This is a genomic window from Sanguibacter sp. Z41_6 (assembly GCF_059621145.1).
In genome coordinates this window covers 1-55,217 of record NZ_JCAQIF010000007.1, presented here as the reverse complement: position 1 = coordinate 55,217, position 55,217 = coordinate 1, and the positions used below count along the sequence as shown (strand labels likewise).

Here is a 55,217-nt window from a genome sequence, read left to right as displayed (position 1 = left end):
GGAGCGGCACCACGACCGTCGGACAGTGACCGTGGGCAGGCAGCGCGGACGAGACGGTGCCGAGCAGACGCTCTGCGAAGCCACCCCGGCCGCGGGTCCCGACCACGGCCATGGACGCCTGCTTGGACATCTCGACGAGCACACCTGCGGCGTCTCCCGTGGCGACCTGTGTCGTCACGGTGACACCGGCTCGCTCCGCACGCGTGCGGGCCTCCTCGAGCACGACCCGGGCGCCCTCCTGGATCGCGGAGTCGTCCAGGGCGGCGTAGCCGCCGTCGAGCGAGGCCGCGGCGAACGACGGCAACGAGTAGGCGCACACGATCGTCAACGGGCGGCTCGCCCGAGCGCCCTGGGCGACCGCCCAGTCGAGCGCATGCAGGCTGGACTCCGAGCCGTCGATCCCGACGAGGATGGGACCACTGTGGGACATCGTCGCTCCTCCTTCGTTGGAGATGACGGCGGAGGCGCCGTCATCGACCCTCTAGGCTCCGACCTTACCCGCACGCGGCTCGGCGACGTCCAGAGCGCTCCGCCCCGGCAGTCGCTCCGGACAGCACAAGAGGCCCGAGCCGCGTGAGCAGCTCGGGCCTCTCAGGTGCGCGTTGGTCAGCCGACCCGCACGAAGGTGGGGTTGGACTGCCAGATCTCACGGAACTGGACGGTCTTGCCCGGCCGAGGAGCGTCGATCTGGGTGTTGCCACCGGCGTAGATCGCGATGTGCCCGGGGGTCCAGATGAGGTCGCCGGGCTGCGCCTGGTCGCGTGAGATGACGGTTCCGGCCTGGCCCTGCGCGCCGGACGTCCGCGGCAGGCTGATGCCGGCCTGGGCGAACACGTACGCGGTAAACCCGGAGCAGTCGAAGCCGTCCGGCGTCGATCCACCCGACACGTACGGCACACCCACGTAACGGCTGGCGATGTCGATGATCGAGCTCCCGGCAGCGGATGCCGGAACCTCGGCAGCAGCAGCCTTGGGGGCTGCCGCAGCAGTCTCGGCGCTAGGAGCCGTCTCGGCCGAGGCGTCGACGGCGACCCGCTCGGCGGTCCGCGAGGCGGCGGGGGCCTGACGAACAGGCTCCGGCTCCGGCTCGGGCTCCGGCTCAGGCGCCGGCGTCACGGCGATGACGCTCTGCTCGACCGTCCAGGCGACGTCCGCGGCGGCAGTGACCGCGGGAGCGGTGCTCAGCGCGGAACGTGCCTCGGTGGTGAGTGCCTTGATGTCGACGCTGTTCGCGGCGGAGCTCGACGCCGGCGACGCGGACGCAGGAGCTGCACCCATCATCGAGACGAGGAGACCCGACGATGCTGCGACGAGAGCGGTACGACGGCCAACCGTCGCAGCGTTCTCTGATGCAGCAGAAGCAAGCATCGTGAGCGGCGTGATAGGCCGCTGTGCCGCACGGTGGCGGGCACGGGTCGTACTAGTGGTCACGTTCTCTCCAAGACGCCTGCGAGGTCAGCTGTCGGGTTCGGGTAGGAGAACACCCGGCCGTCCGGACGCGAGGTCCGTGCGGCTTCACCCCAAGGACGCTGTGAACAGCGCCCGAATTTGGGTCCCCCGTCCCTGCCAGCGGGTCGTAGGCAACCTTGAGCGGTGGCAGGGTTAGGCGTTCCGCTCAAGCTCTCCAAGAGCGTCAGCCCTCGAAGCAATCTGAAGATACATCAGATACCCGCGGTATGTCACGCTCCGATCACGCCCGATTTACGGCGCTCATGGCATGACGCCAGGTCAGGCCCGGAATGTGATCTACGACTCAACGAAGATGTGCCGGGAGACCTCGTCGGGAAGGTCGAGGACGATGGGCGCGCCCTCGGACGTGACGGTGATGCTCCGGCCGTCGTCGGACCGGCCCACCGCGATCGTCCCGCCCGGGGTGACGCCGGCGGAGGCGAGGCGGGCGAGGAGCTCGGTGTCCGTCTGGAGCGGCTCTCCCAGCCGGGCGACGACCGCCTCGAACGCGCCCCCCTCGGGCACACCTCCGGCCGCAGACCTGACCGCGAGGAGAGACTTGAGGGACGTCACGCCCTCGAGGAACCCGACCGCCTCGGTCTCGTCACCCAGCTCGGCCAACCCCGGGATCGGGTTGCCGTACGGCGAGTACTGCGGGCGACCCAGCAGGTCCACGAGGCGCCGCTCCACGCGGTCGCTCATGACGTGCTCCCACCGGCACGCCTCGTCGTGCACGAACTCCCAGTCGAGACCGATCACGTCGGTGAGGAGGCGTTCCGCGAGGCGGTGCTTGCGCATGACGCGCATCGCCTTGCCGTACCCGAGCTCGGTGAGCTCCAGGTGACGGTCTCCGCTGACCACCACGAGGCCGGCGCGCTCCATCCGGGCCACCGTCTGCGACACCGTCGGCCCCGAGTGCCCGAGGCGCTCCGCGATCCTGGCGCGGAGCGGCACGATCCCCTCCTCCGCGAGCTCGTAGATCGTCCGCAGGTACATCTCGGTGGTGTCGATCAGGTCGCTCACGCGTTCCTCCAGTGCGTCGCACAGCTTGGTCCGTCTCTGCCGGACAGCCTATCTCGCAGGCATGCGCCCCTGCGGGTCGCCCGCGACCCCGCACACCCACGCACGCCGCCCCCGCGGCGGCGCGTAGGGTGGTGCCGTGACTCCTGAGGCGCCCCGGATCCCCGCCGACCTTCTCCCCCGCGACGGCCGCTTCGGCAGCGGCCCCGGCAAGGTACGTGATGCCCAGCTCCAGGCCCTCGTGGCGACAGGGCACACGCTCATGGGGACCTCGCACCGACAGCCGCCGGTGAAGAACCTCGTGGCGCGGGTGCGCAGCGCCGTCGCGGACCTGTTCGAGATCCCTGACGGGTACGAGGTCGTCCTCGGCAACGGCGGGTCGACGGCGTTCTGGGATGCTGCTGCGTTCAGCCTCGTGCGCACCCGCGCGGCCCACGCAGTGTTCGGGGAGTTCGGGCAGAAGTTCGCGTCGGTCACCGCCGGGGCTCCCTTCCTCGAGGAGTCGCACGTCACGACGGCCCCACCCGGTTCGATGGTGCTGCCCGACGCCACGCCGGACGCCGACGTCTTCGCATGGCCGCACAACGAGACCTCGACGGGAGCCATGGCACCGGTGCGGCGCGTGCCGGGCACCCAGGGGGCGCTCACCGTCATCGACGCGACGTCCGGCGCCGGCGGGCTGCCCGTCGACATCACGGAGACCGACGTCTACTACTTCGCACCGCAGAAGTCCTTCGCGTCGGACGGCGGCCTGTGGCTCGCCGTGATGTCGCCCGCCGCCATCGAGCGCGTCGAGCAGATCCACACGAGCGGCCGGTGGATCCCGGAGTTCCTCTCGCTGCACAACGCCGTGACGAACTCCCGCGCGGACCAGACGCTCAACACCCCCGCCGTGGCCACCCTCTTCCTGCTCGCGGAGCAGCTGGACTGGATGCTCGGCCAGGGCGGCCTCCCGTGGGCGACCGCACGCACCGCTCAGTCGGCCGCACACCTCTACTCCTGGGCGGAACGTCGGCCGTGGGCCACGCCGTTCGTGACGGACCCCGCTGTGCGCTCCTCCGTGGTGGGCACGATCGACCTGGCGGACGACGTCGACGCCCCGGCGATCTCGGCGGCGCTGCGCGCCAACGGCGTCGTGGACGTCGACCCCTACCGCAAGCTCGGCCGCAACCAGCTGCGCGTGGCGATGTTCCCGTCGGTGGAGCCCGACGACGTGCTGGCGCTGACGGCCTGCATCGACCATCTCGTCGAGCACACCGCCTGAGCGAGGTCCCGCCGCGCGCCGCTGTCAGGCGCCGGACTGACCGTCCTTCGCCTCCTGGGCCGTGAGCCTGTCGGCCAGGTCTCGTCGCGCCTGCGCACCCGGAGCACCGGGCCCGCCCTCTCCGGCCCCGGGATACGTCACCGCGAGGTGCGGGCGGTGGAAGACCTGGTACCGCACGGTGTAGTTCCAGTTGCGGGAGGTCCACACCGCCGCCGCGACGGAGACGACCAGCGCGCTCACGGAGCCGATCCCGATGGACCATCGCGGGCCGAACTCCTCGGCGATCCACCCGACGATCGGTGAACCGATCGGGGTCGCCCCGAGGAACACCATCATGTAGAGCGCCATGACCCGGCCACGGACCGCGGGGTCGACGGACATCTGGATGGTGCTGTTCGCCGCCGTCATCATGGTGAGGCTCGCGAGCCCCACCGGGATGCACGCGACGGCGAACGTGGCGTAGGTCGGCATGAGAGCCATCACGGCGGTCGTGATCCCGAACGCGAACGCCGAACCGATGACCAGACGCACCCGTGGGCGCTCACGCCGCGCCGCGAGCAGTGCCCCGGTGAGGGAACCGATCGCAAGGATCGACCCGAGCACCCCGTACTCCCCCGCGCCCTTGCCGAACTCCTCACGGGCCATGACGGCCGACGTCAGCTGGAAGTTCAGACCGAACGTCGAGACGACACCGACCACCACCATGATGACGATGATGTCGCTGCGCCCCCGCACGTACCGGATGCCCTCGCGGATCTGCCCCTTGGCGCGTGACGCCACGGGCATCGCGTGGAGCTCGCTCGTGCGCATCCTCGTCATGGCGACGATGGTCGCCGCGAACGTCACGCCGTTGATGATGAAGACCCAGCCAGGCCCCACCACGGCGATGAGCAGCCCCGCGACGCCGGGCCCGACGAGGCGCGCCGCGTTGAAGGACGCGGAGTTCAGACCCACCGCGTTCGAGAGCTTGCCCGCCGGGACCATCTCGGCCACGAACGTCTGCCGTGCGGGTCCGTCGAACGCCGACGCGCACCCGAGCAGGGTCGCGAAGATGTAGACGTGCCACAGCTCGGCGTGGCCGAGCAGCACGAGCGCTCCGAGCGCGAGGGCGAGGAGACCCATGGTTCCCTGCGTCACCATGAGCAGCTTGCGGCGGTCGAGCCGGTCCGCCAGCACACCTGCCCACGCCGACAGGACGAGGGTCGGGACGAACTGCAGCGCGGTGACGATCCCGACCGCGATCCCGGAGTCGTCGGACAGCACGGTGAGCACGAGCCAGTCCTGTGCCACGCGCTGCATCCACGTGCCGACGTTCGCCACGAACGCCGCGCCGAACCACAGCCGGTAGTTGTAGTACTTGAGAGAGGAGAAGGTCGGGCTCATGCGCTGGCGATCCTCGTCAGGAGGGTGCACGCCTCGGCGAGGACGGCACGCTCGGCCTCGGTGAGCGCCTCGAGCTCGTGGGTGAGCCACGCGTCGCGCCTCCGGCGCGTCTCGGTCACCTCGGTCCGCCCGTCGTCGGTGAGGTCGACGACGACGAGGCGGCCGTCGGCCGGGTGCCCCACCTTGGTGACGAGCCCCAGGTCGACGAGCGCGTTCACCGTGCGCGTCATCGACGGCGGACGTATGCGCTCGTGCTCCGCGAGTGTTCCGGGGGTCATCGGCCCGTGCCGCTCGAGCGAGGTGAGGACGGCGAGCTGTGCCTCGGACAGCTCGGCGTCGCCGCGTTGCGCACGGAGCTGGCGGGCGACCCGCGCGACGGCCACGCGGACCTGTCCGCCCAGCGTGCTGGGGGTGCAGGCGTCCGTCTCGGTCATGGTTCCACCGTATCTCATTACCTTAGGTAATGAGATGAGAGTGGGTCCCGCCCGGGAGGGGTTCGACCGGACGCGTGCGAGGGCGTAGCGCAGATGCCCGTGCGCGCTACGGCACGTACGCGACAGCGACCGTCACGTCGCCGTGCAGCGAGACGTGACCTGCGTCGTGCGCGATGAACACGGACTCACCGCGTGAAACCTGGCAGAGCGGTCCGGCGTCCCCGCGGAGCTCCGCAGTCCCCTCTAGGCAGAGCAGGATCCGGGGACCTGCGTGACTCACCCGCGCCTCGCCGCGCACCGTGCCGGCCATGAGCGAGAACTCCGCGACCGGCGCCCGGTAGGTGGTCAACCCGCCGCCTGCGGCTCGGCGCACCGGGTGGTCGGGCGCACGCGGGGCATAGCTCGCACAGCCGAGCAGGGCCGGCACGTCGACGCGCTTGGACGTCAGTCCCGCCCGCAGCACGTTGTCGGAGCTCGCCATGAGCTCGATCCCCACCCCCGACAGGTAGGCATGCACCTCCCCCGGGCCGAGGAACACCGCATCGCCCGGCTGCAACGAGAAGCGGTTGAGCATGAGGGAGACGATCGCGCCCGGGTCACCGGGGAAGTGCTCGGCGAGCGAGATCGCGGTCCGGTGCCCGCGCGAGGCCGTCGCGCCGAGCGCGACGATCGCACGGACGGAGGAGATGGTCCGCGCGATGTCCTCGACGCAGTCGCTCGAGCGTGCGGCGAGCGCAACCTCGAATGCCGTCTGGACGCCGCGGGCGTCGGGTTGCGCGCGCAGGGCGTCGCGCATCCGCCCGACGATCTCGCCCTCGAGACCTTCGAGCAGCTGGAGCGTCCGCCGGGGACGCCGGAACCCGCTCAACCCTTCGAAGGCGGTGAGCGCGACGATCATCTCGGGCTTGTGCTCGTCGTCCTTGTAGTTGCGGTCCGGCGAGTCCAGCGCGATCCCCGCGGCGTTCTCGCGGGAGAAGCCCGCGCGTGCGACGTGCGCGCGGGGATGCACCTGCAGCGAGAGCGGGCGGTCAGCCGCGAGGACCTTGAGCAGGTACGGCAGGCGCGGTCCGTACTCCTCCACGACGGCGCGGCCGAGCAGGCGGTCAGGATCACTGCGCAGGAGGTCGGGAAGCGCCACCGTGCTGGCCGGACCGCCGCCGGGTGGCACGCAGTGCGACGGCGCCGAAGCGTGCGCACCGAGCCACATCTCGGCGACGGGCGCACCGTCGGGCACCTGACCCAGCAGGTCAGGGATCGCTGACGGCGAGCCCCAGTCGTAACGCTGCAGCTGTGCGGTCAGGCGGTAGACGTGGCTCACGGTGCACGACCCTACGTGAGCGGGGCCGTGCACCGTGAGGGGCGGTCAGAAAGCTCCGACGGCGTCGCCGATCGGCCCACGGAGGAAGTACGCGACGAACATGACCGTCGCGACCCACATGAGCGGGTGCACGAGGCGAACCTTCCCGAGCGCCACCTTGATGACGACGAACGCGATGAACCCGGCGCCGATCCCTGCGGTGATCGAGAAGGCGAAGGGCATGAGGATCATGATGAGGAACGCCGGGATGGCGATCTCGTAGTTCTTCCAGTCGATGCCGGAGACCTGCATGACCATGAGGAAGCCGACGACGACGAGCGCCGGGGTCGCGGCCTCGAACGGGACCATGTCCACGAGCGGGGACAGGAACGTCGCGAGGAGGAACGCGATACCGGTGACGACCGAGGCGAGCCCTGTCCGGGCTCCGTCGCCCACACCCGCGGCGGACTCGATGTAGCTCGTGTTCGAGGAGACCGATCCCATCCCTCCGGCAGCCGCGGCGACAGAGTCGACGACGAGGATCTGGCGGATGCGGGGCGGGTTGCCCTCGTCGTCGAGGAGGCCAGCCTCGCCCCCGACGGCGACCATCGTGCCCATGGTGTCGAAGAAGTCCGCGAGCAGCAGGGTGAACACGAGGAGGAGGACCGCGACGGCCCCGATCTTGTCGAACGAGCCGAACAGCGAGAACTGGCCGAGGAGCGAGAAGTCGGGGGTGGAGACGATGGCGTCGGGCAGTTTCGGGGTCGTCAGCTCCCACCCCGTGGCGTTGCTCCCGTCGACGCCCTGGGGCCCGACCTTCGCGACCGCCTCGATGATCACGGCGAGGACCGTCGACGACAGGATCGCGATGAGGATCGCGCCGTGCACCTTGCGGACCATGAGGACGATCGCGACGACGAGTCCGAACACGAACACGAGGAGCGGCCACCCCGCGACGGAGCCGTTGATGCCGAGCTCGACGGGTGTCGCCATGCTGGCGGGGATCCGCACGAACCCGGAGTCCACCAGCCCGATGAACGCGATGAAGAGGCCGATGCCCACGCTGATCGCCGTCTTGAGCTCGGGCGGGACCGCACGGAACACGGCCTCCCGGAACCCGGTGAGCACGAGCAGCAGGATGATGAGGCCCTCGAGGACGACGATGCCCATCGCGTCGGCCCACGTCATGTCCGGCAGGCTCGCGATCGAGAACGTCACGACGGCGTTGAGGCCCAGACCGGCGGCGAGGGCGAGCGGGAAGTTCGCGACGACGCCCATGAGGATGGTGAGGACACCTGCGACGAGCGCGGTGGTCGCCGCGATCATGCCGAGGTTCGGCTCGCTCCCTCCCCCGAGGTAGTTGCCGGTGCCGTCGGGGATGGTGCTGAGGATGATCGGGTTGAGCACGATGATGTAGCTCATCGTGAAGAACGTGACGAGCCCGCCACGAACCTCGGCCCCGATCGTCGAGCCCCGCTCGCTGATCTTGAAGTAGCGGTCCAGTGCGTTCTTGGGCTCGGCCGCCGCCGCAGTCTTCACATTCACGCGGAAGATCCTCCCACGTCTGGGACCGTGCTCGTTACTCGCCCAGGAAGACCTGCGAGCAGAGCATCTCGTCCAGCGCGTCAGGTCCGGTGCTCACCATCACGGCACACGAGATGCCCATCTCGGCGAACTCCGCGCCCAGGATGTTGGCGCGGTGTCCCGCCGAGCCCATCCAGGCGTCGACCACATCCGCCGGGCTGGCCGCCGCCCGACTGAGGTTCTCCCCCGCGATGGCCGCCTCGTCGCCGTCAGGGATGCCGCCCAGGCACGCGTCGTGCACCGGCTGGAGCGGTGCGTGCACGAGCTCCCCACCTGACGACACGAGCGCCGCGGCGCGGACCGCGCCCTGCTCCTGGGCGCAGCCGGAGGGCTCGAGAGCAGGCAGGCCCTCGGTCGCGCGGGCGGCGTTCGTCTCCTCGAACAGCGCCGTCGCATACTCCTCGGGCGTGCCGAACTGAGCGATGTCCACCGCGACGGAGATCGTCGCGGTCGTGGTTGGCGGCTCTGCGGGGCCGTCGGCGCTGCAGGACGCGACGGTCCCCGCGAGGAGGAGGGCTGCGACGACGGCGGGGCCCGTGCGGGTCGAACGGATCACGCGGCGATGAGGACGGGCGTCCCGAGCGGGAGGGCAGCGAGCTGGGTGATCGTCGCCGCATCCACCCGCAGGCAGCCGTTCGAGACGGCTCCCGTCCGTGTGTCGTGGTAGTGGAACGCCGTGACGGCGATGTCTGCGCCGCCGAACCCGTCGAGGGTCGGCGACTGGGCTCCCAGGGCGACCGTCGGCAGTCCGCGGGCGTACGCGGCCGAGGGGTCGGTGAAGATCGTCATGACGAACGTGCGTCCCACCGGGGTGGGGGTGGCGTCCGCGCCGTACCCGAACCCCGTGGCGGAGTACGTCGGTTCGCCCGAGTCCGTGATCGTGATCTGCCCGCTGCTCAGGCTCACCTGCACGGCCTGGGTCATGGGCGTGGTGGTGACGTCCGCGACGCGGACCCACCCGGTGAGCTGCCCGGTGATCCCGGCGGACGGCAGGCCGGCGCGGCCGGGGAGGAGCACCTTGAGCCAGTTCTCGTGCTGCTCGACGACGGGGACGGACGTCCCGCCGTACTCGTGGTCGGCGAGGATCTGCGCGACGGGAGCAGTTCCGGGAGCGGTGAAGACCGGCGCTGCGGCCCCTGCGGCGTGCGCGAGCACGGGGAGCGGCGGATCGGTGGGCGCACTGTCCACCGGGAGCTCCGGGACGACGTCGTAGACGCCCACCGGCGGCAGCGAGGCGATGTCGTACGCCGCGGGGTCGGCCGGGTAGGGATCCTCGGGCGGTGGCTGCACCGGGCTCTCCGCGGGAGCGGGAGCAGCAGAGGTGGCTGGAGCGGACACAGGAACGTGCTCCTGACCGCCCGTGGAGCAGGCGGTCAGGAGCACGCTGGAGACGACTGCGGTGAGGACCGCGCCGCCGATCGGACCTGTGATCAGGACTGCGATCCTTCGCGACGCTTGTTGGCGACGACGACAGCACCGACACCGGCAGCGGCGAGAGCACCGGCACCGAGGGCGAGCGGAAGGACGGACGAACCGGTGACCGGGAGCGAGCTCGCGCCCGCGACAGGGGACGTGGTGGTTCCGCCAGCCGCGCCGACTCCGCCGACGACCGCACCGTCGACCAGCTCCGCGCTGAACACCTGCGTGTCGATCTCGGCTCCCTGGGCGTCCGTCGCGACGACGTTGTAGGTGCCCTCTTCGGTGACGGCGATGGTGAACGATGCGTCACCGTTCGCGTCCGTCGCCTTGGTGAGCGACTGCACACCGGCGATGGAGATCGCTGAGTTCGGGATGGACGCCGGGACCGAGGTGACCGTCACGGTGATGCTGGTGTTGTACGCAGGCCCGTTGACGAAGTAGACGACGCTGTTGTCGCCAGCGACGATGCTGATCTCCCCGTCGAATGCCTCGGCCTCGTAGGCGAAGGCGCTGGCCGGTGCGAGCGCGAGCGCGAGGCCCACGGTCGCTACGGCAAAGATACGTCGAGTCATGCTGTTCCCCTTGTTTGTGACGAAAGGACCGAAGCCCAAACTTTCTTTATCCCCGGTCCCCACCGCGTGGCAAGGCCCTGCTGGAATTCGGTTAAGTATCCCGGGCCTCGTCTCGCGAGGCAAGAGTTTTCCCTGGATTTTCCCAGGAAACTCTGCGGCGCCACCCAGCAGCCGCCCCGAAGAGCAGAGAAGAGACTCCTCTGCGCGGTCGTGGAGACCAGGGCAGATACCTGTCCTGCGCTCATGTCAGGCCTGTGACCTGCGGTGACACATCAGCGCTCGGCCGGCCAGCCCGAGTCTCCGAGCTCAGGCGCACCCGGCCCCCTCGTCGGCGGCACCCCGCGTACCAGATCGCGAGACCGTCGGACTTCACCCGGTCCCACCGCCTGCCGCTCGAAGAATGCTCGGGGCCCCGGCGGCCTAGGGTGAACGCATGACCACGCTCCGCTCGATGTTCGCACTCGCCCTCCACCCCGAGCGACGCCGACCCGGGACCACACCCCTCCAGGTGGATCTGCGCCGCGTCGTCCTCGCCGGTCTTGCGGCCTGGTCGGCTGCCGCGATCGCCTACGCCCTCCTCGGCGCCACCGGGTCGGACACCCACGAACAGCTGTGGGTGTGCGCGGCCGGCGTCGCCCTCGGGCTCCTCGGGCTCGTCTGGGAGCGCACGCACCGGCGGTCGTACCGTGCGGTGGCGGAGACGATCGACGTCGTCGACGACGACGTCCACCCGTCCTCACGCACCGCCTGAGCGTTCACACGACGAGGACCGACAGTGCCCCTCGGCCGTACCCGGCGATGTCGCACTCGAGGTCGAGCCGTGGCACGTAGGCCAGCACCCAGGGTGCGACGTCACCGGGGAGCCTCGCACCAGGGGCGTGCACGGCGTTCAGCCGTTGGTGCGGGGCGCCCTCGACGTTGAACAGCGACGCGAGCACGTTGAGGATCTCCCCCGCGTTCTCGAGCAGCGCGTCGGAGATCTCTCCCGCCTCGACGTCCGCCTCGGCCGCCGCGGACGGGACGAGGCCGATCGCGGCCCCCGCCCGCGCCGCGAGGCTGAGGTCCATGACGACGAGCGCAGAGAGCTGCAGCGCGTCCGAGACGTACTCGGCGACGACCGCGCCTCCCGGCGCACCCGGGTCGACCATCGCGCCACCCGTGCGTACCTCGATGTCCCGGCCGATGAGGCCGCTGAGCACCTCCCGCACCTCGAGTGCCGCGGGCAGCGGCGTGGTGCTCATGCGAGCACCGGGTCGATGACGGCGCGGAACGACTCGGCGGTGAACGGCTTCGCGATGAGGAACAGTGCGCCAGCGGCCTCGGCCTGCTCCCGCATCTCGTTCGACCCCTCGGAGGTGACGAACCCGAACGGGATCGTGCACCCGCCCTGACGGAGCGCCTCGAGCGCCTCGATGCCCGTGGCGTTCGGCATGTTCCAGTCGGACAGGATGAGGTCCGGCTGCTCGGACAGCGCCGTCTCGTACGCTTCCTGGCCGTCGGCCGCCTCGATGATCTGCCAGTCGTAGCCGGCCTGACGCAGCGTGCGGATGACGATCTGTCGCATGACGCGACTGTCGTCAGCTACAAGGACCAGCATGGTTACCCCTCTGATGTACGTGAACGGCTGATCTGATGGTGGCTCACACGAGCGCGTCGGCGCCCAGTGCCCAGAGCTCGACGACGACGACGTGCCCGCACCAGTCGAGCGTGATGTCCTGGACATGCTCGCCCGGCGTGCGTGGCGCGGAATCCCCGACGTCCGGCAGGCTGAGCGACGCGGGGGCGGCGAGCAACGACTTGACGTTGCCACCCACGACGTTCGCGAGCTCACCGAAGGCGTCCGCGATCTCACCGTTCCCGACGTGGGCGGTGTCGTCCAGCTTGAGGAGCGCCCGGGTGAGTGCGTCGGCCGTGACGCGCTCTGTCCGCACGACGGCCCGGGCGACGAGGCCGAGGGACGGTACCGACATGTCCACCCAGGCCGCGACGGGCTCGGTGAGGCCCGACCCCGGCCCGGCTCGCTCCACGAGGAAGTGCTCGCCGTCGTCGACCATGGCGGCGAAGACCTCCTGCGCGATCTCGAGGATCTGCGCCCGGCTGACGCCGTCGAACGCGGCTCTCATGCGATCTTCCTGCTGGGCAGCATGCCGAGGAGCTCGAGCTTGCTCCGCAGAGCGTCCGGGGTGAACGGCTTGATGAGGTACTCGTGGGCACCCGCTGCGAGCGCGCGGACGATCTGACCGTGCTCGCTCTCGGTCGTGATCATCATGAGCGTGATGTCCCGCCAGGCCCGGTTCTTGCGGACCTCGGTGACGAACGTCAGGCCATCCATGACCGGCATGTTCCAGTCGATGCACGCGAGGTCGATCGTCGTCTCGGCGAGGACGTCGAGCGCGGCCTGGCCGTCGCCGGCCTCCACGATCTCGTAGCCGAGGTCCTGCAGGACCGAGGACACGATGCGGCGCATCGTCCTCGAGTCGTCGATGACTAGGGCTCTCATCCGTGGCTCCCTGGTGTGTTCCGGTAGATCGAGCTCCGACCGACGAGCACCCGAGACCAGGTGTCGTCGATCCCGACGGTCGTCTCGGCGGCGCCGAGGACGAGATAGCCGCCGGGCCGCACCGTGGTGCGCAGCCGGCGGAGGATGTCGCGCTTGACGCTCACGTCGAAGTAGATGAGCACGTTGCGCATGAAGACGATGTCGAAAGGTCCACCCGCCGGTGGCCGGTCGAGGAGGTTGTGCTTGCGGAACTGCACCATGGACCGCAGGTCCTCGGCGACGCGCCACTGCGCACCGACCCGGGTGAAGTAGCGCACGAGCGCCGGGGCGGGAAGTCCTCGGTTGACCTCGAGCTGGGAGTAGAAGCCTTGCGTGGCGCGCTCGAGCACCTCGACCGACAGGTCTGTCGCGGTGATCTCGGTGGGCAGGCCGTCGGGCCCGAACGTGTCCCGGAGGGTCATCGCGATCGAGTACGGCTCCTGGCCGGTGGAGCACGCGGCCGACCATATGCGCACGGGCACGCCGGGCGCTCGCGTCGCGGCGACGTCCGGGAGGATGTGCTCGGCGAGGGTGTGGAAGGGCAGTGCGTCGCGGAACCACGACGTCTCGTTCGTCGTGAGCGCCTCGACGATCCGCTCGGCGGACACGATGCTGGGCGACGTCCGCTGCCGAGCGACGTACTCGTCGACGGACAGGCCCTGCTGGCGGGCGAGCGGCGTGAGCCGGCTCTCGACGAGGTACTCCTTGCCGGGAGGCAGCTGGATGGCGCTGCGGCGGCGCACGAGGTCAGCGACGAACGTGAAGGTCTCGGACGTGAGCGTCATCGCGCGCCCTCGCCGGTCCTCGTCAGTGCCGAGACGGCTCCACCGATCTCGAGCACCGGCAGCACGCGGTGGGCGTATCCCGCGGCGACCGTGGCGCCGGGCATGCCCCACACCACCGACGTCTCCTCGTCCTGGACGACGACGGTGCCCCCGGCCTCGGCGATCGCTCCCGCACCAGCCCTGCCGTCCGCGCCCATGCCGGTGAGCACGACGGCGAGCAGGTCCGGGCCGACGAGTCCCAGCACGGAGCGGAAGAGGACGTCGACGGACGGTCGGCAGAAGTTCACCGGCGCGTCGTGGGTGATCCGGGCGCGCATGCGCGCACTGGTGCCCCGGACCTCCAGGTGGGTGTCGCCGGGGGCGATGTAGATGTTGCCCGGCAGGAGCGGCTGGTCGTCCACCGCCTCCTGGACCGTCGACGGGCCGAGGCGGTCGATGCGCTGTGCGAGCTGACGTGTGAAGACGGCGGGCATGTGCTGCACGACGAGCATCGGGACGGGCAGCGGCTCCGTGATGCGCTCGACGACGCGGGACAGCGCCTCCGGTCCGCCGGTCGAGCACCCGAGCACGACGGCTCGCACGGGATGACGGCGAGCATCGGCCCGCAGGACGACGTCCCGGGGCACGGCGACCGTGGCACGGGCCGGGACCGGACGAACCCTCGCAGCGGAGGACAGCGCGGGGACCGAGCGCCGTGCGGCCCGGGCGACCAGTGCACGGATCTTCGGGATGAGCTGGTCGGCGACGGCCGTGAGGGACTCACCGAGGCTGCCGCTGCTGGAGGGCTTGGCGACGTAGTCCGAGGCGCCGGCCGCGAGCGCGTCCAGGGTCGCTGTGGCACCGCGCTCGGTGAGGGTGGAGAACATGACGATCGGCACGGAGTGCCCGAGCCTGCGCAGCTCCCGGACGGCGTCGACGCCGTTGAGCTCGGGCATCTCGATGTCCATCGTCACCGCGTCGGGCGCGAGCTGCGCGACCTTCGCGATCGCGATCCGTCCGTTCGCGGCTGTCGCCACCACCTCGATGCCGGGATCGGTCTCGAGCGCCTGCACGACGAGGCGTCGGATGACCACCGAGTCGTCGACGACGAGCACGCGGATGGTCATGGTCGAGCCTCTCCTGGCAGTGGGCGTGGTCCGGCGCCGGGTGGCGGGACGGGTACCGGCACGGCGTTCTTATCGGCCGGGTCGGAGGATGTGTGAGGTCCGCGTGGGCGATCAGTACGTGAAGCGGGCGACCTGCGCGTCCAGCTCGCTGGACGTCACCCGGAGGTGCTCGACCGTCGAGCCCATCCCGAGGACGGTCTCGCTGGCCGACGCGGCGGCGAGCGCCACCCCGGTGATGTTCGCGGCGATCTCACCGGAGCCGGTCGCGGCCTCAGCAACGCTGCGTCCCATCTCTGTGGTCGTCGCCGTCTGTTCCTCGACAGCCGAGGCGATCGTCATCTGGTAGGTGTCGATGGTCGCGATGATGCTCGTGATCTCGGTGATGGCCTGGGTCGCGGCGGCGGTGTCCGCGCGGATCGCCTCGACGCGCGCGATGATCTCGTCGGTCGCCCGTGCCGTGGCGCCGGCGAGGTCCTTGACCTCGCCGGCGACGACCGCGAAGCCCTTGCCCGCATCACCTGCGCGAGCCGCTTCGATCGTCGCGTTGAGCGCGAGGAGATTGGTCTGCGCCGCGATCTTCGTGATCGCGTGGACGACGTCGCTGATCTTCTCGCTCGACTCGCTGAGCTTGCCCACGGAGCTGTGCGCCGACGACGCCACGACGGTCGCCCCGCGGGCGACCTCGGCGGCGGCGTACGCGTTCTGCGCGATCTCACGGATCGACGCGGACATCTGCTCCGCACCGGACGCGACCGTCTGCACGCTCCGGCTCACCTCGTCCGCGGCGGCAGCCACCACCGCGGCCTGTGCACTCGTCTCCTCGGACCCGGCAGCCACGGAGGCGTTCGCCTCGGCGAGGCCGGCGGCCGAGCCGCTCACGCTGCGCGAGGCCTTCGCGACACGCTCGACCAGCCCCCGCAGGTTGCCCTGGGTGACGGCGAGGGACGTCGCGAGGCGACCGACCTCGTCCGCGCCGACGACGGCTGCGTCGACCGTGAGGTCACCGTCACCCACGGCGGCGAGCGCCCCCTCGACGGCCGTGAGGCGTGCTCGGACCGAGCGCGCGACGAGGTACGCGAGAGCGAACGCCGTGAGCGCACCGAGCACCGTCGCGGTACCGATGAGCAGCGTCGAGCGGGTCGCGGTGGCGCGGATGTGCTCCGACTGCTCGGCGACGCGGGCGGACTGTCCGGTCATCTCGCGGGTGAGCGGCGCGACGACCGCGTTGCTCAGCGGACGGATCGTGTTCTGGACGTAGTTGCCGTACGCCCGCAGGTCGGGTTCGTTGATGAGGGGGAAGAGTCCTTCCCGTGCCGTGGAGTGGTAGTTGTCGGCGCCGAAGGCCAGCGTGTTCGCATCCTTCCTGCTGATCGCGTACGGCGCGTACTCCTCGAGGATCGCCTCCAGCTGCTCGTAGCTGTCGGCGAGCTCGGTCTTGAGCTCCTCGCGCACGTCCGGGTGTGCCATGCCGAACTGGATGATCCGTGCACGGTCGGCCTGGAACAGGCTCTGGAACTCAGACATCATCTCCATCGGGCGGACGTTGCTCTCGTAGAGCTGCTGGCTCTGGCGCGACGCGTCCGTGAGCCCGACGACGCCCACGGCCCCCGCCACGATCGCTGCGAGTGCCATGACGCCCACGGCGGTCATGATCTTCGTGACGATCGACCGGTCCCCCCACGCCGCGCGCGTGCCCCGCCCCGCGGTGCCGCTCGGCGCCCGGCCGTCTGCGGACGCATCGGCAGTCGCGTCGGCCAGCTTCTCACCGGGTACGACCTCGTGCGCCAGGAGGGCGCTGTCAGCGGACGGTGCGCCGGACGGACGGCGGCGGAGCGCCGCGCGGGGGATCCGCCCGAGGACCGAACGGACTGCTCGGGCGGGTGCATGGACGCGTGTCGAGGTCACGGTGGCCCCCTTACAGCCGGAAGGCTGAGACGCGCCGGCGCAGATCAGCAGCGACGGCCTCGAGTGCGACGACGTGCGCGGACACCTCGCCCACCGCCCCGGACGACGACTCGACGGCACGAGCGACGCCGGAGATCGTCGATGCGATCTCCCCCGACCCCGTGGCGGCCTCAGCGACCGAGCGTGACATCTCGGTCGTGGTCGCGGTCTGCTCCTCGACTGCCGAGGCGATGGTCAGCTGGTAGTCGTTGATGCTCGCGATGATCGCCGAGATCTCGGAGATCGCGGCGACCGCGGAACCGGTGTCGGCCTGGATCGTCTCGACGCGGCGGGCGATGTCCTCCGTGGCCTTCGCCGTCTCCTGCGCGAGCTCCTTGACCTCGCCGGCGACGACTGCGAAGCCCTTGCCCGCCTCTCCCGCGCGTGCCGCTTCGATCGTGGCGTTGAGCGCGAGCAGGTTCGTCTGCTCCGCGATGCTCGTGATCACCTTGACGACGTTGCCGATCTCCTGGCTCGAGGTACCGAGCTTGAGCACCGTCTCGTTGGTCGACTCGGCGACACCGGTGGCGCGCGACGCCACGCCCGCGGCCTCGTTGGCGTTCTGCGCGATCTCCCGGATGGAGGCGCCCATCTCCTCGGCGCCTGCGGCGACGGTCTGCACGTTGCGGCTCACCTGCTCGGCGGCCGTGGCGACGATCCCCACCTGTGCACCGGAGTCGGTCGTGCCGCGCGCGGCGCTCTCGGCGCTCCCGCTGAGGTGGCCCAGGCTCTGCTCGACGCGCCCCGCGACCTCGCTCATGCCGGTGAGCGAGTCACGGAGGGAGTCCTGTGCCCTGCCGACGGCGGCCGCGGTGGCGCCGAGGTCGTCGTGCGAACGCACGTCGGCCCGCACGGTGAGGTCGCCGTCAGCGAGGGCACTCACGGCCGACCGGATCGACCCGAGCGACCGGTGGACGTGGGTGCCGACCAGTGCCGCCGCCATGAGCGCGACGAGTCCGAGGACGGTCATGGCGATGGCCGCGACGCGCGTGACCGAGGAGTCCGCACTCGTGACCGCCATCGTGCCGACGACGGCGAGGAGGACCGCGGCGACGCCGACGGTCGTCGCGAGCCGAGCCCGGACGCCGAACCTCACGTGCTGCGTGACCGGCACGGACGGCTCGGGGGGTGCGGTGCGCGCGGCAGTCGCAGCGGGCACGGCGGGGACGGGGCGGGCCGCCATGATGGACGAGGTGGACATGTGCACTCCTTGGTCGACGCTGATCGAGAGGCTTGGGGGCGGCACGCGGCCGCGACGGGCTGTCAGAACGTGAAGGCGGACACCTTCGTCCGCAGTCCGGCCGCGACGCCGGCGAGCCCGGAGACCCGGTCGCTCATCTCGGCGACGACGACGGTCGACTCCTCCGCACCGAGCGCGACCTGCGCGATGTTCGCCGCGATCTCACCGACCCCCGTCGCCGCTTCCGTCACAGTCCGTGACATCTCGGTCGTGGTGGCGGTCTGCTCCTCCACCGCGGAGGCGATGGACAGCTGGTAGTCGTTGATGCTCGCGATGATCGCCGAGATCTCCGCGATGGCGGCGACGGCAGACCCTGTGTCCGCCTGGATCGTCTCGACGCGGCGGGCGATGTCCTCCGTCGCTCGCGCCGTCTCCTGTGCCAGCTCCTTGACCTCGCCCGCGACCACCGCGAATCCCTTGCCGGCCTCGCCGGCGCGGGCCGCCTCGATCGTCGCGTTGAGCGCGAGGAGGTTCGTCTGCTCCGCGATGCTCGTGATGACCTTGACAACCTTGCCGATCTCCTGGCTGGACGCTCCGAGCTGTGCGACAGACTCGTTGGTGGCGTCCGCCACGGCCGTCGCCGACGCAGCGACGCGGGCCGCCTCGTTGGCGTTCTGAGCGATCTCGCGGATCGATGCGCCCATCTGCTCGGCCCCGGCCGCGACCGCTTGCACGTTGCGGCTCACCTGCTCGGCAGCGGTCGCGGCCACACCGATCTGGGCGGCGGACTCGACGGAACCCTCGGTGACGCGGGCGGTGTCCGTCGTCATGTCCCGTGAGGCGTCGTCGACATCGTGCGCCGCAGAGGTGACACCGTCGAGCGCCGCCCGGAGGTTCACCTGCGCCGTGGCGAGCGCACGTGCCATGACACCGATCTCGTCGCGGCTCCGCACGTGCGGTGCGACGGTGAGGTCTCCGTTCGCGAGGGCCTCGAGCGCGGTCCGGACCTGCGTCACGGACCGGCGGATCGACGTCGCCACGAGCAGGCCTGCGGCCGTGCCTGCGAGGATGCCGAGGATGCTCACGGCGATGATGAGGAAGAACGCACTCGTCGCTTCCGCCGTGACGGTCTCGGCGAGGTCGTCGAGGTTCTGCTGGACGTCGTCGTGCGTCGCGTCCAGGTCCACCAGGTAGGCATCGATGAGCGGCTGGGAGGTGGCTGCCATGACGTCCACGTACTCCTGCCCGTCGTCGGACATGGCGGCGGGGACGAGCTCGGCGTCGCGGACCTCGCGCCAGGCTCCGAAGCTCCCGCGGAAGGCCGGGAACGAGGAGCTGGTCGTACCGAGCGCCGCGTCGAGGCTGTCGATCAGCTCGTCGATCTCGACATCGTTGGCACGCTGCTCGTCCAGCCACCGCTCGTGGTCCTCGGTGTCAGGGGCTGCAGCGATCTGGGCGACGATCAGCTGGGCCTCGACCTGCTCCTGGTGCAGGTCGTTGAGCGGACCGACGACGTCGTTCTCGGCGTCGGCGATGGCCACGGCGTCGATCGCGCCGTCCTCGGCCGCGATGCTTCCCACCGCTCCCACGACAAGGACCACGATCACGAAGATCGCGGCGATCGCGAGGATCCGTGCGCGGATCCCGAACCGGACCGTCGTGGTGGCTGACTCTGGGGTACTGGCGGGCATGATGACGCTTCCGTTGGTTGAGGTGCCGACGACGGGCGCTGGAGGCGTCTGTCCGACGTGCTGGCGTGGGGGTGGCGCGGGCGACCGCGCGCGAGGGCGGCTGGTCAGGCTGCGAGAGCCGCGTCGACGTCGAGAGTGAGCAGCAGGCCGTGCTCGAGCTTGTATGCCCCGCTGATGAGCTCCCTGGCATCCGCCGGGAGAGTGTCCGGCGGGGATTCGAACTGGGCGTCGTCGAGCGTGAGGACCTCACCGACCTCGTCGACGAGGAGGCTCACGGAGTCGTCGGCGATCTCGACGACGACCATCATCGACTCCGCCTGCGGGCCGAGGGGTTCCAGCCCGAGCCGCGACCGCAGGTCGACCGTCATGACGACCTGCCCCCGGAGGTTGACGAGGCCCGCGATCCCTGCCGGTGCGAGCGGCACCGGAGTGCGCGGGTGGTGACCGAGGGTCTCGGAGATCCGCATGACCTCGACACCGTAGAACGCCGTACCGATCCGGAACGTCACGTACTGGGTCGCCATCACACACCTGCCATCTCTGCGTCGCGCGCGTCCTGCTGGTCACCGGCGCCGGTGATGGCCCCCGTGTAGAAGAGCGGGTCGACCTGGGTGAGCGCTGCCGGCACGTCGAGCAGCTCGGTGACCCGCCCGGAGAGGACGATCGAGCCGAGCAACCCGATGTCGTCGACGGCGCTGCGCTCGGCGCCCTCGTCGTTGAGGATCTCGATGATCTCCGCGACGACCATGGCGACGGTGCGCCCGGCGTGCGTGAACACGACGAGCGGCAGCTCCGCACCGTCGTCCTGGAACGCCCCGAGGACCTGGGACAGTCGCGTGACGGGGACGATGGACTCCCGGTACTGCAGCACCTCGTGACCACCGACGAGCTCGATGCGGTCCGCCGAGATCATCTCGAGCCGGGTCACCGCGGACAGGGGGATCGCCACGCGGCGGCCCTGGCCGATGCCGACGACGAGAAGCTCGACGGAGGCGCGGCCGGAGGTCGTGACCACCTCGGACCGACGGTCGTCGACCTCCGTGCTCTCTCCCGAGAAGCAGCGACGGGTGATGGCCTGGACGTCGAGGATGAGCGCGACCTGCCCGTCGCCCATGAGCGTCGCGCCCGCGAAGATCCCGATGGACTTCAGCTGCGCCGCGAGGGGCTTGACGACGATCTCCTCGTTGTTGAGGACGCGGTCGACGATGAGACCGAAACGTTGGTTGTCCGCCTGCAGCACGGCGATCACGGACGTCTCGGCGGAGCCCGCCGGGCGTTCGAGGACGTCGCAGAGGCGCACGAGCGGCAGGAGCGAGCCGCGCAGCCGGAACACCTCGGCGCTGCCGACGTGCTCGATGGCGTCGCGCATCTTCTGCGCGTCGAGGGCGACGAGCTCCTGGAGGTTGACCTGCGGGATGGCGTAGATCTCCGCTCCGCTGCGGACCGTCAGAGCCGGCATGATCGCCAGGGTCAACGGGATCCGTAGGCGCCACGTCGTGCCGCGACCGACCTCGCTCTCGACCTCGACGGCCCCGCCGATCTCCTCGATGTTGCTGCGCACGACGTCCATGCCGACGCCACGGCCGGACACGTTGGTCACGACGGCCGCGGTGGAGAACCCAGGGAGGAAGACGAGGTTGAGCACCTCTGTGGGTGACATGAGGTCGAGCTGCTCGGGCGTGCGCAGCCCACGTTCGACGGCCTTGGCGGCGACGCGCTGCGGATCGATGCCCGCGCCGTCGTCCCGCACCTCGACCATGACCTGTCCGCCCGCGTGGTACGCGCGCAGCGTGAGCACGCCAGCGGCCGGCTTCCCGGCCCGTAGCCGGGTCGCCCGGTCCTCGATCCCGTGGTCGATCGCGTTCCGCACGAGGTGGGTGAGCGGATCCTTGACCGACTCGAGGAGGCTCCGGTCCAGCTCCGTGTCGCCGCCCACCATGTCGAGGCGCACGTCGACGTCGCAGGACGCCGCGAGGTCGCGCACGATGCGGGGCATCTTCGACCAGATGTGCTCGATCGGCTGCATCCGCGTCTTCATGACGCCCTCTTGCAGCTCCGAGGCGATGAGATTGAGTCGCTGCGAGGAGCGGGTGAGCTCGGGAGCCGAGTCGAGCCCGGCGAGCTGCGCGATCTGGTTGCGGACGAGGACGAGCTCGCCGACCTGCCGCATGAGCGCGTCGAGGAGGTCGACATCGACGCGGATGGACGTGTCGCCCGAGCTCCTCGGGGAGGTGGTCTCCTGCTGCTGCACGGGGGGTGATGACGGCGGCGCGGTCAGGGAGGGCGCGCCGGGGATGGCGAGCAGGGGGATGACGGGGAGCGGCGTCGAGCCGGACAGGACCACCGCACCGTCGGGCGCGGTCGGCGTGGTGGTGACGGGCGCGGCAGGCGCGGTGGTGACGGGCGCGGCAGGCGCGGGCGCAGGCACGGCAGGCTGCGGTGGCGTGTCCAGGCAGGCCTGGATCACGCGGATCGCGGGACCCACCTCGACGCCGCTCTCCCCGCCGGTCGCCTCGATGCTCGTGAGGAGCTCGCGGATCGTGTCGACCATCGTGAGGAGCACGTCGGTCGTGTGCTGGTCCATGACACGGCGGCCGTCGCGCAGCTCGACGAGCAAGGACTCGCCGACGTGCGCGACCCGCTCGAGGTCGCCGAAGGCGAGGAAGCCGCTCGTCCCTTTGATCGTGTGGATCGTGCGGAACACGCTGGAGAGCAGGTCGCGGGAACCCGGAGCGCCCTCGAGGGCGACCAGGTCCTGGTCCAGCTGGTCCAGGTTCTCGTAGCTCTCGACCAGAAACTCCCGAACGATGTCGTCAATGTCGTCCACCGACGCTCCCCTCCGCCTCACGACAGACGGGACGCCTGTCAGTGCTGGAATCGGTCGGACGGCGCGCGATATGAGGGGTCGCCCGGGCGGTGGCGGGATGAAAAGCGGTCAGGCGGAGGGCGCGGAGTCCCTGTCGCCGGCCGTGGGACCGTCCGTGGCGGGAACGGAGGGCGCTCGTCGCACCGGGGGCAGGACGAGGCTGCGAAGCAGGGCCTCGGCGTCGTCGCCGGAGCTCACCGCCTCGAGGTTCGTGTGCCGGACGGCTTCGAGGACCTCGGCGCGGTGCACCCGCATCGACCTCGGTGCGTCGATCCCGATCCGGACCCCGTCGCCACGGGTGTCGATGATGGTGATGACGATGTCGTCCCCGATGAGGAGCTTCTCCCCCACGCGTCGACTCAGCACCAGCATGTGACCGAGACTACCCCAGCGCTCCGCCGACCTCGCGGGGGCGCAGCGACGGACTGCTCAGTCCCAGACGGGGTCCTCGAGGCGTTCGCTCACCGCGGCGGCCCAGACGGTGGCCGTCGCGGGCAGCGCGTCGATGGTGCCGACGGGGACGCCGAGGTCGAGCACCGCGGCCGGAGCGGCGCTCGCGGCGACGTTCCGCACCGCGAGCGCGTCGAAGGGTCGGGCGTGGCCGACGGCGCGCAGCCACCGCCGGGTGTCGAGCGCGCTGCGGTCCGCCTCGACGTCCGCCCAGAGCTGGTCGGGGTCGAACGCGCCGAGGAGGCCTGAGGCGACGGACCAGTCGGAGGCGTCCGTCCCGACGCCGAGGGCGACGACGAGGGGCTGCTCGCTCTCCACGGTCGCGGCGCGCAGGCGCCTTGCCGAGATACCCGTGAGGACCCACGGACCGTAAGCCTGCTGCGGTCGCAGGCGCCCGGCGAGGGCGATGCCCGAGTCCGGCAGGCCCAGCCTGCGCGCGAGCGCGACGGCCGACTCGATGACCCGCTCGCCCTGGCCCGCCACGATCACCACCGCCGACGGGTCCCGGACGAGTCGCGGCGCCCGTGGGACGTGCGAGAAGACCTGGGAGAGCGCGTACCGTCCCTGCCCCGGGGGCAGCTGGGCGAGGATCTCCGGGGGGAAGCCGACGTCGCGCAGCTCGCTGGGCGTCGCACCCGCAGGCCGCATGACGACGAACTCGGCCCCGGGGGCGTCCTTCCCGATGATGATCGGGGCGCCCGTGCCGCCGTCGGGCACGACCGCCTCGTCAGGTCCGAGTGCCTCGTCGGGCGCGACCGCCTCGTCGGGTGACGCGGTGGCTGCGACGCCGGGCGCCCCGGGAACGGCCGTGACGATGACGACCGGCTCCCCGTGGGCGGGGTCGACGACGACGGCGCTAGGCTCGGGGGCCGCCGGCTGTCGGTTCGTCCGCGCGTCCTCGCGCGTCTGCGTCGCGAGCTGGCGGACGGAGTCGAGGATGGACGCGAAGGAGTCCTGCTCCGTGGACACCGGGGCGTCGTCGTGCACGTCGGCGGCGTCGGCCGCGGCGAGGAGCGCGTCCAACCCGGACGCCGCGGGCACCGGGCCTCCTCGCGCCGTGGACGGGACGGGTGGGCGGGCAACGCCCGTCGGCACGGACGACGCGGGCCGCTCCGCCTCGGGCACCTCGACGGTCAGCTCGAAGTGCTCCTTGGCGAAGAACCCGGCGATCCCCCCGGTACGCACCCGCTCGGCCTTGATGACCTTCGCGGCCGGACCCATCTCGGCGCGGACCCGCAGGAGGAGCTCCTGGAGGTCCCCGCCCTCAAGCAGCAATCGCTTCGGCATCACGGACCACTCCCACGGCTTCGATCGTCAGCCCCGAACCGGTGACCTCAGAGTAGGAGAGTACGGGGGCCTCCCCGTGGTGGAGCGCGATGAGGTTGTGCAGTGCGGGTCGCAGCGCCGGCGCGCACACGAGCACGACGGAGTGCCCCTGGTTCTCGACCGCGGCGCGGCCCGTCGCGAAGGACCGCAGCATCCCTTCGAGTCGCGTGGGGTCGAGGAGGATCTGGGTGCCCTGCTCCCCCGGGCGCAGGCCCTCGAGCAGCGCCTGCTCGAGGGCGGGGTCCATCGTCATGACGCGCAGGATGCCGTCGCGCGCGTGCTGTGCGCTGAGCGCAGGAGCGAGGGTGAGCCGCACGGCCTCCACGAGCCCCTCGGGGTCGGTGCTCACCTTCGCACGCAGCGAGAGGGCCTCGTAGATGCGTCCGAGGTCCCGGATGGGCACCTGCTCGGCGAGCAGCCGCTGGAGCACCCGCTGAACCTCACCGAGCGACAGGAGACCCGGGACGAGCTCGTCGACGACGGACGGGCTGACCTGCTTGACCCCCTCGGTGAGGACACGCACGTCCTCCCGGCTGAGCAGGCGGTCGGCATTCTGCGTGATGACGTTGCTCAGGTGCGTGATGAGCACCGACACGCGGTCGACGACCGTCGCGCCGGTCATCTCGGCCGCGAAGCGCATCTCCGCGGGCACCCACTTGCCGGCGAGACCGAAGACGGGCTCGTGCACCTGCGTCCCCGGGAGCGACCCGAGGTCGTCGCCGAGCGCGAGCACGCGCCCGGGCGGGACCTCGCCGCGGGCCGCCTCCACCCCCGAGATGCGCAGGACGTAGGTCGAGGCGGGCAGCTCGACGGAGTCGCGGGTGCGCACGGGGGGCACGACGACGCCGAGCTCCAGGGCGATCTTGCGTCGCAACCCGCGGATCCGGGCGAGGAGGTCGTCGTCGGACCCGCTGTTGACGAGGTCGACGAGGTCGGGTGCGAGGAGGATCTCCAGCGCGGAGACCCGCATCTCCTCGATGAGCCGCTCCGGGCTGTCCGGAGCGGGACCCGCGACCGCGACGGCGTCGTTGACCGCGGCCTCCTTCTCGGCCCGCGCCTCGCCCGCCTTGACGCGCTGCGAAGCGACGAGGAGCAGCACGCCGACGATCATGAACGGCATCTTCGGCATGCCGGGCAGCAGCGCCAGCGCGATCGAGGCCCCGCCGGCGATCGACAGTGAGGTGCGCGACTGCGAGAGCTGCTTGCTCGTGGAGGTGCCGAGGTCCGCGTCAGCGGTCGCCCGGGTGACGATGAGGCCGGTGGAGACGGACAGCAGGAGCGCCGGGATCTGCGTGACGAGGCCGTCGCCGATGGTCAGGAGGCTGTACGTCTCGATGGCCTCGCCGACCTCCATGCCGCGCTGCAGCAGGCCGATCGCGATGCCGCCGACGAGGTTGATGACGGTGATGATGATGCCGGCGATCGCGTCGCCCTTGACGAACTTCGACCCACCGTCCATCGCGCCGTAGAAGTCCGCCTCCGCCGCCACGTCCGCTCGCCGCTGGCGCGCCTGCTCCTCGGTGATGAGCCCGGAGTTGAGGTCGGCGTCGATGGCCATCTGCTTGCCGGGCATGGCGTCGAGGGTGAACCGGGCACCGACCTCCGCGACGCGGCCAGCACCGTTGGTGATGACGACGAACTGGATGACCACGAGGATGAGGAAGATGACGAGGCCGATGATGAGCGAGCCGCCCACGACGAAGTGGCCGAACGCCCCGATGACCTCGCCCGCGTAGCCGTCGCGCAGCACGAGCCTCGTCGAGGCGACGTTGAGGCCGAGCCGGAACAGCGTCGCGACGAGGATGAGCGAGGGGAACACGGAGAAGTCGAGCGGCCGCTTGACGTACATCGTCGTGAGGAGGATGACGAGCGACATGACGATGTTCACGACGATGAGGAAGTCGAGCATCCCGGCGGGCAGGGGCACCACGAGGAGGAGCACGATCCCGACGACGCCGACGGGGACGGCCATCTTGGCCACGTCACGGTTCTTCACGAGGACCGGACCTCCTTCTGGTGGGTGCTGCTGCCTGTGCTGCGGGGGTGTGTGCTGATGAGGTGTGCGCTGATCGGGTGCGGGCGGGCGGCGGCGGGACCGCGGGGCGGGCTCACGCCGGCACCCGATGACCGGCCGCGGTCGTGTCCCGTGGTGGCACCGTCGTCGGGGTCGGCATCTTCCGGGCCCCGCCGCTCGCCGCGCCGCGGCGCTTGAGCGCCATGACGAACGCCAGCACCTGGGCGACCGCGGTGTAGAGGTCGGCGGGGATCTCCTGGCCGACGTCGCACGCGCCGTGCAGCGCACGGGCGAGCGGCACGTCCTCGATCATCGGGACCCGCTTGAGCGTGGCCTGCTCGCGGATGCGCGCGGCGACGTGCCCGGCGCCCTTCGCTACGACCCGCGGAGCGCCCGTCCCCGGCTCGTACTTCAGGGCGACGGCGACGTGCGTCGGGTTGACGAGCACGACGTCGGCGTCGGCGACCGACGCGATCATCCGGTTGCGGCTCATCGCGATCTGCTTGGAACGGATGGCGCCCTTGAGCTGGGGGTCGCCCTCGGACTGCTTGTGCTCCTGCTTGACCTCGTACATCGACATCCGGGTCTTCTTGCGGTTGCGCTTCATGACGACCACGACGTCGGCGATGGCCAGCGCGATGCCGGCGGCGACGGCGCTCCACAGGAGCGTGCCGATGCCACCCGTGGCCGTCTGCAGGAGCGCGTCGATCGAGAGTCCGCCGGCGGTGAGGAGCACCGGCAAGAGCTTCTGCACCGCGAGGTAGAGGACGGTGCCGACGACGGCCGTCTTGGCGAGCGCCTTGACGCCCTGCCACATCGCCTGCCCACCGAACGTGTTCTTCACGCCCTTGACGAGGTTGAACTGGTTGAACCTCGGCTTGAGCTTCTTGCCCGCGATGTGCACGCCGCCCTGGGCGGCGTTGCCGATGATCGCTGCGAGGACGACGACGACGAGCATCGGGGCGGTCGAGACGAGGATCGAGCCCATGCCGGACCCGAGGAGGTCGACGACGCGGGACGGGTCCGGGTCCGCGATCGTCACCCGGACCGCCGCGAGCTGCTCGACGGCTGCCTCGGCGCCACGGTCGAGGACCATCGGCATCGTGATGACAGCACCGCCGATGCCGATCCAGGCGCTGAGGTCCTGGGACTTCTGGAGAGAGCCTTCCTTGCGGACCTGCTTCATCCGCTTCGGTGTGGCGTTCTCGGTCTTCTCGCCGGAGTCGCCGTCGCTCATCGCGTCACCCCCAGCATCGTCTCGAGGGCCGTGCCGGTGAGTGCCTCGACGATGCGGGGCAGGGCGAGGAAGGTCAGCGACGACAGGCTGAGCGTGAGGAAGATCTTCAGGGGGAAGCCGAGGGCGAACGCGTTGAGCGCGGGAGCGACGCGGGTGAGCAGGCCGAGGCCGACGTCGGCGAGGAAGAGGACGACGACGAGCGGCCCGGCGATCTGCAGCGTCGCGAGGAACATGCCGGTCAGGCCGGTGGTCAGGGCGCCACCGACCTGCCCGAGGTCGAGCGCCGCGTCGAGCGGCAGCGCGTCGAAGGTCCGGACGAGGCCGCCGATCACCAGCTGGTAGCCGTCGGAGACGAACAGCAGGACGATCGCCGTGAGCTGGTACAGGCGCGCGAACTGTGCCCCGTTGACCTGGCTCATCGGGTCGAACCCCTGGGCGAGGGAGAAGCCACCCATGAGGTCGATGAGGCTGCCGGCAGACTGGACCGCCGAGAACACGAGGTAGACGAGGAACCCGAGCGCGAGTCCGATGACGACCTGCCAGACGAGGGCGCCGACGTACGCGCCGGTGCTCGTCGAGGCGGGTGCTGAGACCGCGGGGGCGACCGCGAGGGCGAGGCCCATCGCGAGCATGACCTTGACGGTCGCGGGGATGCCCCGGTGGGAGAAGGGCGGGGCGATGACGAGGAACGCGACGATGCGCACCCCGATGAGCATGAGGGACTCGAGGGCGCCGACGGACATGCTCAGGGTCATGCGGCTCACCCGCCGAGGAGGGACGGGATGCGCCCGAACAGCTCGTTGGTGAACGCCACCATCTCGGCGATCATCCAGTGCCCGCAGACGAGCAGCGCGAGCGCCACGGCGATGGCCTTGGGCACGAAGCTCAGGGTCACCTCCTGGATCTGGGTGATCGACTGCAGGAGGGAGACGGCGAACCCGACGACGAGCGCGGTGACGAGCACCGGGGCGCAGAGCTTCGCGGCGACGATGAGTCCCTGCACGCCGATGTCGAGGACTGCTGAGGTGTCCATGCGTGCCCCTACCGGTAGCTGCCGACGAGGGCTGTGATGATCAGTCCCCACCCGTCGACGAGGACGAAGAGGAGGATCTTGAAGGGCAGCGAGATCATCACCGGCGGGAGCATCATCATGCCCATCGACATGAGCGCGGCCGAGACGACGAGGTCGATGATGAGGAACGGGATGAAGATGACGAACCCGATGATGAACGCGGCCCGCAGCTCGGAGAGCATGAACGCCGGGATGAGCGTGAGCATCGGCACGGACGCCGGGTCCTCGGGGTTGGCGAGGTCGGCGGCGCGGGTGAGGAGCGCGATGTCCTCCTCCCGCGTCTGGCCGAGCATGAACTCCCGCAGCGGGGCCGAGCCGGCCTCGACGGCCGCCGAGAAGTCCAGGCCTCCGTCCAGGTAGGGCTGCACGCCTGCGGTGTTCACGTCTCCGAGGACCGGTCCCATGATGAACAGGCTGAGGAAGAGGGCGAGGCCTGCGAGGACCTGGTTGGGGGGGACCCCGGTGAGACCGAGGGCGTTGCGGGTCAGGGCGAGGACCACGAAGATCTTCGTGAAGCTCGTCATCATGAGCAGCACCGACGGCACCACGGACAGCAGCGTGATGCCGAGGAGGACGACGATCGAGCTGCTCGGGGTGCCGTTCTCGCCACCGAGGTCGACGGAGATGACCGGGGCGTCGACCGGTGCGACCGGGTCGATCGTCACGACCGGGTCCGGGTCGCCGGGGGCGGCGTGGGCGGCCGTGGTGGAGGCGAGGACCCCGGCGAACGCCATGAGCGCGACGGTCAGTGCGAGCAGGAGGGCTCGCACCCCCCGTCCCACGACGGGCGATGCCTGGAGTGTCGTCGTCATCGTCGGACCGTGCGCCCCTGCATGACGTCGAGGGCCTGGCGCCACGTCGAGGGCGACAGGATCGAGTTGTCGAGCGCCCCGGCGCGCACCGGGGCCGGAGCTCCGGCGAGGACGGCGGCGACGTCGATCTCCTCACGGACCTCGGCGTGCGGGTCCGTGCCGCTGGTCGCGGCGGGTGCTACCGGTGCGGGTACAGCTGGCGTCTTCTCCATCTGGGCGGCCTCGGCGGCCGCGGCTCCCTCGATGACGGCGTCGAACGCGTCCGGCACCTCGAGGGTGCTCAGCACGGTCACGCCGGCCTCGCTCACGCCCAGGACGAGGCGCTGCCCACCGACGTCGACCACGGTCACCGTGGCCTTCGGGCCCACGGCCTGGCGTCCGACGACCGTGACCTCGACGGCCGGTCCCCCACGCCGGGGGCGGCGCGCGGTGCCCGGGCGTCGGGCCGGTGTGGTGCCCTGGAGCCGGGCCAGCAGTCGTCCGACAGGACCGTCCCCGCCATTGCCGTTCGCGGCGTCGTTGAAGCGACGGCCGGCGTACCAGATGAGACCGAGGACCGCCGTCAACGACAGGACGGTCCGCAGCGCGAGGACGGCATAGTCCATCAGGACTGCGCCTCCGAGTGGTCGACGATCTCCGTGATGCGCAGCCCGTAGTCCTCGTCGATGACGACGACCTCACCGCGTGCGATGAGGCGGCCGTTGACCATGAGGTCTGCGGGGCTGCCGGCCACGCGGTCGAGCTCGATGACGGTGCCGGGCGTGAGGTCGAGGACCTGCCGGACGGGCAGCTTGGCGCGCCCGATCTCCGCGGTGAGCGTCATCTCCACGTCGTAGAGCAGACGCAGGTCGGCCGCGCCGCTGCCCGTCCCGGTGGAGGCCGGGGTGGAGGGTGCGCGCTCGGCACGCTCACGGAACCCGAACCACCCGCGGACCTCGCCGGCGGCCTCGAGCGTGAAGACGTGGGTGCCGGGCAGGAACGCCGACGCGGCGTCGTGCATCCGGGCGTCGTCGAGGACGCCCTCGCCGAGCGTCGCGGCGGCGGCCTCGAGCGCGGGCCGCAGGGCGTCGGCGACGGACACGGAGGGACCCGCGCCCGCGAGCGCGTCCTCGACCGCGGCGCGCGCCACGACGACGAGCTCCGCGCTCCGGGAGCCGACGAACGACGCGGCGATGCTCACCTCGTCCGGTGCCGGACCCGAGCCGTCGGTCCGGGCGACCGCGACGAGCGGGACGTCGGACGGGACGAGGCGGGCCAGGGCGTCGGCCGCCCGGCGGGCGGCGTCCTGTCCGGCAGGAGCAGTGTTCATCGGTCGTTCTCCTCAGCATCCACGATCTTGCAGGCAAGTTGGCGTCCGTTGTTCCCGGCGACGCCGCGGGCCAGGACGCGGCCGTCGACGACGACGTCGAGGGGGCGCGCGACCGGGTGGTTGAGGCGCACGACCTCACCGACGGCGAGGTCGAGGACGTCGCGCGGGTGGATCGTGCGGGGTGACAGGCGCACCGAGACGTCGACGGGGACGGTCTGGATGGACTGGTGCAGGCGGTGGCTCGCCTCGGCCCTGCTCTGCTGCTCCTCGGCGGTGCGGACCTCGACGCCCTCGCCCGCGACGAGGGGGGTGAGCAGGACGTCCGCGGGGACCATGATCGTCATCGACGTCGAGTGCTCGGCGATCCCGAGCGCGAAGGTCGCGACGATGACCGCCTCGGAGGCAGGGGCAGCCTGGACGAACTGGGGGCTGTACTGGATCGACCGCACCCGCAGGTCGAGCGGCACGACGGCCGCGAAGGCGTAGCGCAGGTCGGCGGTGGCGCTGGAGAGGATGTCGGTGACGAGCGTCGTCTCGATCTCGGTGAGCTCGCGCGGCTCCTCGTCACGGACGAGGCCTGGTCCGCCGAGCACGTAGTCGATCCACAGCAGCGTGGTCGCGCTCGGGACCTGCAGGACCGCGGTGGAGCGGCTCTGCTCGACGGCGCACAGGACCATCGTCGTGTGCGTGGGGAGCGTGCGGACGTACTCGTCGTACGACACCATCCCGACGTTGTCGAGCGTCGCGGTGACCATGACCCGCAGGCGGGAGGTGAGCTGGGTGCCGAGCTGCCGGGCGAAGGTCTCGAAGGCCATCTCGAACACACGACCGTGCTCACGCACGAGTGTCATGGGCCGACGGAAGTCGTACGCCTCGGGGTTCCCCGTGCGCTGTCGTCGGGCGCTGCCGCGCGCCATGTCCTGAACCGTCACGCATGCCACCATCGGCGCGAGGGTGCCTGGTATGAGGGAAAGCGCCTGTGACGGCCTCGCCCGTGCACGCGACGGGTCGTGCTCTGCGTGGCATCCTGCCGCGCAGCGTTGTTCGGCGCCCTCCATGGCGCCGGCGACTCACCGGCATCCGTGCCGGTCATGACGGGGGTGACGGGTCACCGTGAGCGTGTGCTCACTGCGTGACGTAGTCGGTCAGGTAGACATCGATCACCTCGCCCTCGTACGCCTCGTGGAGGGTGTGCGCGAGCTCGGCCTTGAGGGCGTCGCGCGTGGCGGGGTCGGCGATCTCGGCGACCGTCCTCCCCGAGAACAGGGCGATGGCCGCGTCGCGGGCCTTCGCGGAGTTGAGCTCGTGGGCGCCCTCGGTGAGCTGCAGACCGAGGCCCAGGCGCAGGTAGTGGTCGTCCGCGAGGTTGATGCTCATGGCCTCGACGGTGAGCACCTCACCCGGGACGGGTGCGGGTTCCTCCGCGGGCTCGCCGCCCGCGAAGAGGAAGAAGTAGGCGCCGGCGCCGATGGCCACGAGGACGGTGGCCAGGATGACGAGGAGCTTCTTCTTGCTCTTCGGCGGGCTCTCCTCGGTGCTGGCGGGCTGCTCCGAGCGCGGGGTGATGCCGGCTGCGGCACCGCGGGCCGTGGGCCTGACGGGCGCGTTGACGATGCGTTGCTCGATGGGCACGGGTGCTCACCCCTCCGGGAGGGTCGGGACCAGGGGCAGGAGCTCGCGCACGCGCTCCGGCTGGTCGCTCAGGACGACGAGGTCGACGCGCCGGTTGGCGGACAGACCTTCTGCGGACTCGTTGGGCAGCAGGGGCCGCGCCTCACCGAAACCGACGGCGGCGACGCGTGCCCCGGGCACCTGGCCGGACTCCACCATGCGCCGCAGCACCTGGGTCGCGCGGTCGGACGACAGCTCCCAGTTCGTCGCGTAGCGCGCCGTGGGGACGGCGTTGGCGTGCCCCTCGATCGACACCTCGTTGGGCAGGGCCGCGACGAAGGGGGAGATGGTGTCGACGACGATCTGGGCGGTCTGCGTGAGGTCCGCGCTGTCCGCGGCGAAGAAGACCTCGTCCGTCACCATGCCGATGACGAGCCCACGTTCGTCGACCTTGAACTGGAGCACGCCCTGCAGGCCCTGGGTGGTGAGGGCGGCCTCGATCTGCGCTGCGAGGCTCTCGAGGCTCTGGTACTCGGCGCGCGCCGAGGCGAGGTCCGTCGGGTCGATGGCGTCGACGTCGGTCGGGGTGGAGGCCTGGTCGTGCTTCGCGGTCTCGTCGATGGTGGGGACGATCTCGTCGATCGTCGGGACCACCACCTGGCTGCTCGTCTCCGGCAGGGGGCCGGCGCCGTCGGTGAGGATCGACACCTGCGGTGCACCGAACCCGGCGGCCAGCGACTGGCGCAGCGAGTCGAACTTGTCCTGGTCCACCTGGCTGATGGCGTAGAGCACGATGAAGAGGGCGACGAGCACGGTCATCATGTCCGCGTAGCTCACGAGCCACCGCTCGTGGTTGACGTGCTCCTCCTCGAGGACCTTGCGGCCTCCGCGGCGCCCGGCGCTGCTCATGCGGCGTCCTTGACGCGCTCGTCCGCGGGCAGCAGGCTGCGCAGGCGTTCGCCGACGAGCCGGGGGTTGGCGCCGGCCTGCACGGAGAGCAGACCCTCGAGGACGAGCTCCATCTGTGCGCACTCGAGCTCGGAGAGCCGCTTGAGGCGGTTGCCCATCGGGAGCCACATGACGTTCGCGGACATGATGCCCCAGAGGGTCGCGACGAACGCCGCGGCGATCATGTGCCCGAGCTCGGACGGGTCGGCGAGGTTCTCGAGGACGTGCACGAGGGACACGACCGTGCCGACGATGCCGATCGTCGGCGCGTACCCGCCCATGTCGTTGAAGAACTTGTACGACGTCTTGTCCGACTGCCGCTTGGAGTGGATGCGGTCCTCGAGGATGGCGCGCAGGTCCTCGGGGTCGGTGCCGTCGATCGCGGACCGCAGCCCGGACTGCAGGAACTCGTCGTCGATGTCCCGCGCGGCGTCCTCGAGCGCGAGGAGCCCTTCGCGACGGGCACGGTCGGCGAGGCCGACGATCGTCTCGATGGACTCGTGCGCGGGGCGCGGCTTGCGGGTGAACGCACCCGGCACGGCCTTGAGCGCACCGATGGTGTCCTTGAGGGTGCCCCCGGCGAGCGTGACGCCGAACGTCGCGACGAACACGAGGATCATCGGCGCGGGCAGCAGCACGGACATGGGGCTCGCGCCCTCGAGGAGGATGGCGACGAGGATGGCGCCGAACGCCACGACGAGCCCGATGAGGGTCGCGGGATCCATCAGCGCTCCTCGTCGACGGACGGCCGGACGAGCGCGAGGTCGGGCTGCCGCTCGCGTCGCACGAGCCGCAGGGCTTCCTCGAGGTCGGAGTCGTCAGGGTGCTCCGGGAGCGCGGGAGCGCTGCGCAGGGTGCGGGCGACGGGTGTCGCACCGCTGGGCGGGCGGGCGTCGTCGCGCTGGATCTCCTGGGACCGGGCGATCATGCGGGAACGGTGCTCGTTGACGAGGTCGATGACCTCGTCCATCGTCTCCTGGACGATGTACTTGGTGCCGTCGACGAGGGTGAGGATCGTGTCCGGTGCGCTGTCGATGCGCTGCACGAGGTCAGGGTTGACCGCGAAGGGGGGGCCGTTGAGGCGGGTCACGACTATCACGTGTTCGTTCCATCCCTGGAGTGGTGCTCGGGTCCGTCCATGAACCCGTCACGGGGCTATTCGGCCGCTCGGTGCCGGATATGAGGCCTGCGCCGGGAGCGTACGAGGTGAGAATGACCGCGTCGCAGCCCGCGGCGGCAGCTGGCCGGGTGCGCGGGCGGGCATCGCCCGCGCACCCGGCGGCCCACGGGCCTGCGAGCGTCAGCGCTTGAGGTTGACGAGCTCCTGGAGCATCTCGTCGGAGGTCGTGATGACGCGGGAGTTCGCCTGGAATCCTCGCTGGGCGATGATGAGGTTCGTGAACTCCTGCGAGAGGTCGACGTTCGACATCTCCAGCGCGCCGCCCACGAGGCCACCGCGACCGCCGGTCCCTGCGGTGCCGATCTGGGGGGCACCGGAGTTGACCGTGGTGGAGTAGAGCGACCCGCCTGCCTTCTCGAGACCCACGGGGTTGGCGAAGGTGCCGAGCGCGATACGTCCGACCGGGGACTTCAGACCGTTGGAGAACGAGCCCATGATCGTGCCGTCGGCGTTGATGGTGAAGGACTGGAGCGTGCCGGCCTGCTGACCGTCCACCGCGTCCCCGTTGATGGTGGTGACCTTGGCGAACCCGGTGACGGTGGACAGGTCGACGGGCAGGCCGTCGACCGCGAGGGTCTGCGGCGCGACGAGGGCGCCGTTCGCGTCGAACGACACGGGCTGCGTGGCCCCGCCCGCGGCGACGGACCACCCGGCCGCTGCCTTCGTGAACGTCAGGTCGACCATGCGGGCGTTGCCGAGCGTGTCGAACACCTCGACCGGGCGGGTGAGCACCGTGCCGTTCTCGGCGTCGGACGGGAGGTTCCCGCTGAACGTCAGTCCGCTGGTGGCGCTCGCGGCGGTGAGCGCGGTCGTCGGCAGGCGCAGCGCGGTGAGCGGTCCGTTGGGGTCGACGACGCCGTTGACGGCGCCCCAGCCCTGGACGAGCGCACCCTCGCCGGTGACGAGGTTGCCGTTGGCGTCGAAGTCGAAGGCCCCGGAGCGCGTGTAGAAGTTCTCGCCGTTCTTGCTCACGACGAAGAAGCCGTCGCCGGAGATCGCCATGTCGGTGCTCCGGTTGGTCACCTGGGTGGCGCCCTGCGTGAAGTTCGTCGTGATGCCGGCGACCTGGACGCCGAGGCCGACCTGCGCGGGGTTCGTGCCACCGATGCCCGCCTGGGCGCCACCGGCGTTGGTGAGGACCTGGCTGAGGGTGTCCTTGAACTGCGTCTGCGAGGACTTGAAGCCGGTGGTGTTGACGTTGGCGATGTTGTTGCCGGTGACGTCGAGCATGGTCTGGTGGCTGCGGAGGCCGGAGATGCCGGAGAAGAGTGAGCGGAGCATGGGAGGTTCCCTTCGGGGACGTGCTGCGGAGTCGTGAGATCGGTGTGCGCCGGTGCGGGCGCGCGGTGCGGGGCGGCCTAGGCGGCCGGCGTCGGGGCGGTCCGTTGGGTGACGGAGGCGACGGAGTCGAGCGCGATCTCCTCGTCGCCGACCGTGACGCTGGGGACCGAACCCTTGTAGGAGACGGAGGACGCGGTGCCGGTGATGGTCTCGCCCGCCCCGTCGGTGTAGGTGACCTGCTGGCCGACGAGGCTGGCTGCGGCGACCCGCATCTGGAGGGCGAAGCTCTCGCTCATCGTCGTCGACAGGGCGGTGAGCTGTTCCATGGACGCCAGCTGGGTGGTCTGGGCCATCATCTGCGTGGTGTCCATGGGCGAGCTGGGGTCCTGGTACTTGAGCTGCGCGACGAGCAGGGTGAGGAAGGTCTCGCCGTCCAGGTCCTTCTTCGCCGGGGACGCGTTCGCACCGGCGTACAGGCCGGTACCGGTGACACCGGGGGTCTCGATGGTCATGGGTGGTGCTCCTTAGGCGAAGACGTCGACGCCGGGAGCGCCGTGAGGACGGGAGGTCGGGGGTGCGGGTGCGGGGACCGTCGCCGCGGGACCCGGCGGCGCACCGCCTCGGTCCGCTCGTTGAGCAGGCCCGCGGTCGGGTCCGCCGCCGGACGCGCCGGTCGCTCCGTCGCCGCGCCCCTGCTCGGACCGTCCGTGGTCCGCGCCGAGGCTCAGCGTGGCGTTCATGCCGCTCCCGGCGAGGTCGCGGCGCAGGTCTGTGAGCAGGGCCCGCAGGCCCTCCCGGGCTGCGTCCGTGGCGCCGAGGAGCTCGATGCGGATCCCGTCCGCGCCGATGTGCGCGCGGACCTGGACCGGGCCCAGGTGGTCGGGGTCGACGCGCAACGTCATGAGGTGCTCGCCCGGGGCCGCGGTGCGCAGCGCGACGAGGGGCGCCCGCACCTGCTCGGCGAGGGTCGGCGCGTTGGCGGGGGGCGCCGCCGGGGTGGGAGGGGCGGCCGTGGTGCGGTCCGTCCCGGTCACCGCGGCGAGGGCTGGTGCACCGGTGGCACTGCTCGTGGGTGCTCCGGTGTCCGCAGCGGCCGGTGCGGCTGCTGCGGTGGCCCCGGTACCGGACGCAGGAGCAGCACCGTCGGCCCAGCGCGCCTGGGCCGCCGAGGTGTCGGCGGCGACCTGGGGTCCGGTCGTCGGGTCCGGCCTGCCCGCAGCAGCACCCACCTGGTCGGCGGTCCGGGCGCCGGGCAGGTGGTCGCTGCTCGACAGCCGCACGCGCGCGCCCTCGACGAGGATGTCGCTCCCGTCGGGTGCTCCGGTCCCCGGAGCCTGGCTGCCGTCCGCCGTGCCGGGTGCCGCGCCGGGTGCCGTCTGCTCAGGCGCTGCAGACGTCGCCAGAGCCTGAGCTGCGAGCGCAGCGGCGGTGAGCGTCGGCACCGTGGTCGGGAGCGGAGCGGGAGCCGTGACCGGGGGCGCGGCGAGCGCCGCCGCGGCCACGAGCTCGATCGCCGCGGCGTCGGTCGTGTCGCCAGCGAGCACGGTGGCTCCGCCAGCCGACAACGTCACGTCGCCGGGCAGCGTTGTCGTGCCGTCGGCTGTCGTGCCGTCGGCCAGTGCCGTCGCCTCCCCCGCCGCAGCGGTCGCGTCGCCGCCGGGTGCGCGGCTGGTGTGTGCCCCCAGGGCCGCGGAGCCCGTGGTGGACCGGTCGGAGCCCGTGTCGCTCTCCGCTCCGCGCATGGTCCTGCGGAGCACGGAGCCGTCGTGCGCTCGCGCGTCGGACGCGCGCGTCGCGCCGGCGCTGGAGCGCTGCCCCGGCTCGGGACGGGCGGTCTCACGTTCGAGGGCGCGCCCGAAGTCGTCGGAGGACGTCCCCGCCCGCGGCCCGGAGGGCGCTCCTGGTGCCACCGCTGCACGAGCCAGCTGGATGATCGGTGCACTCATGCTCCACCTCCGGGGGTGCGGTCGGGGGTCCCGCGGCCGGCGATCTCGTCGAGCGCGACCTGTTCGGTGTGGAGGTCCTCGGCCGCTGCGCGCACGAGGTGCTTCTCCTCGAGCTTCTCCAGCGAGACCGAACGTGTCCGGGCATCGGCCCAGGCCATCTCACGCTGCTGCGCGTCGATGGCCGTGACCTCGACCGCGACCGATGCCTCGACGGCCATGCTGCGCAGGGCGACGCGGGTGGCCACGGCGGACCGCCAGGCCGCGGTGTCCGTGCTCGTCGTGAAGTCGTGGGCGCGCAGGGCGCCGTCGGCCGTCTCGCTCATCACCTCTGCGCGGCGGCGGGCGGCGTTGGCCCTCGCGAGGTCAGCAGCCGCCTGCTCCTCCTGGAGCTTGCGGAACCTCAGGAGGCCGGCGAGCCGGAAGGCGCTCATGCGGCCACCCCCAGCTGCGAGACGAGCGCACGCAGGCCAGCCCAGGACTCCTCGGCGGGTGCAGGTTCGTCGACACCCTGCTGGAGGAACCGGTCGATCGGCCCGGAGTTGGTGAGGGCCGCGTCGACGAGCGGGTTGCTGCCGGGGACGTACGCACCGACGTCGACGAGGTCCTGCACGGAGCGCCGCGCGGCCATGACCTTGCGCAGCGCGGTCGCGTCGGTGCGCTGCTGCGGGGTGGTCACCCGGGTGGCGACGCGGGAGATGGACCCGAGGGCGTCGATGCTCGGGAAGTGCCCCGCGACGGCCAGTTTGCGGTCGAGCACGACGTGCCCGTCGAGGATCGACCGGGCCGCGTCGGCGATGGGTTCGTTGTGGTCGTCGCCGTCGACGAGGACGGTGTAGATCCCGGTCACGGACCCGACGGCCGAGGTGCCGGCGCGCTCGAGGAGCTCGGCGAGCAGCGAGAAGGTGGAGGGCGGGTACCCGCGGGTGGCCGGCGGCTCGCCGACGGACAACCCGATCTCCCGCTGCGCCATGGCGACGCGCGTGAGCGAGTCCATCATGAGCACGACGTCCTGGCCGTCCTCGCGGAAGTGCTCCGCGATGCGGGTGGCGACGAACGCGGAACGCAGCCGCACGAGCGCCGGCTCGTCGGACGTCGCGACGACGACGACGGACCGGGCGAGCCCTTCGGGCCCGAGGTCGTCCTCGAGGAACTCACGCACCTCGCGCCCGCGCTCGCCGACGAGCGCGATGACGCTCACGGCCGCATCCGTGCCCCGGGCGATCATCGACAGGAGGGTCGACTTGCCGACGCCGGAGCCGGCGAACAGCCCCATGCGCTGACCGCGTCCGACGGTCGTCAGGGTGTCGAGCGTCCGGACGCCGAGGTTGAGGGGCTGCGCGACGCGCTGGCGCTCGAGCGGGTGCGGGGCGCGCCCCTCGAGCTCGACCATGGCGGCGCCGACGAGCGGGCCCTTCCCGTCGATCGGGCGGCCGAGGCCGTCGATGACCCGGCCGAGGAGCCCGGTGCCGACAGGGACGCGCAACGAGCCGCCCGTCGTCCGGGCGGGCAGTCCGGGTCGCACGCCGCGCATCGCCCCGAGGGGCATGCAGCGGGCGGTCCCGGCGGAGACGGCGACGACCTCGGCGAGCATCGACTCGTCGTCGCCGACGCGCACGACGTCGCCGAGCGCGCAGTCGAGCCCGACGACGTCGAGCGAGAGCCCGACGGCTGCCTGGACGCGGCCGACCCGCTCGGGGGCGGCGGCCTGCAGCACCCCGGCCCAGCCGGGGTCGGCGCTGAGCTGGCTCATCGTGCGCCTCCGGTGGGACGCACGGGGGCGGCGTCGTCGAGCACGTCGGAGCGTAGGAGGTCGGCCTCCCCGAGGGCGGTCAGGGCCCGCGCGAACGCGGTGTCGATCGTTGCGTCGAGGAACCCGCCCTCGAAGGTGCTCACCGCGTCGCCGGGTGCGAGGGAGGGGTCGGCGACGATCTCGACGTCGGTGACCTCGCCGGACCCGCGCAGGGCCGCGACGTCGTCGGGGTGCAGGCGCACGGTCTGGATGCGCAGGTCGTGCGGGACGTCGAGGGCCCGGGCGAGCGCTGCTCGCGCGGAGGTGGCGCCGTCACCGAGCTCGTGCGCGAGGACGGCCCGGGCCAGCTCGAAGGCGCGGGTGTGCAGGAGCCCGCGGGCGTCGTCGAGCACCGGGACCACGCGCTGCGCGGCGGCGTGCGTCGCGCGCTGCAGGGCGCCGAGCGCGGCAGCGTGCTCGGCGGCGCGCCTCGCCTCGTGCTGAGCTGCCTCGTGCCGCAGGCGCTCGTGGAGCACGCGGGTGCTCTCGGCCGCGGCGCGGCTGCCGGCAGCGAAACCGGCCGCGTACCCGGCGACGCGTGCGCGCTCCTGGGTGCCGGTGAGCCGCTCGTCGGTGACGACGGTGAGGCGCGCGGACCCGAACCCGCGGGTCGGCGCGTCGCTCGTGCCGGGGAACGTCGTGTCAGGAGACATATTCGTCCTCCCCCTCGCGGCGGATGACGATCTGCCCGCTCTCCTCGAGGCGACGGATGACCTGGACGATGCTCGCGCGGGCCTCTTCGACCTGCGACATGCGCACGGAGCCGAGGAGCTCGATCTCCTCGACGAGGTTCTCGCTCGCCCGCTCGGAGAGGTTGCGCAGGATCGCGTCGCGCTCCCCGCCGACGGTGCCCTTGAGGGCGAGCGCGAGGGCCGCGGACTCGACGCCGCGCAGCACGAGCTGCAGGGCGCGGTCCTCGAGCAGGACGATGTCCGCGAACACGAACATCCGGCTGCGGACCTCTTCCGCGAGCGCGCTGTCCCGGGCCTCGAGCCCTTCGAGGATGAGCTTCTCGGTGCCGGGGTCGGCGCGGTTGATGATCTCGACGAGCGGGGCGACCCCGCCGACGGCGGACGTCTCGCGCGGGGTGAGCACCGCGGACGCCTTGCGGTGCAGGGAGTCGGCGACGACGGCGACGACGTCGGGGGCCGCCCGCTCCATGAGGGCGATCCGGTGCGCGACCTCGGCCTGGGTGCCCCCCGGGAGACCCGCGAGGATCGCGGACGCGTGCTCGGGGCGCAGGTGCGCGAGCACGAGGGCGACGGTCTGGGGGTGCTCGCCGGACAGGAGCGCGAGGACCTGGCGTGCATCAGCCTGCTGGAGGAACTCGAACGGCTGCCCGGCCATGCTCGTCGCGAGGCGGTCGAGCATGTGCTGCGCCTTCTCGGCGCCCATCGAGGCCTCGAGCAGCTGCTGGGCGTACCCGAGCCCGCCGCTGCTGATCGTCGAGGCGCCGCCGTGGCTCACGGCATGGAACTCCCCGATGACCTCGTCCGCGACCTCCCGGTCGATGCGGTCCATCCGCAGGATCTCGGCGGTGAGCTCCTCGATGGCGGTGTCGTCGAGCTGCGCCATGATCTTCGCCGCGCGGTCGCGGCCCACCTGCATGAGGACGAGGGCCGCCTTCTGCGTTCCGGTCAGTGTCGCGGACTTCATACCTTGGTCCCCGTCTCCATCCAGCCGCGGAGCAGCTCAGCGACCTGCTCCGGTTGCTCGTCGACGAGCGCGGCGACGTCGCTGCGCTGCCGCTCGATGGCGAGCTGCGCCTGGTCCGGGGGGGCGGGTGCCTCGGGGAGCTCGAGCACCTTGGCCGCCGAGGCCTCTGCCTCGAGCTGGCGGAGGGTGTCGAGCCGGGCGAGCTCGCCGAGGTCGAGCGACTCGCGGGGGTCGCTCGTGCGGCCCCGGCGTCGGGCGACGGCGACGATGATCGCCAGGACGATGAGCACGAGGAGCACGGCGCCGGTGATGATGAGCTGGCGCAGCTGGTCGGCCTTCGTCGCCGCGGCGACGTCGGCGCCGGCCGCCTCGAGGGCTTGCTGCGCGGCTTCGGCGCCCGTGGTGTCGAAGGCCATCCGGGAGACGGTGACGACGTCGCCCCGCTCGGCGCTCACGCCTGCTGCGGAGGAGACCATGGCTTGCAGGGCCACCATGTCGAGGGCGCCGGCGGCGCCCGCGTCCACGGCCACGGCCACCGACTGACGGCGCACGGTGCCGGGCGCCGCGACGGTGTGCTCGGTGAGCTTGTCGACGGCGTTGCTGGCCTCGGAGGACTCGTTGCGGTAGCTGCCATCGCCCTCGCCGTTCGGCACCGCGATGTTGTCGGGTCCGAGGACGCCCGTCGCTGCCCCACCCGCACCGGTGTACTCCTCGACGGTGCTGCGCTCGGTGAGCGGCGGGACGCCGTCGGCCGCCGTGAACGTCTCCTGCGTCCGCTCGGTGGCGTCGTAGTCGAGCTCTGCGGTGACCGACACGACGGCCTTGCCGGGTCCGACGATCGGGTCGAGCATCGACTGGATGGACGCGGCGACGCGCTGCTCGTACTCGAGGGTCTGCTTGTTGGAGCTCGTCCCGCCGGAGGCTCCGGGGCCGCCGATCGCGGAGAGCACGGCGCCGGTGGAGTCGATGACGGCGACGTCGGTGGTCTTCATGCCCTCGACGCCCGCGGAGACGAGGTGGACGATCGACTGGACCTGGTCGTCGGTGAGGGTGCTGCCGGTGGACGTCTGGATGAACACGGATGCCGTCGGGTCGGCCGTCTCGGAGACGAACACGCTCTCCTCCGGCATCGCGAGCTTCACCGTCGCGAGCTCGACGCCCTGCATCGCGGAGATCGTCTTCGCGATCTCCCCCTCGAGCGCCCGCTTGTAGGTGACGTCCTGCTGGAACTCCGAGGAGGTCATGCCCATCTCGTCGAGCAGCGCGTAGCCGCCGTCGCTCGTCGGGGTGATGCCGCTCGCGGCGACCTTGAGGCGCATGTCGTAGACGGACTCCGTGGGGACCATGACGGTCGTCCCCCCGTTGGTGAGCTCGTACGCGACGCCCTCCGTGGTGAGCTGGTCGACGACGGCACTCGCGTCGGCGGGTGCGAGGTCGGTGTAGAGCGGCGAGAACTGGGGCTTGCTGAACCATGTGCTCAGGGCGACGAGGCCGAGCACGACGACAGCGGCGCCGATGAGCGCGAGGGTGCGCTGGGCGACGGTGAACTCGCGGATGGAGGACGTGAGGCGTCCGAGGGCGGACGAGATCTGCTGAGGCATCAGGCCTGCATCCTCATGATCTCGGAGAACGCCTCGACGGCCTTGTTGCGGATCGCGGCGGTGAGCTCGAGGGTGAGCTTCGCCTCCGACGACGCGATCGTGTAGTCGTGCACGTCGTCGAGGTCACCGGTGACGGCCTTGACGGCGAGGTCGTTGGACGTCTGCTGGAGGCCCTGGAGGTTCTCGATCGCGCCGGTGAGGGTGCTGCCGAAGGCGCTCGAGCTCGCGGAGGTCTCTGCGGGTGACGCCGCTCCGAGGTAGCCGGTGCCGGCGACGGAGGTCGAGGACCCGGCAGCGCCGGTTCCGGTGAGGGATCCGAGGGATCCCAGTGCGGAGATCCCGTCGATCGCGGGGATGCTCATCAGCTGCGTCCGATCTGGAGGGCGGCCTCGTAGGTGGCCTTCGCGCGGTCGACCACGGCGGCGTTGGCCTGGTAGCCACGCTGCGCCATGATCATCTGGGTCATCTGGCTGGACATGTCGATGTCGGGGTAGCGCACGTAGCCCTCGGCGTCGGCCAGCGGGTGGTCGGGCTCGTGGACCAGGCGGCCCTCGGCGCTGCCGAGCTCGATGCCGGCGACCTGCACGCCCTGGCCCTCGCTCGGCTGCCCGACGGCGGTCGCCACGACGTAGCGCGCCTGGAAGGCGGCCTCGTCGGACGGGGTCACGGTGTTCATGTTCGCGAGGTTGTCGCTCACCGCGTCGAGCCACTTGCGGTTGACGGTCATGCCGGTGCTGGCGATGCCGATCGCCCCGAAGGTGGTCATCAGCTCGTCCGCATCGCGGTGCGCAGGGAGGAGAACGTGCCGTCGATCGCCTGGGTCGCGAGCTGGTAGCGCAGGTTGGTGTCGACGTTGAGCAGCGTCTCGGCGTCGAGGTTGACGTTGTTGCCGTCGAGCCGCGTGGGTTCGAGCGAGCGCGCCGTGGTCGCGGTGACGGCGCCGTTGCCGCCGCGAACGGCGGAGGCCAGCTCGTTCTCGAAGGAGACGCGGCCGGCGAGGTAGTTGGGCGTGTTGATGTTCGCCACGTTGTTGGCGATCACCCGTTGGCGCAGGGCAAGCCCGTCGAGCGCGCTGTTGAGCGCGACAAAGGTCACTGAATCGAACACGACCGACTCCAAGGAGTGCGTGGGTGCGGCCGATCCATGGCCTTGATGTGGGAGCCGTCCTGGCAATCCCTGACAGGGGTCCTATCGGCCGTGACCTGGGGTGACGAGAGGAACTCGCCCGGACTTTCTTGCCCCGCGGTGGTCTTTCACCCGCTCCCCCGACCCGTGTGTGGCGGTGTGGGCGGGTTCAGCCGATCGCGTCGATGTACACCGGCACGGAGGGTGCGCGGCGCCCGAGGTCGTCGACGACCTTGAGGTGCTGGCGGGCCGTGCGCGCCGCGGCCGTGAGCTGGGCGGCGATGTCGAGCTGACGCTCGAGGATGCGGCTGGCGCGCCCGCGCAGCGCGTCCGGCAGGGGCCCGAGGTTCTCCGGTGCCCGCCACGCGAGGGTGGAGGACGTGAAGGCGGAGTCGATGAGGTGGCCGGTGGAGATGAGATCGGTGGCCTCGGCGAGGCTCATGTCGAAGACGTCGAGCGCGTCGCTCCAGGCGTCCGTCCAGGACGCGGCCGGCCCGCGGGTCCGGTCCGCCACCGGCGTGGACTCAGCCGACACCGAGGAACCCGCTGCCCGCCAGGACGCGCGCACCCGCTGCCGGGGCGGCGGGCTGCGCGGCGGAGACGAGCTGCGCGGCGGCCTCGTGCCAGGCGGCGCGCAGCGGCTCGACGGCGGCCCGCACGCCCGCCGTGCGGGCGGCGTCCTTGCTGATGTTGGCCTCGATGAGCTCCGTCGTCAGGTGCTGGTAGAGCGCCATGAGACCGGGGGCGCCGTCCCAGGCCTTCACGTCGAGCGTGACCATGAGCTCGGTGATGATGTCCTGCGCATGCGTGAGCTGCGAGTTCGCCTCGGGGATGTCCCCGGCGAGCTGCGCCTTCTCCGCCCTGTCGAGGTCGAGGACCAACCGGTCGTAGAGCATCGTCAGGAGCTTGGCAGGGCTCGCACTGAGGACAGTGTCGTTGAGGAACTGCGCGCGACGCGCGTCCGCGGTCATCAGGTGGCTCATATCCGGCCTATCGGTGAGAGGGCGAGAGGTGTGAGGGCTGGTGGGGGTGGTGTTCGCCGGTGTGACCGCTAGCTCCACTTGGGCAGCGAGGACAGCTGCCCGGCGAGCCACGACGACTGGGAGTTGAGACCGCTGAGGGTGACCTCGAGGGCGGAGTAGGTGCGCTGGAGCCCTTCCTTGCGGACGGCGAGCCGGCGGTCCCAGTCCTCGACCTGCGCGGAGAGGTTCTTGCTGAAGCTCTCCTGGTTCTGGATCTTCAGCGTGAGGCTGCCGTCGATCTTGTCCGATGCCTTCGTCGCGACCTCGCCGACGCGCTCAGCGATCCCGCTGACGATCTTCTGCACCTTGGCGGGGTCCGCGGCCATGGCCGCGGTGAACTTTGCCTCGTCGAAGGTGAACGTGCCGTCGCGGCCGATGATGATGCCGACCTCGGACGGCGAGACTCCGTCGACGGGGTGCGAGGCTGCGGTGACGAGCGCCTGGTTGAGCGAGCGGGTCGCGCTGTCGCCGCCGAGGACCCCGGCGGTGACGGCCGTGCGGCCGTCCTTGGTCTCCGTCGTGGTGGCGGTGCGGCTCTTGATCTCGGAGAACACGACACCGAGCGCGCCGACGAGGTCGGACGCGAGCTTCTTCACGGCTGCATCGTCCCGGGCGACCGTCACCGTGACCGGTTCCTTCTCGACGGCGGTGGCGGTGATGCTCACGCCGGTGAGCACGTCGGAGAACGTGTTGGTCGCGGACGTCACAGGCTGCGTGCCCCAGAGCGTGATCTGCGCGTCACCGGCGGAGACGATCGCGTCCCCGCGGGCGATGAGCGCGGCAGGTGCGGTGCCGGCCCGGACATCAGCCTCGGCGACGGTGCCAGCGTGCAGGTCGAACGCGGCGGCCTCGCCGGTCCCCTTGGCGGTGAGCTGGAGGCGGGACTCGGTGGCGGAGATCTTCACGACGCTTGCGGTGATGCCTGCGTCCGCGGTGTTGAGCTTGGCGGCGAACCCGGCGAGATCCGTGACGTCCGTGAGGTCGATGACTGTGGCCGTCGCGGTGTCACCGCTGCCGGTGGCAAGCGTGACGCTCGTCGGGACCGTGCCACCGAAGAGGCCGGCAAGGCTGGAGACGTTGCCCGTCACGGAGGTCTGTGCGCTCGCCAGGCGGTCCACGGTGAAGCTCAGCGAGGACGCCTGCGCGCCGGCCGACGTCGTCGCGGTCACCGTGTCCGTGGTGCTCGACGCCGACACGGCGTTCCAGGACTCCGGCTTGACGGCGGTCTTCGCCGTCTCGGCGAGGGAGGCCACCCGGGTGTTGAGGCCCTGCATGGCAGTGATGAACGCCTGCGCGCCGCTGACCTTCTGCTTGAGGAGGGTCTGCGGCATGGCCTCGACCTGCATGAGCTGGGAGATGAGCGTGGTCGTGTCGAGACCACTGACGAGTCCGTCGATGCCCATACCTGCCATGAGGTGCTCCTGTCGTACGTCGTGATGCGAACGGCTCGCTCTGCGGGCCTGAAATGCCGACCGGCGGTGGCGGGACGGTTGTCCCCCCACCGCCGGTCGATGCTGCGGTACTGCTTGTCCTGCGGTGCTACGACTCAGTCAGGTGCGACCGGATCAACGCAGGAGCGAGAGAACGCCCTGGGGGATCTGGTTGGCCTGAGCGAGCATCGACGTGCCGGCCTGCGAGAGGATCTGCGCACGCGTGAAGCTGACCATCTCGGACGCCATGTCGGTGTCGCGGATCCGGCTCTCGGACGCCGAGAGGTTCTCCACCGCGACGTTGACGTTCTTGATGGTGTGCTCGAGGCGGTTCTGCATCGCACCGAGGCCGGAGCGCGCAGTGGAGATGGCCTCGATGGCCGTGTCGACCGTGCCGGTGGCGGTCTGAGCCGTGGCGTGGTCAGTAACTTTCAGTTCAGCGATGTCCGCGACAATGGTCTTGACGTTCGTCAGGTCCACGGCGATGGTCGAGTTGGTGTTGCCGTCGGCACCTACCTGGAAGTTCAGGGTGGAGACGGAACCGTCGAGCAGCTTGGTGCCGTTGAAGTTCGTCGAGTCCGAGATGCGGGTGAGCTCGGTGCCGAGGCTGTTGATCTCGGTGGCGATGTTCGCCCGCGCTTCCGTGCTGTTCGAGTCGTTGGCGCCCTGGACGGTCAGGTCACGCACACGCTGCAGGATCGCGTGCACCTCGGTGAGCGCACCCTCAGCGGTCTGCACCACGGAGATGCCGTCCTGGGCGTTGCGGGCCGCGACCTTGAGGCCACCGACCTGCGAGCGCAGGCCCTCGGAGATCGCAAGACCGGCAGCGTCGTCAGCAGCGCGGTTGATACGGAAACCGGAGGAGAGCTTCTCGAGCGACTTGCTCAGGTCGTTCTGCGTGTTGGAGAGGTTGCGGTAGGAGTTGACTGCCGCGATGTTCTGGTTGATCGAGAGGGCCATGATGATCTTCTTCCGTGAAGTGGGCCGAGTGCGGCGCCCATCCGTGGGCTGCCACTGTGCCTATCGACCGGTCGCCGCCAGCATGAGGAGTTCTGACCGACGAGATTCGGGTGATCGTCGGTGGGCTCAGGCCGCGGACACGAGGCCTGGCGCGACGAGCTCGAGCTGCGCGAGCAGATCGCTCTCCTGGGCGGGGTCGACGCCGGCGAGAGCCGCCTCGAGTGCGAGGAGCGCGCGCTCGTCCCCGTAGGCGCTGACCGCGATACCTGCGGCCAGAGCACGATGGCGGGGTGTCAGCTGCTCGTCCTGCGCGACGCGGACCAGGGGGCAGATTTCCGCGAGGCCACGACGCCGCACCTGGTCGGCGAGCGCGACGAGCTCCTCCAGCCCGAGCAGCGGTGCGAGGGCCGCTCGGCACAACATCACGGACAGGTCGTCGGCCGCTACGGCACCCATCCCGGCGAGCACGCGGAGCGCACCAGGCGTCGGTGACATGGCGCACCGTGCGACCTGCGCCTGCCACAGGGACCTGCGGATCCCCGCGAGGACCTCCGCGAGCTGTGCGTCGTCGGGGAACAGCTCGGCGAGGTCCTCCGGCTCACCCGGGGCATACCCGGCCCGGAGGGCCTCAAGGACGGCCCGGCGTCCGCGACGGACGTCGCCAGCCCGCAGGTTTGCCCGGACCTCGACGTCGGCGAGGTCGTGCTTGACGAACCGCCGGCCGTCGCTGTCCACGTGGGTCGTGGGCAGCGTCCCGAGGACGTCGAGCGCCGCGGCCCACTGCTCCCGGGACGCGAGCACCCTCGCCCGGACGCCGCGCGCCCATACCGCGGACAGGTCAGCCCGTTCCCAGACGGCGAGCCATAGGTCGACCTCGTCGTCGGCGCCGTCGATGGCGCAGGCGCGGACGAGCGCGGTCGAGAGGTCGACGAGCGTGCTGCGCGGGACGCGCCCGGCGTCGAGCACGGGTCGGGCGAGGGCCAGAGCCTCGTCCACGTCTCCTGCGCTCGCCAGGGCTCGCGCGAGGTTCGCGCGGAGCACGTCGAGGTGGGCCGGGGACACGTCCTGGGCGGCCACACGCTCCTCGAGCTCGGCGCGCGCCAGCAGGAGGTTGCGCTGCCGCTTGTCGTGCCGCTCGATCGCCTCCTCGCTGTACCCGGAGTGCTGGAGCTCGAGGTGCGCGAGTTGCTCCATGACGGGCCGCGTGCCCCCCGGGTCGATGGGAACGAGCTGCTCGTGGTAGCGCCCGGCGTACCGGTACTCGGAGCGGCGGAACACGCGGGCCGTGATGTGGGGCGCCTCCGCGCGCCGGTTCTCCCCGTCGTAGGCCACGATAGGGACGAGGTAGAGGTTCGCGTGGCCGGCCGCCAGAGCGGGGTGCACACCGCTCGTGTCGCCTGCGACGACCTCGTCGGCGTCCACCACGAGGATCCACCCGCCCGATGCATGCGCGATCGCTCGGTTGCGCGCAGCGCCGAAGTCCTCGTCCCAGTACCCCTCGACGACGTGCGGTGTGTACGCGCGCGCGATCTCTCGCGTGCGGTCGGTCGACCCCGTGTCGTAGACGACGATCTCGTCGACCCAGCCGAGCGCGCCGAGGCTCGCGCCCAGGACGGCTTCTTCATCCTTGACGATGAGGACGGCGGAGATGCGCGGTGGGGCTGTCGGTGCGGACATGCGGGACCTCCAGAGGGACGATGCTGCGCCTCCCATCGACAACCGCACCTCTCCTATGAGGGGGACCCCAGACAGCAGAACACCCCGGGCCTGCACAGGGCCCGGGGTGTTCTGGTGCTGGACGGGGAGGTTCAGCCGACGGCCACCAGCCCGGACGTCTGTCCGTGCTCGACGACCGGCCGCACGGCGGCGGTCGCAGCCGCGCCGGCCATCGCCACGGACGCACCGGCGATCGCGACGGACGCACCGTTGCGGGCAGCGCGCTCGGCGATCGACGCGAAGTACTTCTCGCGGCGACGCTGTGCCACGCCCTCAGGCTGGGCGGGCGCTGCGACGTGCGACGGGTCGAGGTGGGTGTTGAGGCCGTCGCGCAGCAGGATCATGGCCTCGGAGCGCAGCTGGCTCACGCGGGACTGGGTGACGCCGAGGTCCTTGGCGATGTCGGTGACGGACCGGTCCTCGAAGAAGATCTGCTCGACGACGGTGCGCAGGCGCTCCGGGAGGGTCTCGACCGCGGCGCGGAGGAAGACGAGGCGCTCGCTCGTCATGAGCGCCTCCTCGGGGCCGACCTCGCGGGCGGGGAGGACGTCGGCGAGAGCGCCGTCGTATCCCTCGAGGCTGAGGACGCGGGTCGCGGCGTGCTCGCGGGCCGTGTCGACCTCGGCGACGTCGATGCCGAGCGAGGCGGCGATCTCCTCGCGGTTCGGGGTCCGGCCGAGCTCGGCGGTGAGCTCGTCGGCGACGGTCGTGACCTTGCGGGCACGCTGGCGGGCTCCGCGGGAGACCCAGTCCATGGAGCGGAGCTCGTCGACCATGGCCCCGCGGATGCGGATGGCGGCGTACCGGTTGAACGGGACCCCGGTGGTCGCGTCGTAGGCCCGGGCGGCCTGGACGAGGGCGACGGCGCCGGCGGAGGCCAGGTCGTCGCGGGACACGTGGCTCGGCACTCGCATCAACATCTCGCTGACGTGGTAACCGATCAGCGGGAGGTTGTCCGTGACCAGCTGTGTCTGGCCCGCGTCCATGGTTTGCATGGCTTAAGAATCATTCGCTGAACGCTGGAACTCAAGGCTTCAACCAGTCTTTCACCCGGTCCCGATCACAACCTGTCTCATCGGGCAATGGGGAGAACTCCCCATGGGGTCCCCATCTGCGTGCAACCGCTTTCCTTCACCCCCTCTCTCACCTGCGAAAACGCTTGCCACGCACCCCCTGCCGGGATGGGGAGACCCGTCGTACTGTGGGTGAGACGGGTGCACCGGGTGAGATCTGCCGGGGGAACCCTCATAGAGGACGTCCGGCACCCGATGGGAGCCTTGAACGATTCCAGACGACGGACCACGAAGGAGTAGGCACTGATGAGCCTGCAGGCCCTGACCAGCGTGCTGTGGCGCGAGCGCCAGCTCCTCGAGCTCCTGCTCTTCAAGCTGGAAGAAGAACAGCTGCTCCTCACCACCGGCCGGACGCGGTGGCTCAGCCACGCGACCCGCGAGGTCGAGAACGTCCTCGAGCAGATCCGCGAGGTCGAGCTCGGTCGGTCCGTCGAGTCCGACACCGTCGCCCGCCTCCTGGGTCTCGAGCCCGGTCGCAGCCTCCACGAGCTCGCCGAGCACGCCCCCGAACCGTGGGACGAGCTCCTCCGGGCGCACCGGCAGGCGTTCCTCGAGCTGACCTCCCAGATCGACGCGCTGGCCGCCGGGAACCGCGAGCTGCTCGCCACCTCCCACCGCGCGACGCAGGAGGCCCTGGCGAACCTCCAGTACGACGCGCACACCTATGACGCGAAGGGCTCGACAGCGAACCGCGAGGTCGCTGCGCGCCTCCTCGACCAGAACTTCTGAGGGCACACCCACCATGAGCACCTTCTCCGGACTGTCCACCGCACTCAGCTCCCTCACGGCCCAGCGCCAGGCGCTCGAGGTCGCGGGCCAGAACATCGCCAACGCCAACACGGTGGGCTACACGCGCCAGCGCGCAGAGCTGCAGTCGATCGGGTCCGCCCAGACCGCGACGATGTTCGCCCGCGGCGACGGCATCGGCAACGGTGTCCAGGCCACCGGGATCTCCCGCCTCGGTGACCTCTTCCTCGACGCCCGCGTCCGCACGACCACCTCGTCGGCCGCCTACCTCGCCGAGCGCACCGAGGCGTACACGCGCCTCGAGTCCACGATCGCCGAGCCCGGCACCAACGGCATCGCCCGCCAGCTCGACGACTTCTGGGCGAGCTGGCAGGACGTGTCGAACAACGTCGGGAACGCGTCGAGCGACGGCGCCGGACAGGTGCTCATCGAGGGCGCGAACGCCGTCCAGCGCGCCATCGCGACCGGCTACGACGCCGTCGCGACCCAGTGGGACCAGACGCGCGGCAAGGCCGAGTCGCTCGTCTCCGAGATCAACACCACCGCGGCATCCGTGGCGGAGCTCAACGACAAGATCCGCCAGATCGAGGGCTCCGGCGGGACCGCCAACGAGCTCAAGGACCAGCGCGACCTCCTCACGACCTCCCTCGCCGCGCTCTCCGGCGCCACGGTCCGCCTGCGCGACGACGGCATGGTCGACGTGAGTATCGGCGGCAACCCGCTCGTCTCGGGTGACCGCGCCCAGCGCCTCGTCGTCACCGGCAGCCCCGAGCTCGCCGGGGCCGGAGCCGACCCCGTGCGTGTCCAGTGGGACCGCACCCCGTCCAGCCCCGCGACGCTCGACGGCGGCCAGCTGGCGGGAGTGCTCAGCGTCCTCGCCCCGGCGGAGACCGACGGCACGGGCGGACTGCTCGCGCAGGCCGCGGAGTCCTACAACTCGCTCGCACGCACCCTCGCCTCGAGCGTCAACGAGATCCATCAGCGCGGCGTCGTCCACGAGCCGGCCGCGGACGGCAGCACCGTCCAGCGGCCCGCGGGAGCGGTCTTCAGCTTCAACGGGACCGGACCGGCGGCGCTCGCCCTGTCCGTCGCCCTCACCAGCCCCACGCAGATCGCCGCAGGCACCGGCGGCTCCGACGGGTCGATCGCCGACGCGATCTCCCAGCTCGGCTCCGCCGCCGGGTCGCCCGACACGGAGTGGTCGGCGTTCGTCGTCTCCATCGGGGTGCGCGCGAAGTCGACCGCGCAGAGCGCGACCGTCGCCGAGGTGGCGCGTTCCACCGCAGCGAACCTGCAGCTCGCCCAGACGAGCGTCGACCTCGACGAGGAGTCGGTGAACATGCTCGCCTTCCAGCGCGCCTACCAGGGAGCGTCTCGCGTCATGACCGCGATCGACGAGATGCTCGACCAGCTCATCAACCGGACGGGGGTCGTCGGCCGATGATCACACGAGTCACGCACCAGACCGCTCAGCGCACGTCGCTGGCGAACCTCCAGGCGAACCTCACGAAGATGTCGAACCTCCAGGCCCAGGCCTCGAGCGGGAAGATCATCAACAAGCCCTCCGACGACCCCGCGAAGGCCGCCGAGGCGATGGCCCTGCGCAAGGAGCAGCGCGCCGTCGAGCAGTACGCCCGCAACGCCCAGGACGGCGTCAGCTGGCTCACGACGATCGACTCCGCCATCGGCTCCTCGGTGGACCTCATGCAGCGTGCCCGCGACCTCACCGTCCAGGGTGCGAACTCCGGGGCCCTCAACCGTGAGGGCCGCGAGGCGATCGCCGTCGAGCTCGAGGGCATCCGCGACGCACTGCTCGCCCAGGCCAACACCACCTACCTCGGCCGGCCCGTCTTCGCCGGCACGACGAATGGCCCGGCGTTCAGCATGCAGGACGGCGAGGTCGTCCACGCAGCGAGCAACGGGCCCGTGGAGCGACGCATCAGCGGCTCGCAGACCGTCCGCGTGGACGCTGACGGCGCGGCGACGTTCGGCACCGGCGCGACCTCCGCCTTCGCGACGCTCACCGACGCCGCCGCGACCCTGCGAGCAGGCGGGACGGTGGCGCCCATGATCGACACCATCGACAGCCACCTCGGCGCCATGCTCACGCAGGCCTCGAGCGTCGGCGCACGCACCAACCAGCTCACGGCGGCCCAGGCGATGCTCTCCAACCAGTCCCTCACGCTCCGCAGCGACCTGTCGGGCGTCGAGGACATCGACCTCGCGCAGACGATCATCGAGCTGCAGATGCAGGAGGTCGCCTACCAGGCCGCCCTCGGTGCGACGTCGCGCGTCTTGCAGCCGAGCCTCATGGACTACCTCAAGTGATCACCGACGTGCACTTCCTCGAGGCCCTGCCCGGTCTGAGCCCCGGGTCCGACTTCGCACTCACGTGCCTCGACGACCAGGGCCTGCTCTTCAGCCTCCGCGGGGGACCCGGTGGGACGACGAGGTTGTTCGCCGTGCAGCCCGGCCCGTACTTCGCGGACTACGAGCCGACGATCGGCACCGATGCCCTCGAGGCACTCCACCTCACCGACGACGACGACCGGCGCGCGGTGCTCGTCATCGTCACCCCCGGCACGGACGGGACGCCGACGACGGCGAACCTCCTCGCCCCGCTCGTGCTCAACACCGAGACCGGTGACGCACTCCAGGTCATCCTCGACGGTGCCCCGTGGCCGCTGCGCGCGCCACTCGTCGCCGCCTGACCTCCCTCACCCGTCGACACCACACTCCGTCACCGCGCACACACCGAGGACCACCCATGGACCACCAGCGATCGACGACACCTGGGCACGCCGACACGCAGCACGCGGTCCGTCCCCAGCCGCAGAGCGACACGACATGGGCAGAGCGCGCCCCCGCGGCACGCCCCGCGCGCCCCACGGCGGCCGTGGCCGCGACGCCCCCGATCTTTGCCCGCCTCGCGATCGTCGACCGCCACCGGGACGTCCTCGCGTACGCGCTGCCCATCGTCAACCCGCTCGACCGGGGGCCGGCCGAGCTCAACGGCCCGCTCAACGAGGCGTACCGCACGCTCGAGCTCCAGCGCTACATCGCGGACCGTCCAGCCTTCATCTGGGCGACGGCGGAGATGCTCGACGGCAGCATGCCGTTGCCCCCCAGCGCGGGCGGGGTAGGCCTGCTCCTGCACCCCGATGCGACGCGGCCCGCCGACGGTGCGGAGAAGATCATCGCCCTGTCGCTCCGCAAGGTCCCGACGATCCTCGTGAAGTTCACCGACCTCCCGGGCCAGCGCGCGCTGCTCCCGTTCGTGTCCCACGTGATGATCGACATCTCCGACCCGACGCTCGACCTCCAGGAGCTCACCCGGATCGCCCAGAACGCCGGGGTGACCGTCATCGCGGAGAACGTGCACGGCAGCGCCGCACCCGCACGCGCGTGGTCCCTCGGCGTCGACTACATCATGGGATCGATCTACCAGCAGGACATCCCCCCGGTGAACCGGGACCTCGCCCCTGGGGAGATCCAGTGCCTCGAGGTCGTCCGGCTCCTCTCGCAGGACGACGTCGACACGGGCCGCATCGCGGAGGTCCTCAGCAGCGACCCCGAGATGACGATGCGCGTGCTGCACCTCGTGAACTCCGCGGCGGTGGGCATGCCCCAGCGCATCGACTCGCTGCACCGGGCGATCGTCATGCTCGGCCCGACGCGCCTGACGACGCTCGTCATGGCGTCCCTCATCAACTCACGGGTGCGCCAGATGGACGCCCTGTGGTTCCTCCTGGCGCGCGCGGCGGCGTGCCGCGAGCTCATCGGGAACGACACCGGGTACACCGTGGGTCTCCTCTCGGCGTTCGCTGAGGAGACCGGGATCAGCATCTCCACGATCATCGAGAAGACGATGGTGTCGGCTGAGGTCGGCTCCGCCCTCACGGCGCACACGGGCGACCTGGGAATCGCGCTGCGTGCTGTCATCGCCCACGAGCAGGGAGACGAGCGGACGATCGTCGACACCGCGTGGACGCCGGTTCAGGTCGCAGAGGCGTACCTCACGGCTCTTCCGTGGGCCCTGGAGACGGTCCGCCAGCTCAACATGCACTGACCCCGCTCACGGCGCTTCCTCTCACGGAGACACAGACTCCCACGGGGACACAGAAGAGCCCTTGGCCCATCCCGGCCAAGGGCTCTTCTGTGTCCCCGCGCTCGTGAGGAGCGTGAGCAACCCGCCGGCGCTCACAGGGCCGAACCGCAGGCGGCACGCGGCACGCACCGCGCGCCGGGACGCGCGTCTCGCGCACGGCATGCGGTGCCTGTCACCAGGCGGGTGGCGGAAAGTGTCTGGGTACGACGAAGGCCCACCCCTTGAGGGGTGGGCCTTCGACAATGGTTGTCCGGCGGCGTCCTACTCTCCC

The 55,217-nt window shown here is 71.1% G+C and carries 59 protein-coding genes and 1 riboswitch (1 of these 60 running past the window's edge); of the genes, 7 read left to right on the top strand and 52 right to left on the bottom strand.

Annotation, left to right across the window (positions count from 1 at the left end; translation table 11 throughout):
• The 3 genes from AC54T1_RS13700 to AC54T1_RS13690 all read right to left on the bottom strand — a co-directional run.
• A protein-coding gene (locus AC54T1_RS13700; RefSeq protein WP_484345871.1) for a universal stress protein crosses the window boundary here: on the bottom strand, positions 1-430 show its 5' portion. The gene continues 494 nt to the left of window position 1, outside the view; the window shows 430 of its 924 coding nt (coding positions 1-430); the start codon lies at positions 428-430; its stop codon lies beyond the left edge, outside the window.
• Between the two features lie 176 nt (positions 431-606).
• Positions 607-1,431: a C40 family peptidase gene (locus AC54T1_RS13695; protein WP_496912280.1), complete on the bottom strand. Its 825-nt coding sequence runs from the start codon at positions 1,429-1,431 to the stop codon at positions 607-609.
• Positions 1,430-1,593: riboswitch (cyclic di-AMP (ydaO/yuaA leader) on the bottom strand. It overlaps the preceding gene by 2 nt.
• 153 nt (positions 1,594-1,746) lie before the next feature.
• Positions 1,747-2,472, bottom strand: a complete 726-nt coding sequence (locus AC54T1_RS13690; protein ID WP_484345873.1) for an iron-dependent transcriptional repressor DtxR — start codon at positions 2,470-2,472, stop codon at positions 1,747-1,749.
• 136 nt (positions 2,473-2,608) lie between these two features.
• On the opposite strand from AC54T1_RS13690, the gene serC reads away from it, so the two are divergent.
• The gene (serC, locus tag AC54T1_RS13685) at positions 2,609-3,733 is read left to right on the top strand and encodes a phosphoserine transaminase (RefSeq protein ID WP_496912279.1); all 1,125 of its coding nucleotides are present in this window, start codon (positions 2,609-2,611) and stop codon (positions 3,731-3,733) included.
• A 24-nt stretch (positions 3,734-3,757) separates the two neighbouring features.
• Here the strand turns inward: serC and AC54T1_RS13680 are convergent, their stop codons facing one another.
• The 7 genes from AC54T1_RS13680 to AC54T1_RS13650 all read right to left on the bottom strand — a co-directional run bounded on the left by AC54T1_RS13680 (position 3,758) and on the right by AC54T1_RS13650 (position 10,422).
• The gene (locus AC54T1_RS13680; protein ID WP_496912278.1) at positions 3,758-5,116 is read right to left on the bottom strand and encodes an MFS transporter; all 1,359 of its coding nucleotides are present in this window, start codon (positions 5,114-5,116) and stop codon (positions 3,758-3,760) included.
• Positions 5,113-5,550 carry a MarR family winged helix-turn-helix transcriptional regulator gene (locus AC54T1_RS13675; RefSeq protein ID WP_496912277.1) on the bottom strand — a complete coding sequence of 146 codons (438 nt, stop codon included), beginning with the start codon at positions 5,548-5,550 and terminating at the stop codon, positions 5,113-5,115. The genes AC54T1_RS13680 and AC54T1_RS13675 overlap by 4 nt, the downstream gene beginning before the upstream one ends.
• Positions 5,551-5,656: 106 nt before the next feature.
• Positions 5,657-6,868, bottom strand: a complete 1,212-nt coding sequence (manA, locus tag AC54T1_RS13670; protein ID WP_496912276.1) for a mannose-6-phosphate isomerase, class I — start codon at positions 6,866-6,868, stop codon at positions 5,657-5,659.
• A 45-nt stretch (positions 6,869-6,913) separates the two neighbouring features.
• The gene (locus tag AC54T1_RS13665; RefSeq protein WP_484345878.1) at positions 6,914-8,392 is read right to left on the bottom strand and encodes an NCS2 family permease; all 1,479 of its coding nucleotides are present in this window, start codon (positions 8,390-8,392) and stop codon (positions 6,914-6,916) included.
• Between the two features lie 34 nt (positions 8,393-8,426).
• On the bottom strand, positions 8,427-8,987 hold the full coding sequence (locus AC54T1_RS13660; protein WP_496912275.1) for a CAP domain-containing protein: 561 nt from the start codon (positions 8,985-8,987) through the stop codon (positions 8,427-8,429).
• Positions 8,984-9,769 (bottom strand): L,D-transpeptidase, encoded by a 786-nt coding sequence (locus AC54T1_RS13655; RefSeq protein WP_496912274.1) that lies wholly within the window; start codon positions 9,767-9,769, stop codon positions 8,984-8,986. The genes AC54T1_RS13660 and AC54T1_RS13655 overlap by 4 nt, the downstream gene beginning before the upstream one ends.
• A gap of 92 nt (positions 9,770-9,861) precedes the next feature.
• On the bottom strand, positions 9,862-10,422 hold the full coding sequence (locus AC54T1_RS13650; protein ID WP_496912273.1) for a peptidase: 561 nt from the start codon (positions 10,420-10,422) through the stop codon (positions 9,862-9,864).
• Between the two features lie 433 nt (positions 10,423-10,855).
• On the opposite strand from AC54T1_RS13650, the gene AC54T1_RS13645 reads away from it, so the two are divergent.
• A complete protein-coding gene (locus tag AC54T1_RS13645; protein WP_484345882.1) occupies positions 10,856-11,173 on the top strand; it encodes a DUF2530 domain-containing protein in 318 nt (105 codons plus the stop codon).
• 4 nt (positions 11,174-11,177) lie between these two features.
• Here the strand turns inward: AC54T1_RS13645 and AC54T1_RS13640 are convergent, their stop codons facing one another.
• The 42 genes from AC54T1_RS13640 to AC54T1_RS13435 form a co-directional block, all read right to left on the bottom strand.
• Entirely contained in the window at positions 11,178-11,663 is a 486-nt protein-coding gene (locus AC54T1_RS13640) for a hypothetical protein (protein WP_496912272.1), read from the bottom strand.
• Positions 11,660-12,019 (bottom strand): response regulator, encoded by a 360-nt coding sequence (locus AC54T1_RS13635; protein WP_484345884.1) that lies wholly within the window; start codon positions 12,017-12,019, stop codon positions 11,660-11,662. Before AC54T1_RS13635 ends, AC54T1_RS13640 begins: the two co-directional genes overlap by 4 nt.
• 43 nt (positions 12,020-12,062) lie before the next feature.
• The gene (locus tag AC54T1_RS13630) at positions 12,063-12,545 is read right to left on the bottom strand and encodes a chemotaxis protein CheX (protein ID WP_496912271.1); all 483 of its coding nucleotides are present in this window, start codon (positions 12,543-12,545) and stop codon (positions 12,063-12,065) included.
• A complete protein-coding gene (locus AC54T1_RS13625; RefSeq protein ID WP_484345886.1) occupies positions 12,542-12,922 on the bottom strand; it encodes a response regulator in 381 nt (126 codons plus the stop codon). Before AC54T1_RS13625 ends, AC54T1_RS13630 begins: the two co-directional genes overlap by 4 nt.
• On the bottom strand, positions 12,919-13,746 hold the full coding sequence (locus AC54T1_RS13620; RefSeq protein ID WP_484345887.1) for a CheR family methyltransferase: 828 nt from the start codon (positions 13,744-13,746) through the stop codon (positions 12,919-12,921). Before AC54T1_RS13620 ends, AC54T1_RS13625 begins: the two co-directional genes overlap by 4 nt.
• The gene (cheB, locus tag AC54T1_RS13615; protein ID WP_496912270.1) at positions 13,743-14,852 is read right to left on the bottom strand and encodes a chemotaxis-specific protein-glutamate methyltransferase CheB; all 1,110 of its coding nucleotides are present in this window, start codon (positions 14,850-14,852) and stop codon (positions 13,743-13,745) included. Before cheB ends, AC54T1_RS13620 begins: the two co-directional genes overlap by 4 nt.
• Before the next feature lie 111 nt (positions 14,853-14,963).
• Positions 14,964-16,757 carry a methyl-accepting chemotaxis protein gene (locus tag AC54T1_RS13610; RefSeq protein WP_496912269.1) on the bottom strand — a complete coding sequence of 598 codons (1,794 nt, stop codon included), beginning with the start codon at positions 16,755-16,757 and terminating at the stop codon, positions 14,964-14,966.
• 10 nt (positions 16,758-16,767) lie between these two features.
• Complete coding sequence (locus AC54T1_RS13605; RefSeq protein WP_496912268.1) at positions 16,768-17,997, bottom strand: methyl-accepting chemotaxis protein; 1,230 nt, start codon at positions 17,995-17,997, stop codon at positions 16,768-16,770.
• A 62-nt stretch (positions 17,998-18,059) separates the two neighbouring features.
• A complete protein-coding gene (locus AC54T1_RS13600; protein ID WP_496912267.1) occupies positions 18,060-19,667 on the bottom strand; it encodes a methyl-accepting chemotaxis protein in 1,608 nt (535 codons plus the stop codon).
• Positions 19,668-19,771: 104 nt separating this feature from the next.
• Complete coding sequence (locus AC54T1_RS13595; protein WP_484345892.1) at positions 19,772-20,191, bottom strand: chemotaxis protein CheW; 420 nt, start codon at positions 20,189-20,191, stop codon at positions 19,772-19,774.
• On the bottom strand, positions 20,191-22,494 hold the full coding sequence (locus AC54T1_RS13590; RefSeq protein ID WP_496912266.1) for a chemotaxis protein CheA: 2,304 nt from the start codon (positions 22,492-22,494) through the stop codon (positions 20,191-20,193). Before AC54T1_RS13590 ends, AC54T1_RS13595 begins: the two co-directional genes overlap by 1 nt.
• Positions 22,495-22,602: 108 nt before the next feature.
• Entirely contained in the window at positions 22,603-22,905 is a 303-nt protein-coding gene (csrA, locus tag AC54T1_RS13585) for a carbon storage regulator CsrA (RefSeq protein ID WP_484345894.1), read from the bottom strand.
• Positions 22,906-22,962: 57 nt separating this feature from the next.
• Positions 22,963-24,270, bottom strand: a complete 1,308-nt coding sequence (locus AC54T1_RS13580) for a hypothetical protein (RefSeq protein WP_496912265.1) — start codon at positions 24,268-24,270, stop codon at positions 22,963-22,965.
• Positions 24,248-26,305: a flagellar biosynthesis protein FlhA gene (locus AC54T1_RS13575; RefSeq protein WP_496912264.1), complete on the bottom strand. Its 2,058-nt coding sequence runs from the start codon at positions 26,303-26,305 to the stop codon at positions 24,248-24,250. The genes AC54T1_RS13580 and AC54T1_RS13575 overlap by 23 nt, the downstream gene beginning before the upstream one ends.
• A 112-nt stretch (positions 26,306-26,417) precedes the next feature.
• On the bottom strand, positions 26,418-27,560 hold the full coding sequence (locus tag AC54T1_RS13570; RefSeq protein WP_484345897.1) for an EscU/YscU/HrcU family type III secretion system export apparatus switch protein: 1,143 nt from the start codon (positions 27,558-27,560) through the stop codon (positions 26,418-26,420).
• A complete protein-coding gene (locus tag AC54T1_RS13565) occupies positions 27,557-28,315 on the bottom strand; it encodes a flagellar biosynthetic protein FliR (RefSeq protein ID WP_484345898.1) in 759 nt (252 codons plus the stop codon). Before AC54T1_RS13565 ends, AC54T1_RS13570 begins: the two co-directional genes overlap by 4 nt.
• Positions 28,316-28,320: 5 nt before the next feature.
• A complete protein-coding gene (gene fliQ / locus AC54T1_RS13560; protein WP_484345899.1) occupies positions 28,321-28,593 on the bottom strand; it encodes a flagellar biosynthesis protein FliQ in 273 nt (90 codons plus the stop codon).
• An 8-nt stretch (positions 28,594-28,601) separates the two neighbouring features.
• Complete coding sequence (fliP, locus tag AC54T1_RS13555; protein ID WP_484345900.1) at positions 28,602-29,444, bottom strand: flagellar type III secretion system pore protein FliP; 843 nt, start codon at positions 29,442-29,444, stop codon at positions 28,602-28,604.
• Positions 29,441-30,049, bottom strand: coding sequence for a FliO/MopB family protein (locus AC54T1_RS13550; protein ID WP_496912263.1), 609 nt, complete (start codon positions 30,047-30,049; stop codon positions 29,441-29,443). Before AC54T1_RS13550 ends, fliP begins: the two co-directional genes overlap by 4 nt.
• Positions 30,049-30,753 (bottom strand): flagellar motor switch protein FliN, encoded by a 705-nt coding sequence (gene fliN / locus AC54T1_RS13545; RefSeq protein WP_484345902.1) that lies wholly within the window; start codon positions 30,751-30,753, stop codon positions 30,049-30,051. Before fliN ends, AC54T1_RS13550 begins: the two co-directional genes overlap by 1 nt.
• Positions 30,750-31,685, bottom strand: a complete 936-nt coding sequence (locus AC54T1_RS13540) for a flagellar motor switch protein FliM (RefSeq protein WP_484345903.1) — start codon at positions 31,683-31,685, stop codon at positions 30,750-30,752. The genes fliN and AC54T1_RS13540 overlap by 4 nt, the downstream gene beginning before the upstream one ends.
• Before the next feature lie 193 nt (positions 31,686-31,878).
• Positions 31,879-32,385: a flagellar basal body-associated FliL family protein gene (locus AC54T1_RS13535; RefSeq protein ID WP_496912262.1), complete on the bottom strand. Its 507-nt coding sequence runs from the start codon at positions 32,383-32,385 to the stop codon at positions 31,879-31,881.
• 6 nt (positions 32,386-32,391) lie between these two features.
• On the bottom strand, positions 32,392-33,273 hold the full coding sequence (locus tag AC54T1_RS13530) for a flagellar motor protein MotB (protein WP_484345905.1): 882 nt from the start codon (positions 33,271-33,273) through the stop codon (positions 32,392-32,394).
• Positions 33,270-34,037: a motility protein A gene (locus AC54T1_RS13525; RefSeq protein ID WP_484345906.1), complete on the bottom strand. Its 768-nt coding sequence runs from the start codon at positions 34,035-34,037 to the stop codon at positions 33,270-33,272. The genes AC54T1_RS13530 and AC54T1_RS13525 overlap by 4 nt, the downstream gene beginning before the upstream one ends.
• Positions 34,037-34,411 carry a flagellar FlbD family protein gene (locus AC54T1_RS13520; protein ID WP_484345907.1) on the bottom strand — a complete coding sequence of 125 codons (375 nt, stop codon included), beginning with the start codon at positions 34,409-34,411 and terminating at the stop codon, positions 34,037-34,039. Before AC54T1_RS13520 ends, AC54T1_RS13525 begins: the two co-directional genes overlap by 1 nt.
• 201 nt (positions 34,412-34,612) lie before the next feature.
• A complete protein-coding gene (locus tag AC54T1_RS13515) occupies positions 34,613-35,773 on the bottom strand; it encodes a flagellar hook protein FlgE (RefSeq protein WP_484345908.1) in 1,161 nt (386 codons plus the stop codon).
• Between the two features lie 77 nt (positions 35,774-35,850).
• The gene (locus AC54T1_RS13510; protein WP_484345909.1) at positions 35,851-36,285 is read right to left on the bottom strand and encodes a flagellar hook capping FlgD N-terminal domain-containing protein; all 435 of its coding nucleotides are present in this window, start codon (positions 36,283-36,285) and stop codon (positions 35,851-35,853) included.
• Between the two features lie 12 nt (positions 36,286-36,297).
• Complete coding sequence (locus tag AC54T1_RS13505) at positions 36,298-37,719, bottom strand: flagellar hook-length control protein FliK (protein ID WP_496912261.1); 1,422 nt, start codon at positions 37,717-37,719, stop codon at positions 36,298-36,300.
• On the bottom strand, positions 37,716-38,150 hold the full coding sequence (locus tag AC54T1_RS13500; protein ID WP_484345911.1) for a flagellar FliJ family protein: 435 nt from the start codon (positions 38,148-38,150) through the stop codon (positions 37,716-37,718). The genes AC54T1_RS13505 and AC54T1_RS13500 overlap by 4 nt, the downstream gene beginning before the upstream one ends.
• On the bottom strand, positions 38,147-39,469 hold the full coding sequence (locus AC54T1_RS13495; RefSeq protein ID WP_484345912.1) for a FliI/YscN family ATPase: 1,323 nt from the start codon (positions 39,467-39,469) through the stop codon (positions 38,147-38,149). Before AC54T1_RS13495 ends, AC54T1_RS13500 begins: the two co-directional genes overlap by 4 nt.
• Entirely contained in the window at positions 39,466-40,161 is a 696-nt protein-coding gene (locus tag AC54T1_RS13490; protein WP_496912260.1) for a FliH/SctL family protein, read from the bottom strand. The genes AC54T1_RS13495 and AC54T1_RS13490 overlap by 4 nt, the downstream gene beginning before the upstream one ends.
• The gene (gene fliG, locus AC54T1_RS13485; protein ID WP_484345914.1) at positions 40,151-41,164 is read right to left on the bottom strand and encodes a flagellar motor switch protein FliG; all 1,014 of its coding nucleotides are present in this window, start codon (positions 41,162-41,164) and stop codon (positions 40,151-40,153) included. Before fliG ends, AC54T1_RS13490 begins: the two co-directional genes overlap by 11 nt.
• On the bottom strand, positions 41,161-42,765 hold the full coding sequence (gene fliF, locus AC54T1_RS13480) for a flagellar basal-body MS-ring/collar protein FliF (RefSeq protein WP_496912259.1): 1,605 nt from the start codon (positions 42,763-42,765) through the stop codon (positions 41,161-41,163). The genes fliG and fliF overlap by 4 nt, the downstream gene beginning before the upstream one ends.
• Entirely contained in the window at positions 42,765-43,127 is a 363-nt protein-coding gene (gene fliE / locus AC54T1_RS13475; RefSeq protein WP_496912258.1) for a flagellar hook-basal body complex protein FliE, read from the bottom strand. The genes fliF and fliE overlap by 1 nt, the downstream gene beginning before the upstream one ends.
• Positions 43,127-43,531: a flagellar basal body rod protein FlgC gene (gene flgC, locus AC54T1_RS13470; protein ID WP_484345917.1), complete on the bottom strand. Its 405-nt coding sequence runs from the start codon at positions 43,529-43,531 to the stop codon at positions 43,127-43,129. Before flgC ends, fliE begins: the two co-directional genes overlap by 1 nt.
• A complete protein-coding gene (flgB, locus tag AC54T1_RS13465; protein WP_484345918.1) occupies positions 43,531-43,872 on the bottom strand; it encodes a flagellar basal body rod protein FlgB in 342 nt (113 codons plus the stop codon). Before flgB ends, flgC begins: the two co-directional genes overlap by 1 nt.
• 187 nt (positions 43,873-44,059) lie before the next feature.
• Positions 44,060-44,425, bottom strand: coding sequence for a hypothetical protein (locus tag AC54T1_RS13460; RefSeq protein WP_496912257.1), 366 nt, complete (start codon positions 44,423-44,425; stop codon positions 44,060-44,062).
• The gene (fliS, locus tag AC54T1_RS13455; RefSeq protein WP_496912256.1) at positions 44,415-44,861 is read right to left on the bottom strand and encodes a flagellar export chaperone FliS; all 447 of its coding nucleotides are present in this window, start codon (positions 44,859-44,861) and stop codon (positions 44,415-44,417) included. Before fliS ends, AC54T1_RS13460 begins: the two co-directional genes overlap by 11 nt.
• A gap of 80 nt (positions 44,862-44,941) precedes the next feature.
• A complete protein-coding gene (gene fliD / locus AC54T1_RS13450; protein WP_496912255.1) occupies positions 44,942-46,324 on the bottom strand; it encodes a flagellar filament capping protein FliD in 1,383 nt (460 codons plus the stop codon).
• 153 nt (positions 46,325-46,477) lie between these two features.
• Positions 46,478-47,302, bottom strand: coding sequence for a flagellin N-terminal helical domain-containing protein (locus tag AC54T1_RS13445; protein ID WP_496912254.1), 825 nt, complete (start codon positions 47,300-47,302; stop codon positions 46,478-46,480).
• Between the two features lie 126 nt (positions 47,303-47,428).
• Complete coding sequence (locus AC54T1_RS13440) at positions 47,429-48,979, bottom strand: glycosyltransferase family 2 protein (RefSeq protein ID WP_496912253.1); 1,551 nt, start codon at positions 48,977-48,979, stop codon at positions 47,429-47,431.
• Positions 48,980-49,110: 131 nt separating this feature from the next.
• Entirely contained in the window at positions 49,111-50,013 is a 903-nt protein-coding gene (locus tag AC54T1_RS13435; RefSeq protein WP_496912252.1) for a sigma-70 family RNA polymerase sigma factor, read from the bottom strand.
• Positions 50,014-50,337: 324 nt separating this feature from the next.
• Between AC54T1_RS13435 and flgN the strand changes: the two genes are divergently transcribed.
• Genes flgN through AC54T1_RS13410 form a run of 5 tightly spaced genes read left to right on the top strand, consistent with a single transcriptional unit; the run spans position 50,338 to position 54,907 of the window.
• On the top strand, positions 50,338-50,820 hold the full coding sequence (gene flgN / locus AC54T1_RS13430; RefSeq protein ID WP_484345924.1) for a flagellar export chaperone FlgN: 483 nt from the start codon (positions 50,338-50,340) through the stop codon (positions 50,818-50,820).
• Positions 50,821-50,833: 13 nt separating this feature from the next.
• Positions 50,834-52,282: a flagellar hook-associated protein FlgK gene (gene flgK, locus AC54T1_RS13425; protein WP_496912251.1), complete on the top strand. Its 1,449-nt coding sequence runs from the start codon at positions 50,834-50,836 to the stop codon at positions 52,280-52,282.
• A complete protein-coding gene (gene flgL / locus AC54T1_RS13420; RefSeq protein ID WP_484345926.1) occupies positions 52,279-53,166 on the top strand; it encodes a flagellar hook-associated protein FlgL in 888 nt (295 codons plus the stop codon). The genes flgK and flgL overlap by 4 nt, the downstream gene beginning before the upstream one ends.
• On the top strand, positions 53,163-53,549 hold the full coding sequence (locus AC54T1_RS13415; protein WP_484345927.1) for a flagellar assembly protein FliW: 387 nt from the start codon (positions 53,163-53,165) through the stop codon (positions 53,547-53,549). The genes flgL and AC54T1_RS13415 overlap by 4 nt, the downstream gene beginning before the upstream one ends.
• A 56-nt stretch (positions 53,550-53,605) precedes the next feature.
• Positions 53,606-54,907 (top strand): EAL and HDOD domain-containing protein, encoded by a 1,302-nt coding sequence (locus AC54T1_RS13410; RefSeq protein ID WP_496912250.1) that lies wholly within the window; start codon positions 53,606-53,608, stop codon positions 54,905-54,907.
• The last annotated feature ends 310 nt before the right edge of the window (positions 54,908-55,217 follow it).

Coding starts and splice junctions, on each gene's coding strand:
- AC54T1_RS13680 (WP_496912278.1), bottom strand. CDS start 5,116: ATGAGCCCGACCTTCTCCTCTCTCAAGTACTACAACTACCGGCTGTGG.
- AC54T1_RS13675 (WP_496912277.1), bottom strand. CDS start 5,550: ATGACCGAGACGGACGCCTGCACCCCCAGCACGCTGGGCGGACAGGTC.
- AC54T1_RS13650 (WP_496912273.1), bottom strand. CDS start 10,422: ATGACTCGACGTATCTTTGCCGTAGCGACCGTGGGCCTCGCGCTCGCG.
- AC54T1_RS13645 (WP_484345882.1), top strand. CDS start 10,856: ATGACCACGCTCCGCTCGATGTTCGCACTCGCCCTCCACCCCGAGCGA.
- AC54T1_RS13640 (WP_496912272.1), bottom strand. CDS start 11,663: ATGAGCACCACGCCGCTGCCCGCGGCACTCGAGGTGCGGGAGGTGCTC.
- AC54T1_RS13635 (WP_484345884.1), bottom strand. CDS start 12,019: ATGCTGGTCCTTGTAGCTGACGACAGTCGCGTCATGCGACAGATCGTC.
- AC54T1_RS13630 (WP_496912271.1), bottom strand. CDS start 12,545: ATGAGAGCCGCGTTCGACGGCGTCAGCCGGGCGCAGATCCTCGAGATC.
- AC54T1_RS13625 (WP_484345886.1), bottom strand. CDS start 12,922: ATGAGAGCCCTAGTCATCGACGACTCGAGGACGATGCGCCGCATCGTG.
- AC54T1_RS13620 (WP_484345887.1), bottom strand. CDS start 13,746: ATGACGCTCACGTCCGAGACCTTCACGTTCGTCGCTGACCTCGTGCGC.
- cheB (WP_496912270.1), bottom strand. CDS start 14,852: ATGACCATCCGCGTGCTCGTCGTCGACGACTCGGTGGTCATCCGACGC.
- AC54T1_RS13605 (WP_496912268.1), bottom strand. CDS start 17,997: ATGTCCACCTCGTCCATCATGGCGGCCCGCCCCGTCCCCGCCGTGCCC.
- AC54T1_RS13600 (WP_496912267.1), bottom strand. CDS start 19,667: ATGCCCGCCAGTACCCCAGAGTCAGCCACCACGACGGTCCGGTTCGGG.
- AC54T1_RS13595 (WP_484345892.1), bottom strand. CDS start 20,191: ATGGCGACCCAGTACGTGACGTTCCGGATCGGTACGGCGTTCTACGGT.
- csrA (WP_484345894.1), bottom strand. CDS start 22,905: ATGCTGGTGCTGAGTCGACGCGTGGGGGAGAAGCTCCTCATCGGGGAC.
- AC54T1_RS13580 (WP_496912265.1), bottom strand. CDS start 24,270: ATGCCGAAGCGATTGCTGCTTGAGGGCGGGGACCTCCAGGAGCTCCTC.
- AC54T1_RS13570 (WP_484345897.1), bottom strand. CDS start 27,560: ATGAGCGACGGCGACTCCGGCGAGAAGACCGAGAACGCCACACCGAAG.
- AC54T1_RS13565 (WP_484345898.1), bottom strand. CDS start 28,315: ATGACCCTGAGCATGTCCGTCGGCGCCCTCGAGTCCCTCATGCTCATC.
- fliQ (WP_484345899.1), bottom strand. CDS start 28,593: ATGGACACCTCAGCAGTCCTCGACATCGGCGTGCAGGGACTCATCGTC.
- fliP (WP_484345900.1), bottom strand. CDS start 29,444: ATGACGACGACACTCCAGGCATCGCCCGTCGTGGGACGGGGGGTGCGA.
- AC54T1_RS13550 (WP_496912263.1), bottom strand. CDS start 30,049: ATGGACTATGCCGTCCTCGCGCTGCGGACCGTCCTGTCGTTGACGGCG.
- fliN (WP_484345902.1), bottom strand. CDS start 30,753: ATGAACACTGCTCCTGCCGGACAGGACGCCGCCCGCCGGGCGGCCGAC.
- AC54T1_RS13530 (WP_484345905.1), bottom strand. CDS start 33,273: ATGAGCAGCGCCGGGCGCCGCGGAGGCCGCAAGGTCCTCGAGGAGGAG.
- AC54T1_RS13525 (WP_484345906.1), bottom strand. CDS start 34,037: ATGGATCCCGCGACCCTCATCGGGCTCGTCGTGGCGTTCGGCGCCATC.
- AC54T1_RS13515 (WP_484345908.1), bottom strand. CDS start 35,773: ATGCTCCGCTCACTCTTCTCCGGCATCTCCGGCCTCCGCAGCCACCAG.
- AC54T1_RS13510 (WP_484345909.1), bottom strand. CDS start 36,285: ATGACCATCGAGACCCCCGGTGTCACCGGTACCGGCCTGTACGCCGGT.
- AC54T1_RS13505 (WP_496912261.1), bottom strand. CDS start 37,719: ATGAGTGCACCGATCATCCAGCTGGCTCGTGCAGCGGTGGCACCAGGA.
- AC54T1_RS13500 (WP_484345911.1), bottom strand. CDS start 38,150: ATGAGCGCCTTCCGGCTCGCCGGCCTCCTGAGGTTCCGCAAGCTCCAG.
- AC54T1_RS13495 (WP_484345912.1), bottom strand. CDS start 39,469: ATGAGCCAGCTCAGCGCCGACCCCGGCTGGGCCGGGGTGCTGCAGGCC.
- AC54T1_RS13490 (WP_496912260.1), bottom strand. CDS start 40,161: ATGTCTCCTGACACGACGTTCCCCGGCACGAGCGACGCGCCGACCCGC.
- fliG (WP_484345914.1), bottom strand. CDS start 41,164: ATGAAGTCCGCGACACTGACCGGAACGCAGAAGGCGGCCCTCGTCCTC.
- fliF (WP_496912259.1), bottom strand. CDS start 42,765: ATGCCTCAGCAGATCTCGTCCGCCCTCGGACGCCTCACGTCCTCCATC.
- fliE (WP_496912258.1), bottom strand. CDS start 43,127: ATGAGCATCCCCGCGATCGACGGGATCTCCGCACTGGGATCCCTCGGA.
- flgC (WP_484345917.1), bottom strand. CDS start 43,531: ATGACCACCTTCGGGGCGATCGGCATCGCCAGCACCGGCATGACCGTC.
- fliS (WP_496912256.1), bottom strand. CDS start 44,861: ATGACCGCGGACGCGCGTCGCGCGCAGTTCCTCAACGACACTGTCCTC.
- fliD (WP_496912255.1), bottom strand. CDS start 46,324: ATGGCAGGTATGGGCATCGACGGACTCGTCAGTGGTCTCGACACGACC.
- AC54T1_RS13445 (WP_496912254.1), bottom strand. CDS start 47,302: ATGGCCCTCTCGATCAACCAGAACATCGCGGCAGTCAACTCCTACCGC.
- AC54T1_RS13440 (WP_496912253.1), bottom strand. CDS start 48,979: ATGTCCGCACCGACAGCCCCACCGCGCATCTCCGCCGTCCTCATCGTC.
- AC54T1_RS13435 (WP_496912252.1), bottom strand. CDS start 50,013: ATGCAAACCATGGACGCGGGCCAGACACAGCTGGTCACGGACAACCTC.
- flgN (WP_484345924.1), top strand. CDS start 50,338: ATGAGCCTGCAGGCCCTGACCAGCGTGCTGTGGCGCGAGCGCCAGCTC.
- flgK (WP_496912251.1), top strand. CDS start 50,834: ATGAGCACCTTCTCCGGACTGTCCACCGCACTCAGCTCCCTCACGGCC.
- flgL (WP_484345926.1), top strand. CDS start 52,279: ATGATCACACGAGTCACGCACCAGACCGCTCAGCGCACGTCGCTGGCG.
- AC54T1_RS13410 (WP_496912250.1), top strand. CDS start 53,606: ATGGACCACCAGCGATCGACGACACCTGGGCACGCCGACACGCAGCAC.